Origin of the sequence: Flavivirga aquimarina, assembly GCF_030540835.1 — a bacterium.
GTDB classification, from domain to species: domain Bacteria; phylum Bacteroidota; class Bacteroidia; order Flavobacteriales; family Flavobacteriaceae; genus Flavivirga; species Flavivirga aquimarina.
Window position 1 is genome coordinate 1 of sequence record NZ_JAUOEK010000150.1, and the last position, 57,671, is coordinate 57,671.

Here is a 57,671-nt window from a genome sequence, read left to right on the forward strand (position 1 = left end):
ACATTTAATCGAAAAGAATTCCTCGAGGCTCTGCCTCGGGGTTTCCGTTGAAATTGTCATTCCCGTGAAAACGGGAATCTAAATACAGAATTTCGGTTTTTGACCTTTTTAGGTCAAAATGAAACCAGCGAAATACCTCTAAGGCTTTGCCTCGAGGATAGTTGGTTTCAAGAAATTCTTTATTCGGAAGGTCTCGGTACGCCATACCTAAGAAATACCTAATTAAGATAAATAATATTTTTCATATGATAAAGAATTTTATCTTAGCAGCTTTGGCATATAGCTAAAGCAAATAAAGGAAAATTATGAAAAATTTAAAAGAACAAACTGATGCTAAAATTGCAGCAGGACGACAAGCCAACCCTGATTTTATGAAAGGCGTTGACGATATTATTATTAAGGCAAAAGCCTTCCAACAAGGTAGTGATGCTATTAAAATTGGTCAAAAGGCTCCTCATTTTGAGTTACCTGATCCTGAAGGACAATCAATATCGTTAGATGTCTTACTAGATAAAGGCCCTCTTGTTGTCACATTTTATCGTGGTGATTGGTGTCCGTACTGTAACTTACAACTTAGAGCCTTACAGGCCCGGTTAAGTGAAATTCATGCATTAGGTGCTACATTGGTTGCCATTAGTCCACAAGTACCTGACGGATCAATGACAAAAAGTGAAATTAGCGAAATGGATTTTATTGTATTGTCTGATCAAGATGCAAAAGTTGCTTTACAATATGGCGTTGCATGGGAGGTGCCGGAGTTTTTGGTGGAACATATGCGTGTAGATCGCAATCTTGATTTAGAAAAAATTAATAATGGTAACGGTAGTGTGTTACCAATTCCAGCCACGTTTGTATTGGGGCGTGATGGAGTAGTCACATGGAGTTACGTTAACGTTGATTATAGAACACGTTCAGAACCTGATGATGTTATTAAGGCCTTGCAAAATCTGTCTTAAGGATGCACTATGACAAAAGGAGATTAACCTTTTGTGTACATCAAAAACGATTCAACTACATTAATATATGGTTAGTTAAAAATATGTCATTTTAAATGCTCTTTTGTTTTAAGAGGTCTCTGGCCTCCTAAAACATAAATAATAAATCTGTTTTCAATATTGCATTTTAGGCATTTATTAAACAAAACACCAAATTTGGGAGTTTCTTTAACGATGTGAATATCCGTTTACAAGTCTGCTAATATTTGTATTTTTTATTTCTACTACTTAAAACCCCAAAATGTTTAATATTGGTAATTCCGAAACTTTAAAAATGTTTCCTGTAACTCTTTAATATTCAATTACAAGTAGTAAAATGTTTTTTGCTAAGTTAAATGAAAGAATAATATCGGATTTGATAGAAAAAGTATTTAAATTCATAACATGAAATAGCTAATTTAACCTACAATTAATGGTTGGTTAAATACTATTAATTCGTCTATTTAACTTAAAAAATATACAATAAATGTCTATATTAAAAGATAGAGTCTCAATAAAAGAAAAAATAGGATATGCATTAGGAGACGGCGCTGCGAATATAGCATGGAGAGGCGTAGCAACATTTTTATTTATTTTTTACACTGATGTTTTTGGACTTAACCCTGCAACTGTTGGAGTGTTATTCTTAGTTGCTCGATTTAGTGATGGTATTAGTGATGTTTTAATGGGTATTATAGGAGATAGAACGAAATCTAAATATGGTAAGTTTCGCCCTTGGATCTTATGGACAGCCATTCCATTGGCAGCTATTCTTTCGTTACTCTTTGCCAGTCCGGAGCTGAATGATTCTGGGAAAATTGTGTATGCCTATATTACATACATTTTATTTACGCTCATTTATACAGCTAACAATATACCCTATGGCGCATTAATGGCAGTTATGACTGGCGATGATAAAGTCCGTACAAGTATTGGCTCTTATAGAATGGTTGGTGCTTTTGGGGGTGGAATGCTTGTACAAGGTGTGTTACTTTATTTAGTTGCTTATTTTGGGAACATTGATCCTACTATTAAAGTGGACAAACTAGATGAAGATAAGTTTAGAGTAGAGGTGTCTGCACCATCAGATGTATCTAATGTGAATATAAAAACAGAAGATGGGATCGCTCTATTTGTATGGGATAATAAAGCTATTAATGCAGAAGAGAATACGCCTACTCATGCAAAAAGTTTTTCTGTAGAAGCAAATAAAACATATACATTTATTGTAACAGGTGAAAAGAATGTTGATGCCGGTAAAATCTCAATTATTGACCAAAAAGAAGGTTATAGTAACTCTATGTACTTGCTTTCTGTGTTTTTGGCTGTTTTTATGTTTATAACGTTTTACACTACGAAGGAACGGGTTGCGCCACCTAAAAACCAGAAAAGTGATTTAGGGAAAGACTTAAAAGATTTAATATCCAACAAACCTTGGTTGGTTTTATTGTTGGTAGGCTTGTTGTTCAATATTTATAATTCAATAAAGCAAGGCATTGTTGTTATCTATTTTACACATTATTTAAATAACCAATTATTAGCTGCAAGTTTTTTAGTTGGATTGATGTTAGCTTCGATTGCCGGTGCTATAATAACAGCGCCTTTAGGAAAAAAACTAGGGAAGAGAAACCTGTTTATTTATGCGTTAATTTTATCAGGTTTAGTAAATGCGTTACTTGTTTTTTGTGGTTCAGATGATGTAGAGGCTATTTTTACTATTGGTATTATTTCCGAATTTTTTGCAGCAATTTTTCCAACATTGCTTTTTGTAATGCTAGGAGATGCAGCAGATTATTCTGAGTTTAAAAATGGCCGACGTGCTACAGGTCTTGTGTATTCGGCAGGATCATTTGCTACAAAGTTTGGAGGTGGTATTGCAGGAGCTATTATAGGTTTTGTTTTGGCAAATTTTAATTACGATGGTCAAGACGCAGTAGCTATTAGTGGAGCTGTTCCTGGTATTGTTATGTTAATGAGTTGGATTCCATCTATAATAGCTTTAATTGCTGCTGGGCTAATGTTTTTCTATCCACTCAACCAAAAAACATTAGATACTGTAACTTTAGAATTGAATGCTAGAAGGGAATCAGAATAGTTCTAGTAAAAAATAGACAGCATATATTGGTTAGAGGTAAAATATGTGCTGTAAAAGAGAAAGGGTCGCTATAACATATATAACAACCCTTTCTTGTAATTGAACCCATCTTGACTTTTTGTTTTTAACCGAAAATGAGATAAAATTTGTTCAGATGAGACACTTTTCGAAAAGCATAGCATCGCTAAGCATAAAAAAGTAACGAAATATGGGCGAATTTTAGTCATTCCTGCCGGCAGGTAGGTTTTAGGAAATAGAAAAAGTCAAGATTAGTTCATTGTAATAAGGTACTATTTTAATTCAAAACGTGTATTTAAATTAGTATTAGAGCTTCCTCCAATAAAAATTTCAAATTCTCCAGGCTCTATAATAAAATCGCCTTGATTGTTATAAAAACCTAACTCCGTTTTGTTTAAAACAAAATGGATCGTTTTAGTTTCATCGCTTTGTAATTCAATTAATTCGAATCCTTTTAATTCTTTTATAGGGCGTGTAGTACTTGCTACAAGGTCTCTAATATAAAGTTGCACGACTTCTTTGCCTGTTATTTTTCCTGTGTTGGTGACATCAACAGAAATTTTAACATCCTCATCAATATTAAGCACCTTTTTGTTAAGTGTTAAATTTTTATATTCAAAAGATGTATAGCTTAAGCCATGACCAAACGAATAAAGGGGAGTGTTATCTACATCACTATAATGAGACCAAAAAACTAAATTAGGGTTACTCTCGTCTCTAACAGGTCTTCCTGTATTTTTATGATTATAATATATAGGTATTTGCCCAACGTTTTTTGGAAAAGTCATGGGTAGTTTGCCACTCGGATTATAATCTCCGTATAATACTTGTGCTATGGCATGCCCTGCTTGCGTACCAAGTTGCCACGCTTCAACAATAGCAGGTATGTGTTTGTCTGCCCAATTAATAGTTAAAGGCCTTCCGTTGTTTAATACTAAAACAATGTTTTTGTTTACTTTGTATACTTCTTCTAATAATTCTTGTTGAACACCTGGTAAATCAATGTCGGTTCTGCTTCTGGCTTCTCCACTTTGAAACCCATGTTCTCCTAAAACCATAACGACCACATCGGCATTTTTTGCTGCATTTATAGCATCTTTAAACTCACTTCTATCCGTGGTATTTATTTTAATCTCGTTAACGAATTTAGTATCTCCAACAGATACGTCAGCTCCTTTTTTATAAATTAAATTATTGCCTTTATAATGTTGCATGCCTTCTAATACCGATACTCCAGTGCTGTCTTTCGATGCAATTCTCCAACTTCCTAGTGGACTGTTTTTTTCATTTGCTAAAGCGCCAATTAAAGCAATGTTTTGACCTTTTTTTTGTAGTGGTAGCAAATGGTTTTCGTTTTTGAGCAAAACAATAGATTTTTTTGCCATATCCAAAACAGCATCTAAGTGTTTCGGATTATTTACGACTTCCTTTTCTCTGGCTTCGTCACAATATCTATAGGGGTCATCAAATAACCCCAATTCAAATTTTACAGTTAAAATTCTTCTAACAGCGTCGTCGATAATGGTTTCTTCAATAACACCATCTTTTACTAGCTGTTCTAATTCATATATATAAATATGCGATTCCATATCCATATCAGAACCTGCCAGTGCTGCCATTTTAGCAGCGTCTTTATTGTCTTTTGCGTAACCCCAAACAACAAGTTCCTTTATAGAAGCCCAATCGGAGATCACAAAGCCTTTGAAATTCCATTTGTCTTTTAAAATGTCTCTTAACAAATATTTGTTTCCGGTAGCTGGTACACCATCATATTCATTAAATGCATTCATTAAGGTTTTTACGTTAGCATCAACAGCTGCTTTAAATGGAGGTAATACAGCATTATGTAGCGTTGAGTGTCCTATGTCTACTGTATTGTATTCTTTTCCAGCTTCAGAAAATCCATAAGCGGCAAAATGTTTGGCGCAAGCAGCTATAGTGTTTACATCAGATAAATCGTCTCCTTGAAACCCTTCAACCCTAGCTACTGCAATTTTGCTTCCTAAATAAGGATCCTCTCCGGCACCTTCCATAACACGTCCCCATCTAGGGTCTCTAGATATGTCCACCATTGGAGCAAATGTCCAGTTTATACCTGCGGCCGATGCTTCTGCAGCAGCAACTTGTGCAGATTTCTTTATAGCTTCTAAATCCCAGCTAGCAGCTTCAGCTAATGGTATGGGGCTTAATGTTTTGTAGCCATGAATAACATCAAAGCCTATTATTAATGGAATTCCTAATCTGGATTCTTCTACAGCAATTTTTTGTACAGCTCTCACGGCTTTAGTGCCTCTTACAGAAAGCATAGAGCCAACAAGGCCATTTTTTAAATGATCGTATTTTTCTTCTGCATCACCACCGTTGGGAACTGGGCCGGTTACGTCCCAAAATCCATTGTATTGGTTCATTTGACCAATTTTTTCTTTTAGTGTCATTATTTTAATGAGAGAATCTACCTTTTCATTGATTAGTTCTACTTTAGAATAGGTTATAGTATTGTTATTGTTGTGATTATTGGTACAAGCCATAAACATTATTGTTACTATTATATACGTTATGAGTTTAAATTTGATATTCATAATAAAGACATTATTTCATTTAAACAGCTGAAAATCAGTCATTTTGTATTTTAAAAGACTTTATAAAGATTAGTATTATATATTTTTATGTATTATTAATAATACTATTTCCTCATATAAATTAGCATAATTTATCACGCTTAAGTACGATTTAAATTTTGCTTATATTTCATAAAATAAGTGTGTAATTTCATGAGTCTCTTTATTCTATTGGTTTTATAGGTCTATTTTTTTAAAAATAAAGCTGAAATAATTCTTTTTACAAATTTGTTTTACAAAAATATATGTATTATCACGTATTAAATTGTCTTAAATGATCAATTGATGATACTATTTTTAATAATTTAAATAAAGATATGGTAGTGAGGAGGTGCTTATATTAATAAATAAAAAGAAAGACAAATTCTACAAAACACGTTTGATGCAAGAATTAAAATTTTCTCTAAATTCACTAGGAGTGGCATTTTTTTCTTTTTTAAAAATGCGATTAAAATTTGCTATGTTGTTAAACCCGCACTTAAAACTTATTTCAGCAATGCTTAAATCTGTTTCTAAAAGAAGTTTGCTAGCTTGACTTATACGTGTACTATTTACATAAATAACAAAGGTTTTACCTGTTCGCTTTTTTATAAACCTATTAAAAGAAACAGGTGTCATATTTACTAGTGCAGATATTTCGTCTAGTGATATTTTTTTGTCGAAGTTGTTTTGAATATAGTCATAAACTTTTTTTATTTTCGAGCTATTTTCAAAGTCTCTTTTTTGTGTAGTAGAATTAGATAGCATACGTTGGTTTCTTGAGCTAGCTAAATCATATAGTATAGATATAAATTCTAAATAATAGTCAATACCATCTGTTTTGCTAAGCTGTATAAGTCTTGGCGCCATCTCTAAAGAAACTTTTTTTGAAAATAAAATGCCATGGGCAGATTTTTCAAACATATCTTTTATGGGTTTAAATATGTTTCTTGCTAATAGTTTTTCATCAAGTAAGTCGTAATTAATATGTATAGTGATTTCATGGATTTTTTTACATTGACATTTATGTAATTCCCATCCGTGAACTAGATTAGACCCAACAAAAACAAGCTCAATATCGTCTATTTCTTCTATGCTATCTCCAGCTATTCTTCTTACGCCTTTCCCGTTCTGTATAAAATTTAATTCGTATTCCGGGTGAAAATGAATAGGGAAATCAAAATCGTCTTTTACTCGGTCGAAAACTAAAAAACTGTCTTCAGGAGTTAATTGTGTTATTTCTCTATGTATATTATCTAGCATCTGATACGTTTTTGTGATATTGTGAGAAATATATATTATTATTTGATAAAATCATATTATATATGTGTTTATTTTGATGTTAAATTTGTATCACAAACTAAATATTAATTTATCATTAAATAATATAGATTATAATTTTTACTTACTGCAAATCTAATTTATTTAGCGAAATTATTAAAAACTATTTTTCAATAAACTAATTTACAATAACTTATGAAAGAAAAATTATTTAAAAAGTTACTTTTTTTATCGGTTTTTATTTTGAGCATATCTATGTATTCTCAAAATATCACTGGTACTATTTCTGACTCTAATGGTCCTTTGCCCGGTGTTAATGTCATCGTAAAAGGAACTTCTAATGGGTCTGTAACAGATTTTGATGGAAAATATAGTCTTACTAATGTGGGTTCAGATGCCGTATTAGTTTTTAGCTATGTAGGGTATGAAACACTCGAAGTAACCGTTGGTGGGAAGTCTATCATCGATGCTGTTCTTGTAGAAGATACTAGTATTTTAAATGAAGTAGTTGTAGTGGGTTACGGAAAAACATCTAGGCGTTTAGTAACCGGTGCTATTTCTTCAGTAAAATCAGAAGATATTATTAAAACACCAGTAACATCTGCAGAACAAGCTTTGCAAGGACAAGCACCTGGTGTTACTATAATTAATGGAGGTTCACCGGGTACGGCGCCTCAAGTTCAAATACGTGGTTTGGGAACTTTTGGTAATAGTCAACCATTATATGTAGTAGATGGTATCGTTTCTGGAGGAATCAATGAGATCAATCCTAACGATATAGAATCTATTGATGTATTAAAAGATGCATCAACGGCTGCTATTTATGGATCTAGAGCTTCTAATGGTGTTGTAATTATTACAACTAAAAGAGGTAAGTCTGGAAAAACAAAAGTGACCTTCGATTCCTATTTTGCTACTCAAAGTGTTCCAAAAACATTAGACCTGCTTGATTCTAGTCAATTTAGAGAATATGCAGAGGGAACTTTTGGTTTGCCTGCTAGGTATACTTCAGACGAAGCATCAACTAGACTTAATACAGATTGGCAAGACGAAGTATTTCAGACGGCCTTTACCCATAATACGAACTTAGGTGTTTCGGGAGGAAGTGATTCGGCAGTATTTAATATATCTGCGGGTTATATTGATCAAGAAGGTATTATCATTAATACAGGCTTTAAAAGATCGTCCTTAAGAGCAAATAGTGAATTTAAGCTCGGAGAGAAATTTAAGATTGGAGAAACCTTAGCTATTGCAGATTCTCACATGAAAAACGAAGAGGAGAATGGAGATAGAACATTGGTAGAACATATGATCAAGTCATTGCCTTACACGCCTGTTTATAATGCGGATAATCTAGGTGGTTTTGGAGGAGCAGTACCCACTACAGATAGTAATGCAGATCCAGAAAACCCAGTTAGACTTCAAACCATAAGTAATAATACAACTGATATTACCAAAATATTAGGGTCTATATATGCGTCTTATGAGATCTTAAATGGTTTAGAGTATAAGTTTCAATATGGTTTTGAAAGAACATCATTGTCAACAAATATTCACCGACCATCTTTTAATGAGGGCGCAAATTTTCGTACTGCTGCGGAACTCGATCAAAAAGCAAATCTTTTTAATTCGGATACTTACACAAGTTCATTAACATACTCAACTGTTTTTAATGAAGTTCATAATTTAGATTTATTAGCAGTTGTTGAAAAGTTTGAGACTACGGCTCGAAACAATCAATCTAAAGCATCAAATCCATTAACAGATGCGGTACCAGTAATTCTAGGTGGTGCAGAGGTTGTTAATCAGTTTTTTGAATATGGTTTAATTTCCTACATAGGGAGGGTTAATTATAATTATGATAACAAATATTTGTTATCGGCATCACTTCGTCGTGATGGATCCTCTCGTTTTGGTAAAGGAAATAAATGGGCAAATTTCCCAGCTGTGTCTTTAGGTTGGGTGCTAAGTGAGGAAGATTTTTTAAAAGATTCTAATTCAATAAGTAATTTAAAACTTAGAGGATCTTGGGGAGTTACAGGTAACGATGGTTCTGTGGAATATGCCTTTCAATCGGGTGTAATAAGCACATACAGTTATGTAGACTTGGGTAATGCTACAGGGGCTTCTACTTTTGGCCTTTCGAACCCAGATCTAAAATGGGAAGAAGCGACAATGACCAATATTGGTTTAGATGCAGGTTTTTTAAATAATGCACTTACAGTATCTTTTGAATATTATAATAACGATATAGAAGATGTTATTGTACCAATTCCTAATGTCGCATCAGAAGGGTTAGGAGAAGGTTTTACGCAACGTAATGGTGCATCAACAAATACCAAAGGGTTTGAGTTTAATGTTGGTTATAACCATAATAAAGGAGGTGATTTTAGTTGGTCTGCTAATTTGAATCTTGGGACATCTAAAAATAAGGCCGTTAGTCTTAATGACCAGTTGCCTTTTGTAGAAAGTTCTACTTTTGAAGGCCAAAAGTTGTCTAGAATAACAGCAGGTGAATCACTATTTTATTTTTATGGACTTCAAACAGATGGTTTATTTCAACAAGGTGACGATACAAGTGCACAACCAAATGCAGCAGCAGGAGATATTCGTTTTATAGACCAAAATGGTGATGGCGTTATTAATAGTGCAGATAATGTAAAAATAGGAAACCCATTTCCAGAACTCACATATGGTTTAAACTTATCGGCTAATTATAAAAATTTCGATGCGACCTTATTCTTTAGTGGCGTAAGTGGAAACGATATTTATAATACAACGCTGTATGATTTAGAAGGGATGACACGTTTGTTTAATGCGGGAACTGCTGTGTTAAACAGATGGACGCCAACTAATACAAATACAACGATACCTAAGTTTGCAACTCATTCTGATAATGTGGTGAGTTCAGATCGTTATATAGAAGATGGATCTTATGCTAAACTTAGAAATTTAACTGTTGGTTATAGTTTGTCAGAGTCAACATTGTCCAGTTTAGCAAATGGAGCTATAACAAAGTTTAGAATATATGCCACAGGACAAAACTTATTTACGATAACGGATTATTCTGGTTACGACCCAGAAATTGGTGGAAGTGCTACGGTAAACCCAGATCAACAATCTCCCGCAGCTGGTGTTGGGATTGATAGAGGGGTGTATCCACAACCAAGATCGTTTATTCTTGGAGTCCAATTAGCATTTTAATATATTAATTAAATAATATAAAAAAAACATGAAAAAATTTAAAATCTTTATAGCAAGTATCTTAGTGGTTGTTGGGATCCTGATATCTTGTGATGAATCAAAAATAGACTTACTTGACCCAAATGAATCGTCGGTAGAAGCGTTTTTCACATCTACCGTACAATTACAATCTGCGGTGACAGCACCTTATACATTTCTACAAGCAGAGGGTAATTATTCAAGATATCAATTCTATATTAACGATAATATTGCTGGTGAAAATTATGCGGTAGGTAATTTAGAAGCAGATAAGAAAGATATGATCGATAGGCAGGTAAAAGTATCAAATAATGGTAGTAATCTGTATTGGCAACATAACTATCAAGGTATAGGACGTTGTAATTTTGTTATCGAAAATGAGCCAAATTTTAAAAATATACCTGATAATATCATAACAACAAGCATAGCAGAAGTACGATTTTTAAGAGGGCTTTTTTATTTCAATTTAGTTGCTAAATACGGAGAAATACCTTTGGTTCTTGACCTAGATCCTGATAAAGTTAAGGGAGGAAGGCCTAAGTCTCCAATAGCAGATATTTACAATGCTATTGTTGCCGATCTAGAATTTGCAGCGGCTAACTTACCTGCAAAAGGAACGCAGGAGAATGGTAGGCCAACATCTGGTGCAGCTTGGGCGCTATTAGGAAAAGTATTATTACAAAGTGATGATGCGGCAGGTGCAAAGACTGCTTTAGCAAATGTAACGGGTTATAGTTTAGTAGATGAGTACACCGATAATTTTACTGTAGCAGGAGAGCATAATGATGAATCTATATTTGAGGTGCATTTTGATGAGTCTAAGGGGGTAGGTGATGCTTGGTCCTTGCGTGATGGAACTGGGAACGCAGAAACGACCTTTAGAGCTCAAGAGTATTCAGGGTGGTTTAATGTAAAGCCAAGCCAAACACTTTTAGATGAATACGAGGATGATGATATGCGTTATGCGTTTACTTTTTATTCACTTGATGCTAGTGATAATGGAACAATGACGGACACCTTCAATAACGGGGAATCTAGATATGTTGCACATGATTTAGGTGTTGCTGATGAAAATGATAATTTAATATCTATAGGTGAAGATGGTAATCCTGCTTGGAGAAAGTATCAAAATTTAGATAACAGACCTTCAGAAACACCATCTAGTGGTATAAATGCACGAGTGCTTCGTTATGCAGACGTATTACTAATGAAAGCAGAAGCAGAGATACGTTCAGGTGGATCGGAAGCTGTAGCTCTAGGCTTTTTGAATGAGGTTCGTGCAAGGCCATCAGTGTCTATGGATCCTGTTAATGTAACTGGTACTGATGCGATTTTAGATGCCATTAAACATGAACGATGGGTGGAATTAGCAGGTGAGCAATCCAGATGGTTAGACCTGCAACGATTTGATAATGACCCATATTTAATGCCGATACCAAACAAAGAATTAACGGGCAATCCTAATTTGTAAATAGTATAGTTTAGTTTTTATATTAATTTGATTTATTAGTTGATCCTGTATACTTGTTATACAGGATTTTCTATATTTGTTTATCCCCATAAATTAGTTTCATTATGAAATTATTTAAGAGTTTTTTACTTCTCGTTTTTATTGTTTCTTGTTCAAAAAATATTGAGAAAAAACAGTTTACATTATTAAGTCCAAAAGCATCAGGAATAAATTTTGAAAATGCTTTAACAGAATCAGACAGTCTAAATTATTTTAACTACCCATACATTTATATGGGAGGCGGTATTGCTGTTGGCGATTTTAATAATGACAATTTGCAAGACCTGTATTTTACAGGTAATATGGTTAATAATAGGCTTTACCTTAATAAAGGCGCTTTAACTTTCGAAGATATTACAGAAAAAGCCAATGCGGGTTTATCGCATAACGATTGGTTCTTAGGAGCAACTACGATTGATATTAATAATGATGGTTGGTTAGATATTTATTTAAGTGTATCTGGTAAAAAAGAAAATTGTCCAAATAAACTATTAGTAAACCAAGGATTAAATAAAGAAGGGCATATAACATTTAAAGAAGAGGCCGAAACCTATGGTATTGCAGATACAGGCCATAGTACGCAAAGCGCTTTTTTTGATTATGATAATGATGGTGATCTGGATCTGTATGTTGCCAATTATCCTATAACCCCTTTTAATACCCCACCAGATATTTTTAAACAACATATAAGGCATGCGTCTTCAAGACATTCAAATCATCTATATAAAAATGATGGTAATGGCGTATTTACAGACGTTACAAAGGAGGCAGGTGTGCTGTCGTATAGTTTGTCTTTAAGTGCCAGTGTAAGTGATTTAAATAATGATGGTTATAAAGATATCTATGTAAGTAACGATTTTGCCAGCGCCGATTTTTGTTATATAAATAATGGAGACGGTACATTTAGAAACACCATCGAACAATCTGTAAAGCATACAGCTTTGTATGGTATGGGAGCCGATATTGCCGATTTTAATAACGATGGTTTTTTAGATATTTTTCAAGCAGATATGGATGCTTCTACAAATAAACGTTCTAAAGCGAATATGGCAAGTATGAACCCTCAGGTGTTTTGGGATACTTACAATTCTGGATTATATTATCAATATATGCACAATTGTTTGCAACTAAACACAGGTGTTTTAGGTTTAGATAATACACCGCAATTTAATAATATTTCCAGGATCTCAAATATCTCTAGTACCGATTGGAGCTGGGGACCCATTTTTGCAGATCTAGATAATGATGGATGGAAAGACCTGTACGTGTCTAATGGGACAAGACGAGAAATAAACAATACCGATTTTTTTAATGCTATTAAAAAAGAGAAGAACCCTTTTGGAAAAAAGAAAAAGAATGATGATCTTCAAAATTCATTAAAAATGCCATCAGAAAAAACAGATAATTTTGTTTTTAGAAATTCTAAAGATCTAACATTCGAAAAAATAAATGCCGAGTGGGGATTGGAGTTTAAAGGGTTTTCCAATGGTGTTGCATATGCAGATCTGGATAATGATGGAGACCTTGAAATCATATTGAATAACATAGATGATAAAGCGGTCATCTTTGAGAATAATAATAGTGAAAACAATAATTATATCACAGTTCAATTTAATGGAAATGAATTAAACCCTAAAGGGATAGGTGCAAAATGCACCATTATTGCAGATGGTAAAAAACAATTCCAAGAATTAAGTTTAGAGCATGGTTATATCTCTTCTATGGCGCCATTACTTCATTTTGGACTAGGAAAAGAAACAACCATAGATACATTAATTATAGAATGGCAAGATGGTAAAGTGCAAAAAATAACTAATGTATTAGTCAATAAAACAGTGGTCTTAAATTATGCGGATGCCGTATCGGAAAATACTGTAGAAGAAGTAAAAACAGTTCAGTTTTTTAATTCAGAAAACAACACATTAGATTCATTGTTTATGCATATAGAGAATGAGTACGATGATTACGCAAAAGAAATTCTGTTGCCGCATAAAACATCTACTTTTGGTCCGTATATATCTGTTGGCGATATAAATAAAGACGGTTTAGACGATTTTTATATAAGTGGCGCTTCAAAACAAAAAGGAGGATTATTCTATCAAAACAAGAATGGCACGTTTGATAAAAAAATAGTGGCTTTAGGTAGCGATGCCATTCATGAAGATATGGGGTCTTTAATGTTTGATGCCGATAATGATGGCGATTTAGATCTGTATGTTGTTAGTGGAGGCAATGAGTTCGAACCCCATTCTAAGTTGCTTCAAGACAGGCTTTATAAAAATGATGGCTCAGGTAACTTATCCCTATTAAAAAATGGGCTTCCAGAAATGATTACCAGTGGGTCTCGTGTTTATAATTTAGATTACGATAAAGATGGTGATCAAGATTTGCTTATCTGTGGGAGGCTAATTCCGGGAAACTATCCATCACCTGCAAAAACATATATTTTAGAAAACGTTAGCACCCCCGAAACCATTAAATTTTTAGATGTTACAGATGTTTTAATTTCCGATTTTAATAAATTGGGACTAGCAACCTCTGCGAGTATTGGAGATATAGATAATGATGGTTGGCCAGATATTGTAGTAGTAGGAGAATGGATGCCTATACGAGTTTTTAAAAATAATCAAGGCAAAAGCTTTAATGAGGTTTCTGAAAATTTAGGATTAACAGATACTACAGGCTGGTGGTTTAGTATTGCGAGTGGTGATTTTGATAACGATGGCGACATTGATTTTGTTGCCGGGAATTTAGGGCTTAATTATAAATATAAATCGTTTGAAAATGAAACCTTCGATATTTACTTCAATGATTTTGATGATAATAATAAAAAAGATATCGTTTTAAGTTATTATAACGAAGGTAAAAAATACCCAGTTAGAGGGCGCTCCTGTTCGTCATCGCAAGTAGGAGAAATTAAAGAAAAATTTAAAACCTATAATGAATTTGCCGAAGCAACACTAGTTGATGTATATGGCGAAAAAGAATTAGAAGCATCGCTACACTATCAAGTCAATACATTTGCAACTTCATATATTGAAAATAAAGGAGGGCAATTCATTTTACATAAATTACCTAATGAGGTGCAATTATCGAACATCAATCAGGTTTTAGTAAAAGATTTTAATGACGACGGAAATTTAGATTTGCTAACAGCAGGAAACTTATATGGGGCGGAGATTGAAACCCCAAGAAATGATGCAGGAACAGGTGTGTTTTTATCAGGAAATGGTCAAGGAATATTTACACCGCATCGCATTCAGGAAAGCGGATTTTATACCCCTAAAGATGTTAAAGATTTAGCCTTAATAAAGGTTGGCGAAAAACAAATGATTATCGCTTCAAATAATAACGACATCCTTAAATTTATTGAAGTTAAATCAAATTAGAACCACATAACAATGATGCCATTAAATGCTTTTTATCAAAAACCATGGTTTTATATTTTTAGTTTGTGTTTGTTTTTTGGCTGTAAAGAAGAACAAGCCAAGCAAGAAGTAGTGGTGGTTGAGAAAGAAACATTGTTTAAAAGTTTGTCGTCAAAAGAAACAGGAATTCGCTTTAACAATACCATACAAGAAAACCCCAATAACTTTTTTATAGTTTATAATTATGCTTATAACGGGGGTGGTGTCGCTATAGGTGATATTAATAACGATGGACTCTCAGATATTTATTTTACAGGGAATCAAGTTGAAAATAAATTATACCTAAACAAAGGAAACTTTCAATTTGAGGATATTACAAGTTTAGCTGGTGTAGGAGGAGGAAAAGGTTGGAGCAATGGCGTTGTTATGGTAGATATAAACGGAGATAGTTTTTTAGATATATATGTATGCAAAGGCGGTTGGCGAGGTACAGATGCAGAACGTACCAATCTGCTTTATATTAATAATGGCGATAGTACATTTACAGAACAAGCTAAGGAGTATCATATTGCAGATATAGGATTTTCTATGATGGCTTCGTTTTTCGATATGGATAATGATAACGATTTAGACATGTATTTAATCAACCGTCCAAAACGTTTTTTTCTTTCACACGACGATATTAGAAAAGGTAAAGCAGAACAAAGTCCTTTGTACAGAGATAAACTCTATGAGAACATAAATGGCGTTTATAAAGAAATAGGTTTAAAGTCAGGAATAAATCAAACATATGCTTACGGATTAGGGCTATCGACTTCCGATTTAAATAACGATGGTTTTAGTGATATTTATGTGGCTAACGACTATTTCGAAAGCGATTATTTTTTTGAAAACAAAGGGAATAAAACATTTAAGCAAAACATTGAATCTATTACCAATCATGTGGCCTTTTATGGTATGGGTATAGATGTTGTTGATTTTAATAATGATGGTTATGAGGATCTTGTAGAATTGGACATGACATCATCAGATCATGTACGCGCAAAAACAACCATGGCTACAATGAATGTTGATGCGTTTAACCGCATTTTAAATGAAGGGAATCACTATCAGTACATGCATAATGTACTTCAAATAAATAATGGCAATGGATTCTTTAGTGAAATAAGTCAGTTTGCAGGTATCGATAAAACCGATTGGAGCTGGTCTTGTATTGGGAGTGATTTTGATAACGACGGATTACGAGATTTGTTTGTTTCTAATGGGTTTAGGCGTGATATTTTTGATAAAGATGCGACCAATGAGTTTTCCAAGTATATAGAATCAAAAGAAAAAAAACAGCGTTCAAAAAGCGAAAATGTTGACTATATAGTAAACTTATTTAACGAAAATAAAATTCATAATTATATTTATAAAAACGATGGCGATTTAAAGTTTTCAGATAAAGTAAAAGACTGGGGTTTAGAAACTATTAGTTTTTCTAATGGCGCAGCTGTTGGGGATTTGGATAATGACGGCGATTTAGATCTGGTTGTAAATAATATTAATGATGATGCTTTTGTTTACAAAAACAATTCACAGAAATCTGGAAATAACTTTCTTAGAGTAAAATTAAAAGGCCCTAAAAATAACACACTAGGATTAGGAGCAAAAATTACGGTATTTACTAAAAATAGTATGCAATACCACGAATTAAAGAATGTACGTGGGTATCTGTCTTCAACCGACCCAATAGCACATTTTGGATTGAGTAAAACAAAGACAATTGATTCTGTAAAAGTTGTATGGCCAGATAAAAAAATGAGTTTTTTATCTAATATAAAAACTGATACAGTTTTAACAATAGACTACAAGAAGTCCTATGCCGTAAAATTAAATGCAACTAAGTATAGCCCGATTTTTAAAGATATAACCAGCACTGCTTTTTCAGGGAATAAAGTAACTCACAAAGAGAATAGTTTTGATGATTTTGAAGCCCAAATATTACTGCCTCATAAACTTTCAACCGAAGGGCCTTGTATTTCAGTTTCAGATATAAATAATGATGGGTTTGAAGATTTTTATATAGGAGGTGCAGCAAATCAAAGCGGGAAACTGTTATTGCAAAAAAAGAATGAAACCTTTGTAGAAAGTAAGCAGTTAAGTTTTTTAAAAGATAAAATTTTTGAAGATGTTGCTTCGGTGTTTTTTGATGCAAATAAGGATGGGTTCACAGATCTGTATGTTGTTAGCGGAGGTAATGAATTTTCTGAAAATGCTCCAGAATATCAAGATCGATTATATATAAATGATGGAAAAGGATATTTTGTTAAATCGGATAATTTGCCAAAAATGGAGTCTAGTGGTGGCTGTGTTGTACCGTTAGATTATGACGACGATGGCGATTTAGATTTGTTTATTGGCGGACGGTTAGTGCCTAACCGCTATCCAGTATCTCCAAAAAGCTATTTGTTACAAAACAATTCTGGAGTTTTTGCAAACGTAACATCTCAATTTGCTAAAGATTTGGAGTATGCAGGTATGGTGACCGATGCGACCTGGCAGGATATAGATGGAGATTCTAAAAATGAATTAGTTGTGGTAGGAGAATGGATGCCTATAAGTGTATTTAAAATAGAAGAAGGTGTTTTTAAAAAACAAAACGTACCAACTTTAAATAAAACAAATGGCTGGTGGAATACCATTGAAGCAAAAGATATTGATCTTGATGGTGACATAGATTTTGTATTAGGAAATCTTGGAGAGAATTATAAATTTAAGGCTAGTAAGGAGAAACCATTTTATGTATTTGCATCAGATTATGATAAAAATGGAACAAACGATGTGTTTCTTGCTAAAGATTATAAAGATAAAATTGTACCAATACGCGGTAAAGAATGTTCAACAGAGCAATTACCGGATTTATCTAAAAAATTCTCAACATATAATGAGTTTGCATCTGCAGATATAGGAACTATATTAGATGATAAAGCACTTACTTCTCAAAAACACGAAGCGTATATATTTCAATCCGTATTTTTAATTAATAATGGAGGGGTTTTGGAAATAATGAAGCTTCCTAGTCAAGCACAGTATTCTACAGTACAGGGTATTGTTGTAGATGATTTTAATGAAGATGGTATTAATGATGTTTTACTTGCAGGAAATAAATTTAATGTTGAAATAGAAACGACACGGGCAGATGCTTCTGTCGGATTGTTATTAGAAGGTATTGGGGATTTTGGTTTTAAGGAATTAAAGTCCTATTCAAGTGGTGTTTTTTTACCGTTTAATGTCAAGGAGTGTAAGGCTATAAGACTTGGTAAAAGTACTAAAGGTGTTCTAATTGGAATTAATAATGGCACTATACATCTGCTAAAAATGTCTAATTAGAATATTATATTTTCTAAAAAAATGTTGAAATTGTTAAAACGTGTATCAAAAACCTTATTGTTTGCATTAGTTATTCTAGGTTGTAATAAGGAAGAATCAACCATACAGGAGCTACTCAAAAAAACAGCTAAAGAACAGTTTTTTGTTCCAGAGAACGACTATGCGTCCTCGGTCAGGGTAGCCTATTTTGATAGTATTATTAAAACGGCTCCAGCTAATAAAAAAACCAGTCTCAATCTGTTGAAGGCTGAAGAGTTGTTATACGCAGGAAAAACAAAAAATGCGATTGAAATATTAGAGACCTTATGGGATAGAAGTTTAAATGGGCCAATAAATTATAACCTGGAACCTCGTGAAGAAAAAAAGATCTCCTCTTTGTTAGCTGTTGCTTATTTACGAATGGGAGAACAGCAAAATTGCCTGCATCATCATGAGGCTTCCGCCTCCTGCATTATTCCTATCGGTCCCAAAGGATACCATCATGTAAAAGAAGGCTCAAGAAAAGCCATAGTAATGTTTGAGAAAATGTTGAGTTATAATTCTCATGATTTTAATAGTCGTTGGCTGTTGAATATTGCATATATGACCTTAGGAGAATACCCAGATGGAGTACCCGAAAAATGGGTAATCCCAGAAAGTGTTTTTAAATCGGACTACCCATTAAAAAAATTTAGAGATATAGCTCCTAAATTAGGGTTGAACATCAATGAACTTTCGGGAGGTATTGTGGTAGACGATTTTAATAATGACGATTTATTAGATGTATTGGTCTCTAGCTGGTTTCCTTCGCATCTCCTGAGGTATTTTGTTAATAATGGTGACGGTAACTTTACAGAAAAAACACAAACAGCTGGTGTGACTGAGATTGGAGGAGGATTGAATATGGTGCAGGCAGACTATAATAATGATGGCTTTTTAGATGTGTTTGTTCTTAGAGGTGCCTGGTTAGGTAAATTGGGAAAACATCCAAATTCTCTATTACGAAATAATGGGGATAATACGTTTACAGATGTGACCATAGAAGCAGGGTTGCTTTCGTTTCATCCAACACAAACAGCAACTTGGGCAGATTTTAATAATGATGGATGGATAGACCTATTTATAGGGAATGAGTCTGAACCAAATAATATGCATCCTTGCGAGCTATACGTAAACAATGGAGATGGTACTTTTTCCAATAAAACTAAAAGCGCAGGACTTACTGTGAGCGATGCTCAAAATGCTTATTATGTAAAAGGAGTTACTACGGTCGATTTTGACAATGATGGTTGGATGGATATTTACGTGTCCAATTATAAAACATCTAGTAAAAACCTATTATTCAAAAATACTGGTATGGATGAAGTAGGAGAGATTCACTTTAAGGAAGTAGGAACAAGTATTGGGATAGGAGAAACATTCTCTAGTTTTCCCACTTGGTCTTTCGATTACGATAATGATGGCTGGATGGATATTTTTGTAGCAGGCTACAAAAGGAGTGGTTATGGAGATCCCATATCGGCAGATATTACTAAAGAATATCTAGGTTTCCCTCATCAGGCAGAGACCATGCGTCTCTACAAAAATAGCGGTGGCACTTTTTCCGATGTGTCAAGTAAAGTAGGATTGAATAAGATCGGATATGCCATGGGAGCTAATTATGGCGATTTGGACAACGACGGCTATCTAGACATATATTTAAGTACAGGAGAGACGGGTTTTGAATCCATTATTCCGAATCGCGTGTTTCGAAACTCGTATGGAAAAACCTTTCAAGATGTTACAACAGCTGGAGGTTTCGGACATTTGCAAAAAGGGCATGCGGTATCTTTTTCAGATATTGATAACGATGGGGATCAAGATATACATGTTGTTATGGGTGGTGCTTTCGAAGGTGATAATTTTTTTAATTCTGTGTATGAGAATCCTTATCAAAATGAGAACAGTTGGGTGAAATTTATTTTAGAAGGAACAAAGGCTAATCGTTCTGCTATAGGAAGTAAATTAGCAGTAACTATTATAGAAGATGAACACGAACGTATCATTTTTCACACGATAAGCTCGGGAGGTAGTTTTGGTAGTTCGACACTAAGAGCAGAAATTGGTTTGAGTAAAGCTTCAGAGATAATCAAATTAGAATTGACTTGGGCTGGAAGCGGTACGCGCCAAATATTTGAAAATATTAAATTGAATACGTTTTATAAAATAATAGAAGGCAATCCGCAGGTAAAAGAGATCCATTTGAGATCAATACCTATGTAAACTGAAATACAGATAAGTAATGTTTATATTGTTGATAAATAATGTTTTGTCATGTCGACAGAACGAAGCATGAGTGACGAGACATCTCATAAAGATGAGATTTTTCATTACAAGCTACACTTTATGCCTTCAAATAAAATATATTTTGTTTTCTATACTCCTCTGTATCAAAAATACCTATAAATAAAAAAGACCGCTATATAGCAGTCTTTTTTATATAAAGATATTGTTGGTATTAGTGACCAGCTTCTTTCTTTACTTCATCAACCTTACTTTTTACAGCATCGGCAGCTCCTTCTGCAGCTTTAACAGCAGCATCAGCAGCTCCTTCGGCAGCATCAGTAGCAGCATCAACAGCACCTTCAGCTGCATCTGTAGCGGCATCAACAGCACCTTCTGCAGCTTCTGCAGCAGCATCAGCAGTAGCTTCTACAGCTTCTGCAGCAGCATCAGCGGCAGCTTCAACAGCAGCTTCTGCATCTTCGGCTTTTTTAGTATCTCTACAAGAAGTAAGAGATATACTTAGTACTAATAATAAAGTGGTACTTAATAATAATTTTTTCATTGTTCTTGTTTTAGTGTTAATTATTTGATCGTTAAAATACTGATTACTAACCAAGTATTAAAGTGTTAGTTACGAATTTAGTGACTTTTGGTATATTTTAAGAATTTTATGTTAATTTTTTTAACATTTATTCGGTGAAATACTTTATATACGCAGATAATCTAGTATTTGGATGACGGCACCTTTATTCTTTTTAATAAAAGCCATACTACTTCTCCCACAAGACAAGCGTTTTTCCTCATTCCTAATTAATTCATTTAAAATATTATTAAACGTTTCTTGATTGGAAATAGAAAACATACCACCAATGTCTATCATGGCTTTAGCTTCTGGGAATTTTTCGTGATTGGAGCCAATAACAATAGGTATTGCGAATACAGCAGGTTCTAAAGTGTTGTGTAAACCAGTATGCCCCATGGCACCACCAACATAAGCAATATCTGCATAACTGTAAATTTTTGTGAGTATTCCTATAGTGTCTATTATAAAAACCTGAGCATCTATTAACAGCTGGTCATTTTTTTTGGAATATAATACAGATTGGCAGTCTAACTTATCTTGAATGCTATTTATTTGTGATGTTTTTATATTATGAGGCGCTATAATAAATTTTACATTTTTATGATCACAAGAATTAATATAATTAATCAATAATTTTTCATCTTCAGGCCATGTACTACCAGCAACTATACATAGTTTGTCGCCTTTAAAAGTTTCGACAAAACTTAAATCATTGTTTAAATCTAATTGGCTAAAAACACGATCAAAACGGGTGTCTCCACTAATAGTTACATTATTATAATTTATAGATTGAAGTAATGTTTTTGACGTTTCGTTCTGTGTAAAAATATGTTCGAAAGAAAATAAAGCCCGTCTCAATTCTGCACCATAAAACTTAAAGTAAGATTGATTCTTTCTAAAGGCTGCCGAAATTAAAATGGCACGTAAAGCTCTCTTTTTTAATTCATTTAAATAGTTAGGCCAAATATCATATTTAACAAAAATGGTGAGCTCTGGATTAACAATGTTTACAAATCGTTTTGAATGACTTTTAGTGTCCAGAGGTAAGTAAACAACAACATCTGCAATAGGTGAGTTTTTACGTATTTCGTATCCAGAGGGAGAAAAAAAACTAAGTACAATTTTATGCTGGTTATAGTGTTTTCTTAGTTCTTTAAAAACAGGAAGGCCTTGTTCGTATTCACCTAAAGAAGCACAATGAAACCATAAAGTTTTATCATTGGGGGTTAAATTACTTTCAAGAATCTTAAAAGTATTTTGACGACCAATAACCCCTTTTTTAATTTTTTCATTAAGTAAAGAGGTGCATTTTAAACCAAAATGCGCTATATGGATACCTATGTTGTAAATAAAACTCAATTCTTTTCTTTACCGCTAAAATACATTTCTTTGAAACAAATTCATTGGTTAGCGTAAATGAATTTTGTAATTTTGTGAGCTGTTACTCCACGATGGAGGTTCATTAAATTTAGTCTTAATTGTTTTATTTAAAATAATAAAAGATTGCAATTTTTTTTAGATGAAGAAAATTCAAATGGTTGACCTTAAAGGTCAGTATAACGGCATAAAAGATGTTGTTAATCCTTCTATTCAAGAAGTTATAGAAAATACCTCATTCATTAATGGACCTAAGGTTCATGAATTTCAAAAGAATTTAGAGCAATATTTAGGAGTAAAACATGTTATTCCCTGTGCAAATGGTACAGATGCGTTGCAAATAGCAATGATGGGCTTAGGTTTAAAGCCAGGTGATGAGGTTATTACTGCCGATTTTACTTTTGCAGCTACTGTAGAAGTGATCGCATTGTTGCAGTTAACACCCGTTTTAGTAGATGTTAATGCCGATGATTTCAATATAGATATAGAAGCTATTAAAAAAGCTATCACACCAAAAACAAAAGCCATTGTGCCTGTTCATTTATTCGGGCAGTGTGCTAATATGGAAGCTATTATGGAGATAGCTAAAGCACATAATTTATTTGTAATTGAAGATAATGCACAAGCTATAGGAGCATCTTATACTTATAAAGATGGTAATAAGGCAAAAGCTGGAACGATAGGACATGTTGCATCTACTTCATTTTTTCCTTCTAAGAATTTAGGTTGCTATGGCGATGGTGGTGCTATTTTTACAAACGACGACGATTTGGCACATACTATTAGAGGTATTGTAAATCATGGTATGTACGAGCGTTACCATCATGATGTAGTGGGAGTAAATTCTCGTTTAGATAGTATCCAAGCAGCAGTTTTAGATGCAAAATTACCGCATTTAGATAGTTATGCTAAAGCGAGACAAAATGCTGCAAAAAAATATAATAAAGCATTTGAAGGATATGAGAATATAATAACACCTATAGTATCGAATGGCTGTTTAAAGGTTTGTGATACTTGCGATTGTCACGTTTTTCATCAATATACACTTAAAATAAAAGGTATAGACAGAGATGCTTTAGCGAAACATTTAAATGCGCATGATATACCATGTGGCATATATTATCCCATTCCACTTCATAAACAAAAAGCATACAAAGATAAAAGGTATAATGAAAATGACTTTAAAGTAACAAATCAGTTAGTTAAAGAAGTGATTTCATTGCCAATGCATACAGAATTGAACGATGAACAAATAGAATATATTACAGCAACAATTATTAAATTTATAAATGGATAAAATATTAGTTACAGGAGGGTTAGGGTTTATAGGGTCGCATACCGTAGTTGAATTACAAAACGAAGGTTATGAAGTTGTAATAATTGATGATTTGTCAAATTCTACAATTAAAGTTTTAGATGGCATAAAAGCTGTAACAGGTAAAGAACCACTTTTTGAAAAGTTGGATTTAAAAGATAAGTTAGGTGTTGAAGCTTTTTTTAAAAAACATAATGATGTAAAAGGAGTTATTCATTTTGCTGCCAGTAAGGCTGTAGGTGAAAGTGTAAAAGAACCTTTATTGTATTACGAAAATAACATAGGAACTTTAGTTTATATTTTAAAAGAACTAAAAAAATTACCGTCAGCGAGTTTTATATTTAGCTCATCCTGTACCGTTTATGGGCAGGCAGACGAATTGCCCATAACAGAAAATGCACCAGTAAAAGAAGCCGAATCTCCTTATGGAAACACAAAGCAAATAGGAGAAGAAATAATTAGCGATACCTGTAAGGTGTCACCTAGTTTAAAAGCTATTGCATTACGTTATTTTAATCCGGTTGGAGCACATGAATCTGTTATGATTGGAGAATTACCTATTGGTGTGCCACAAAATTTAGTTCCTTTTATTACACAAACAGGTATAGGTTTGCGTGAGGAATTATCAGTTTTTGGAGATGATTACCCAACACCAGATGGTACTTGTATTAGAGATTATATTCATGTAGTAGATCTGGCTAAAGCACATGTTATAGCTTTAGAGCGTTTACTTAAAAACAAGAATAAATCTAATTACGAAACTTTTAATTTAGGAACAGGTAAAGGAAGTTCGGTATTAGAAGTTGTTCAATCTTTTGAACGTGTTTCTGGAAAAAAACTAAATTATAAAATTGTTGATAGAAGAGAAGGCGATATTATTTCTGCATATGCAGATACTAATAAAGCTAATAATGAATTAGGTTGGAAAACCGAATTGTCTTTAGACGATGCTATGCGTTCTGCGTGGGCATGGGAACAGAAGGTTAGAGGAAATGAAAAGGAATAACCTCCCTGATTATTCGTTTAAAAAACTATAAAGATTTATTAGAGAGCTTTTTAGTAAAGAATAGATTGTAAATGATGCGTAATAGGGTATATTATTATCGGATCTTACCTTTTTAAGTTTTTTTTAAGAAATATGATCGCCTTTATTTATAATTTCATGGTGTTTTATTTGTAATTACTCTCAATTAGTGCACCAATGTCATTTAACTTAAGAACATTTCTTTTTGTTTTATGCTTATTTGTTATACCAAACAAATTTGTTGCAGCTTCAAATTTAAATATACCACCCGGTTTAGCATTAGTACAAATAGATAGCCTAATCGAGCAGAAAAATATCAGCAATGATATGGCTCAGTTAGAACTATTAATACTTTATAATGATGCAATAGCTAATAAACATTCAGATTCTATTAGAATATTTAAAAAATTAGCTATCATAAATGCGGATCTAGACCAGCCCAAAGATGCATTCATTTACACCGAAAAATATATTAATAATACGTTAGATTTTTCAATTTTAAATGATGGAGTATATCAGGTTATTAGAGATTCTGAAGAGTATAAAGAGTTGTCTGATAATTATATATTGGAAATAGATTGGATTGCTTTTTTGTTTTTATATGTGGCTTTAATCGGCTTTTTTTTTACTGTAATAATTAATTTTTCTAAAAAATCTAATAGAAAAGCAAAATTATTCATTAGTGGTTTTGTAGGTGTACATTCTCTATTTATTATGGAATTTGTTTTGTACATTTCTAATATTCAGTATAAAGTTCCTCATACATATTTAATGGCATCACTGGTTGCACTTTTATACGGGCCATTCCTATATTTTTATTTTAAAAGTGTTACTTATAGTTTTAAATTTAAAGCTATTGATTTATTACATTTTCTACCAACTCTTGTTTTGATTATATTTTTGTTTCCTATGTATTCACTTTCTGGATATGAAAAACTTAGAATCATGTTAGGGTTGAATAATTCATATGATAGCTATAGATATGTCATCTTTATTTCAAAAGTTACGTCACTTTTTATATACGCCATTTTTATAGGAAAGCTACAATATGCGCATAGAAAACAAGAAATTAATTCTGAATATAAAAAGCAACCAATTAATAAATGGAAAAGAACTATTTATAGGATACATATTGTATACCTCGTTTCTTATATTATTTATGGATTACCAGTAAGCGGATTGTTACTTGAATTCCCTTATTTTATCAATTATATACAAGTAAGTGTTATGTCCATTATGGTTATTTACTTAGCTTATATGGCGTATGTACAACCAGAAATTCTTAAGTTCGATTATCCGCATACATTTAAAGATGTAATGACTTTAACTAAATATCAAAAATCGGGACTTACGAATGCTTTATCAAAAGAGCTTAAAGAAAATCTAATCAAGTTATTTGTAGAAGATAAAGTGTATAAAGAAAATAATATAAACCTTGAATCTTTATCTCAGAAGTTAAATACAACAAGGCATAATACCTCTCAAATAATAAACGAACATTTTAATATAAACTTTTTTGAACTTGTAAATAAGTTTAGAATTCAAGAAGCTATTAGGATTCTTAAGGAAGATGTTTATGGAAGTCTTAATATTATAGATATTGCCTACGAAGTAGGATATAATAACAAAGTTACTTTCAACAAAGCATTTAAAAAGGAGACATCGGTTACCCCTTCAGAGTTTATAAATACTCAATTAAAAAAGAGCACGAATAGGTAAATATGAAGTAAACCATCTTCGGTAGGGTAAGGTATTATAAGGATTGCCACTAAATTTTAGCTTTATCCTTTTTTTTATCATTGCAATTGTAATAAGGTAAGGTGGTAATGGAGCTTTACTTTAAATATTTTTAGATTCTTCTAATGCTTTAAAATTTCATAGTAGAGTATAATTTTTTGAATTAGTCACTTAAAAAAATCTTTACTGCCTTCCTTATTTTCAATCTGCGTAGACTAACTCAAAAAAATAATTTATGGAAGTAAGAAATTACTATTTAGTGCTAACGCTAATGGTGTTTGGTGTCATGTCATCGTTTGCACAAGAAAAAGTTATTTCCGGTACTATTGTGGATGCAAATAATATACCATTACCGGGAGCAACCATTATCGTTAAGAACTCTACTAATGGCACCTCAGCAGATTTTGACGGGAATTATTCAATTAAAGTAAATCAGGGAGGAACTCTGGTTTTTAGTTTTGTTGGGTATATAACCCAAGAAATTATAGTTGGTGCATCAAACAGTATTAATGTGGCCATGCGAGAAGACAGAACAAACCTTGAAGAGGTTGTCGTTGTAGCATATGGTTCGCAGACAAGAGAGTCTATAGTTGGATCTGTAGGAGTTGTTTCAAGTACAGTTATAGAGACTCAGCAAGTAACGTCCCCTTTAAGAGCATTACAAGGAGCCGTACCAGGATTGAGTTTAATAACAGCAGGAGGTCAACCGGGAAGTAACCCAATTATTAGAATTAGAGGGATTTCGAGTGAGAGCTTGGAAAGAGGTCCTTTAATTGTGGTAGATGGCGTACCGTTTAATGGTAACCTTAATACAATAAGTCAGGATCAAATCGAATCTGTTTCAGTATTAAAGGACGCTTCTTCATCTGCGTTATATGGCTCAAGAGCTTCAGGAGGTGTTATATTGATTACAACCAAAAAGGGACATATAAACACAGCTCCAAAAGTAACATTGAGATCCCAGATTGGGATATCTAATCCAACCATTGGGATTCATAATTTAGCTGAGCCTGAAGATTATCTCAAGTTAACCTGGCAAGCTTTAAAAAATACCAATCAATACGAAAATGGTCAGACTGCAACCGTAGCAGCTCAAAGTGCGACAAATGAACTGGTTGATTACTTAGGCTATAATCCATATAGTGCAACAAACCCAATAGATGTTAACGGTAATTTGGTGGCAGGTGCAAACTTGTTATGGAATTCTAATTGGGAAGAAGAAATTATTAGAGAAGATTACCTTAGAGTAAATCATAATATTAGTGTATCAGGAGGTGGTGAAAAAACAAGATATTTTATGTCTTTGGATTATTTAAATGAGGACGGACCTGTTATGCCTTCTAATTTCGAAAGAGTAGCTTCAAGATTAAATTTAGAAACTCAAGTAAATGATTGGCTTAAAGTAGGGCTTAATACCAGTTTTTCACGCTCTAGTTCTAATAATCCGGATCAAACAAGTGGGAACACAACGCAAGTCATTTCCTGGATTTATGGATTATCCAGTATTTACCCAATATACGCACGTGATGCCAACGGAAATTTGATTAGAGATGATGCTGGAAATCGTATTTTCGATTTAGGAAATGGGCTCGTTACCGGGCAGGCAGTAAATAGTACAAGACCGGTTTTTGGAGGAGAAAACATTTTGGCAGGTCTAACTTTAGGAAAAGAAAAAAGAGTACTAACCAATTATTTGGCAAATGCTTTTGCAGAGGTAAACCTTTATAAAGGGTTAACATTCAGGACCCAATTGAGTTATGAAAATTATATGTTTGATTCTTATAGTTTTGATGACGATAAGATAGGCATTGCTTCAGGTGAAGATGTAAAAGGAAGAGTAAGCCAGCAAAGAAACTTAACAACGACCCTTAATGCTATACAATCTTTAAATTATAAGAGGAATTTTGGAGATCATAATATCTCTATTGATGCTATAACAGAGGCTTATACAAATACTCAGGATGATTTACTGGCACAAGGTACTGGTTTTTTACCTGGAGTAGAAAACTTGGATGGAAGTAGGACCCCAGAAGGTGTTGGAGGCAATATTCTTACATCGAGGCTTAATAGTTATTTAGGGAGACTTAACTATAATTTTAATGAAAAATATTTTGGTGAGTTTTCAATAAGAAGAGATGGATCTAGCCGTTTTCATGAAGATACAAGATGGGGTAATTTCCTAGCCGGTGGTGTGAGTTGGATCGTATCTAAAGAGAATTTCTTGAATGAAAGTAATACACTCACATTTTTAAAACTTAGAGGGTCTTATGGCGAAATAGGAAATAATAGAACGACAAGCCTTTTTCCTTATCAATCCGTATTTCGAACAGGTTTTGTTAATGAAGGCAATTCGGGTATATTATTAGAAGGTGTCTCTGATGTAAATTTAAGATGGGAAAAAGTAGAGTCTTTAAATATTGGAGCCGATTTCGAATTGTTTAATGGAACAATATCAGGAACTCTTGAATACTATAGTAAAGAATCTGTAGACTTAATTATGGATAAGCCACTTCCTTCTTCTTTGGGAGTTAATAAAATTGTAACAAATATAGGATCCATTAAAAATTATGGATGGGAAGCATCATTAAGATCTATTAATTTTAATTCTGATGATTTTACATGGACCACTGGAGTTAATTTTGCATTAAACAAGAACGAATGGACCAAATTATCACAAGATCAGATTATCGTTGGGTCTAAACGTTATATAGTTGGTGGTTCTATTTTTGATTTCTATATTCGGGAGTGGGCAGGAGTAGACCCAGCAGATGGACGTGGTATGTGGTTTACGGATGTATTGGATGCTAATGGTGATGTTATTGATAAAGTAACAACGAAAGATTATGACGATGCAACAAGATATGAACAAGGAAAAACATCATTGCCGGATATAGAAGGCGGATTTACTTCTTTTATAAGATACAAGCAATTTGATTTGAATATTTTGTTTAATTATAGTTTTGGAGCTTATTTATTAGACAGTGACTATTCTCTGCTTATAAATCCTTTTAAAAACCCTGGCGGAAGTGCTCATCCCGATAATTTTAATGCATGGCAAAACCCTGGAGACATTAGCAATGTTCCATTATTATTAACAAGTAATAATGATCATGCATCTCGTTCTACGCGCTTCTTATATAAAAATGATTATGTAAGATTAAAAAGTTTGACGCTTGGATATAATCTTCCACAAACAACAATCGAAAGAATAGGATTAAGCAAATTGAGGTTGTTTCTACAGGCAGATAATATTTTTACCTGGCAATCACATAAGGGAATTGATCCAGAGCAAGCATTTAATGGTGTTACGAATAACAGATCACCATTATCTAAAACAATTACATCTGGGATTATTTTAGAATTTTAAAAAAATTAAAGGAAAATGAAAACATTCAAAATTATATACAAAAAGTTTCTATTAGTTTTTATAACGACTATACTGTTTAGCTGCTCAAAAGACTTTTTAGATGAGCCTCAAAATACGGCAGGACTTCCAGAAAACGTTGTTTTTTCAGATAGAGAAATTGTACAATCTTTTGTGACAGGAATTTATGATAGATACAAAGGGCAGTGGGATAATGATTTAACAGATGGTGTGAATAATTCATCTGTTGATACAGGAGGCTTGTACGCTATGTATTTTGCAAGAACCGTTAAAGGAAATGATTTGATTCAGGCACCTTCACTTTTTAGGTTTGATTATGCTCACGATAATAAACAACCTACCTATAGAAGGACAAATTTTACATGGACCTTTAACTATGAAATTGTAAATTATGCAAACGTATTAATTAATGGTGTTGAAAATAGCCCGGATTTAGACGAAGTAACTAAAAAAGAGTTTATTGCAATAGGAAAAGTGATACGTGCGTTTCATTATTTTCAAATAGCCTTAGAATTTGCTCCAAATTATAACAACGATAGAACAGTAGCAAGAATTCCTATTTATACTGGACCGGCGACAGGAAATGCTCCAAGCCCCTTATCAGATGTTTATGATTTAATACTATCAGACTTAAAAGCTGCCATTCCGGATTTATCGGAAGAAAGGTTAGGTAAAAGTTATATTAACAAATCGGTTGCTAACGGCATTTTAGCACGTGTATTATTGGTAACTCAAGATGATTGGACTTTGGCTGCTTCATCAGCAAAAGCTGCTTATGGAGGTAATGCTTCATCTGCTGTGGTTTCAACAAATTGGGGTAATGGTTTTGATGAATTATCAGATCAGGACTGGCTGTGGGGGCACTTTCAAAATGGTATAAGCGAATCTAATTTTTATTGGTTATCACCACATAGTATGACCGACCATAAAGGAGATGGATATAGCGCTACTTTCATAAATACGAATTTTAGAGACATGTTTTCTGATACAGATGTTAGGAAGTTGTTTGAAGATTTATATAATTCTTCAACAGCCTATAGAGAATTTGTTACGAATAAGTTTGTATTTACATTTGCATCAGATGTGCCTTTAATGCGTAAATCTGAAATGGTATTGATCGATGCAGAAGCACAATATAATTTAGGGAATGAGACTGGAGCCAGAAACTTACTATTTGCATTGCAACAAGATAGAGATCCTAATGCGACAATATCTACTAATTCTGGGAGTGCACTTATGAACGAGATCTTGTTAGAAAGGCGTAAAGAACTCTACGGAGAAATAGGAGTAGAATGGTTTGATGCTAAAAGGCTTAGGTTACCTATTAATAGAGATCCGGAGCATAGAATCGTTGTAAATGTTCCTGCCGATAGCGAATTGTTTTATTTAAGCATTCCGCAATCAGAAATAGATGCAAATCCTAATATGGATGCTAGTCTTAACCAATAAATTAAAAACGACATGAAAAAAATATTATACATATTAACAATTGTATTGTCCCTATCGTCTGTTTTAAGTTGTGAGAAAAATGACGATTCCCCAATTATTATTAATATTAATTATGTGGGTTTTGAATCTGGTTTTATTTTAGGATCAGACCCTATAGGAACAGCATCAGAAGAAGTTCGTATAGCTGCATCTAATACTACAAATAGCGATAGAACTTTTAATATAGTTATTGATGCAGATTTAACAACTGCTGACCCTTCTGCATATTCTTTCCCTTCAACAGTAACTATCCCAGCAAATACTAATTTAGGAAGTTTTGTTGTAGAGGTTAATGGTGAAAACATAAATGCTTTGGGCGATGATATTCTTGCTATTAAATTTGTTTCAGATGAGGAAAATCTTCTTATTAGCGATCCTATTAGTTTAAATTTAAGACAAGTTTGCCCTAATCCAGAAGTGGTTTTAGATATAACATTCGATGATTTCCCAGGTGAAATTTATTGGGCTGTACTGGATTCAGGTGATAATATAGTTTTTGAAAGTGCTGATGGAGGCGCATATGGCGCTTATAGCGGCGAAGCTGGAGAGATGATATCAAGATCATTATGTATATTACAATCTGGAATCTATACCTTTCAAATTCAAGATCAGTATGCAGATGGTGCAGGTCCGTTTACAATATCCTATGATGGAAGTATTATATTTTCATCAGATGGAGTCTATGGGGGTGGGGTAGAAACAGAATTTACTGTAAATTAAGCATTAAGCCCTCATAAATTAACTAAACTAAACTTAGGAAAAACCGAGATATTTATCTTGGTTTTTTTTATTTATACAGTTTTCTTTTTAAAACTAGTTAAAACAAGAATAATCATACCTGTAGTTACAGACAAGTCGGCCATATTAAAAATACCAGTTCTAAAAATACCGCCCAAATCTATAAAGAAAAAATCAGTAACTTTTCCATAAACGATACGATCGTACACATTAGCTAATCCACCACCAATAATACTCGAGAAAGCAAAAAGAGAAAGTGTATCTAAGCTTTTATTTTTAAAAACATGTACTAATACAAAGCCGAGCACAACTATGGGTAAAATAAGTAATAGAATAATTCTAAGAGTTGGGTTTAAGTCGCTACCCATACCCAGAAAAGCACCTTCGTTTTCAACATTCATCATTAAAAAAGCATCTCCTATTAAAGAAATACGTTCGCCGGGATTTATATTTGTTCGGAGTTCAATATGAGTGCGAACCAGTGTTTTAGAAATTTGATCGACAGCAATCGTTAAAACAATAACTAATAAAATATAAATAGAACGTTTAGTGAATTTCATTTAGTCGTTAGTTTCAAAAGTTGCCGAAGCTGTTTGAGATTCTCTATTAATCTTCTTTACCAGACCTTGCAATACTTTACCGGGGCCAACTTCTGTAAATAGAGTGGCACCATCAGTAATCATTTGTTGTACAGATTGTGTCCAACGTACCGGAGCTGTTAATTGAGAAATTAAATTAGTTTTTATAGCCGTTTCATCAATAACAGCATTCGCCGTTACATTTTGATAAATAGGACAATTAGGTTTACTAAATACGGTATTTTCTATGGCAGCTGCCAATTCTTCGCGAGCAGGTTCCATTAATGGTGAATGAAAAGCACCTCCAACAGGTAATACTAAGGCTCGGCGTGCACCTTCTTCTTTTAACGATTCACAAGCTTTATTTATGGCTTCAACTTCTCCCGATATTACCAGTTGCCCCGGGCAGTTATAGTTTGCTGCAACAACAACACCATCAGTGGTAGCACATACTTTTTCAACAATATCGTCATCTAATCCTAAAACAGCAGCCATGGTACTTGGTTGTAATTCACAAGCTTTTTGCATAGCCAAAGCACGTTGAGATACTAACGTTAGTCCATCTTTAAAATTTAAGGCACCGTTTGCTACTAATGCAGAAAATTCCCCAAGAGAATGTCCGGCAACCATTTCTGGTTTAAACGTATCACCTAATGTTTTTGCTAAAATTACTGAGTGTAAAAATATAGCAGGCTGCGTTACTTTAGTTTCTTTAAGATCTTCTGCAGACCCTTCAAACATTATGTCTGTAATATTGAAACCAAGAATATCATTTGCCTGTTCAAATAATTCTTGAGCTAAAGGGGAGTTTTCGTAAAGGTCTAAACCCATGCCTGAAAATTGAGCACCTTGACCCGGAAATATATATGCATTCATGTACTAGTAGTTATCGTTTTGGTGCTGCAAAAGTATAAATAAAATCTTTAAAAAGATATAAGTATCGTTCTGAAGGCTCAGAACTGTTAGAAAATAGAATCAAGACTTAAATTTAACTTGATTAGAAAAATATTGCACTTTTATCGATAAGGTCTATGTTCTTGTTTCTGAAAGCGAAGCGGTCTATTTTCTACTATTACAAATTCATAATAGCAGCTTCAGCACAACGTTCCCCATCCATAGCAGCAGATATAATACCACCGGCATAGCCCCCACCTTCACCACATGGAAATAAATTGGATACTTCTGGATGCTGTAATTGTTCGTTTCTGGGAATACAAACAGGTGATGAGGTTCTGGATTCTACTCCAACAATATTCGCCTCAGCAGTATAATAGCCTTTCATTTTTTGTCCGAAAGCAAGAAATCCTTTTCTAAGTCTGCTTCCTATTAATTTTGGTAATAATGAATGCAAAGGAGCCGATTTTAATCCTGGTTGATAGGAGGTTGGGTTTAAATCGTTCGATAGTTTGCCTTCCACAAAATCGGTGAGTCTTTGTGCTGGTGCGACCTGACTTCTACCTCCGGATGTAAAGGCTAGCTTTTCTAAATTTTTCTGATATTCTAACCCTTTTAAAACACCAAATTTTTCATATTTATGTAAATCAACATCTGCATTAATTTCAACGACGATACCCGAATTGGCATACAGGTTATTTCGTTTAGAAGGCGACATACCATTTACTACAACTTCACCATTTGCTGTTGCTGCGGGTACTATAAAACCACCGGGACACATACAAAAGGAATAAACCCCTCTGTTGTTTACCTGATTTACTAAACTGTAAGAGGCAGCAGGAAGTAATGCATTACGTTCGCCACTGCAATGGTACTGTATAGAGTCTATAATGTGTTGTGGATGCTCTACCCGTACTCCCATAGCAAAGGACTTAGCTTCTAACGCTATGTCTTTTTTATGTAGTAAATAAAAGATATCACGAGCAGAATGTCCAGTGGCTAAAATAACCTTGTTTACAGTCATTTCACTGCCATTTTGCAATTGAATGGCCTGTATGTTATTTTTCTTAATTATAAAATCGACTACCCGGGTTTCAAAATGAACCTCGCCACCGTAATTTAAGATGGTTTCTCTAATATTTTGAACCACTTTGGGTAATTTATTAGTACCGATATGAGGGTGAGCATCAATTAAAATTTGATTGGTAGCACCATGAAATACTAAATTTTCAAAAATGCGTCTAACATCCCCTCGCTTTAAGCTTCGGGTATATAATTTCCCATCACTATAAGTGCCAGCACCACCTTCACCAAAACAATAGTTAGAATCATTGTTTACAAAATGATCTTGGTTTATGGCCTTTAAATCCCGACGACGGTCTTTCACATTTTTACCGCGTTCTAATACAATCGGTTTATAACCTAATTCAATACAACGCAAAGCAGCATACATACCAGCTGGGCCAAACCCAATAATATGAATGGGTTTAGCTTTAGAGACATCTTTATAATCAAATTGGTATTCAGAAGTTTTAGGTAATGCTTCTCTAATATAAACGGCAACCTTATAGTTGAAGATTATTTTTGGTTTTCGGGCATCAATAGATTTTCGAAGGATTTTAATGCCTGTTATAACTTCTTTATCAATATCTAAAGCATGTGCCGATTTTATTGTTAAAATATCATTACGCTCTTCTTCTTTAAGTGAAATACGAAGCTGAATTTCTTTTACCATGAGGTAAAATTACTTAAATTTAAAAGAACGATTTTTTAAAAGTTTATTTATGTGTAAAGTAACGTTCGTTTAAAATATTAAGATGATGTTTTGCGTGTCCAATGATGGTGAATCCAATAGCGAGTGCCGTAATTTCTTTTTCGGAACAAATGCCGGTTTTATGAAGCATATCTTTGCTAAAACTTTCAAACAATATAGTATTCGACTGTCTTACGAATTTAAACTCTTTTAACAAGTCTTCAATGCTTCTATTATTAGCATTAGAGTTTTCGGCATATATGTTTTCATCAAAGCCCAAAAGCGCCTTTGGTTCAGACCGAGCTATGGATAAAGCTCTGTAAGCAAATATTCTTTCAGTATCAATAACATGTTGAAGCAATTCTTTAGGAGTCCATTTGTTTGATTCATATCTGTATTCCCCATGTAGTATGAGGTTTTTAGAAATACTGTCAAAAATAGTTTCACTGTTTCTTAAGCCACTTATTAAGTCAATATCGTTATCTACCAAAGCGATATATCTGTCGTAAAAGTTTGGAATAAATTTTAAGTCGGATTTTTTCATTGTTTTAGGCTTTATGCTTTTTATAATAAGTTACTACGTGTTTGGGTGTTCTAATTTGCCTTGGTAACAAGGCGTCTTTAACAGGAAGTTTCGCGACCTGCTTTAATGGTACGATGCCTGCCCAAACAGGAAACTCTAAATCACTTTTTTCATCCTGAACCCCTACGTCTCTAATTTTTGCCGAAGCAGTTTGTATTTCCATTTCGAGAACTAGTGTGCTATTCAGCTCTTTAAGATTCATAGGTCTTAATGTATCCCATCGGCCAGGAATCATGTGATCCAGAACACATTTTAAAGCCGTTTTCTTTTCTTCCCGATCTTCAACTTCTGTAATGCTGGTAAATAGTGTAGCAGATCTGTAATTTACCGAATGATGAAATCCGGAACGAGCTAATACAAGTGCATCTAAATGCATGATGGTCATACTGGCTTCTTTGGCTTCTAAAAGAGCTAATAGCATTCTGTTTTTTAGGGAGCCGTGTAGATATATTTTATTTTCTATTCTACCGTAAGCCATAGGCAAACAAATAGCTTTCCCTTTGTAATTGTAGCTTACGTGTCCTACAAATCCTGCGTCCAGAATATTATTTATTTCCTCTACATCATAAACAGCTCTTTTGGGCCCTCGTTTTACTTGATTTAGTTCTGATGTTGTGTAAGTTGACATAACTATCCGATTTGATTGATGTTTGTTATTTAAAACAAATTTAGTAGATTTATGGATCGTCATATTCATCCAGAAATCATTTTTTAAATAGTCCAGTTATGATTCCTTATAAAACCATTATTAAAATAGATAGAACTAGTAAACAACCTGTTTACATTCAGCTTACCAATCAGTTTATAGATTTAATCAAGGAACGCACCCTTCCGCCGCAGGCAAAATTACCGGGAAGCAGAACCTTGTCAGATTTAATAGGTCTGCATAGAAAAACGGTGGTAGCTTGTTATGAAGAGCTTGAAATGCAAGGGTGGGTAATAAGTGTTCCAAAAAAAGGAACGTTTGTACATAAGGACATTCCAATATTACAACAGCAAGAATGGCCAGAAAAACTGCTTGGCAAAAAGGATGATAAGACAGGATTTGCCTTTGAACAAAATCCTATTTTATGTAGAAATTTTCCACAGCATTATGCTGATGATTATATGTATGTAAACGATGGTGTCCCAGATGAACGGCTAACACCCATTAAAGATTTATCTATTATTTATAGAAAAATAGCAAATAAAAAAAGCACATTTGATTATATGAATTATGGAACCACTTATGGAAATCCAGAATTAAGAGAGACTTTGGCAGGGTATTTAAACGAAACCAGAGGATTAAATATTACTAAAGATAATATTCTTATAACCAGAGGTAGCCAGATGGGTATGTTCTTGACAGCTCAGTTATTAATTAAGAATCAAGATTATATTATAGTGGGCGAAACCAATTACAGTTCTGTGAATACCACGTTTGAATTTCCCGGTGCTAAGCTGTTAAAGGTTAAGGTAGATAAACACGGATTGGATACTCATGCTATAGAAAAACTTTGTAAAAAGTATGCGGTTAAGGCGGTTTATACAACATCGCATCATCATCACCCTACAACCGTGACGCTTTGTGCTGAGCGTAGAATGCATCTTTTAAATTTAGCCAAGGCGCATCATTTTGCCATTTTAGAGGATGATTACGATTACGATTTTCATTATAACCATGCGCCTATTTTGCCTTTGGCGAGCCATGATACTTGTGGGAATGTTATTTATGTAGGTTCGATTTGCAAAACAGTAGCCCCTGTTTTTAGAGTAGGTTATTTAATCGCACCAAAACCTTTTGTGAACGAATGCGCTAATTTACGACGTTTTATAGACAGGCAAGGGGATGCTATTTTAGAATTGACCTTTTCCAGCTTTATTAAAGACGGCAGTTTAGACAGGCATATTAAAAAGGTTGTTAAAATTTATAAAGAGCGTCGGGATTTCTTTTGTAAACTTCTTAAGGAAGAATTAAGCGATTATCTCTCTTTTGAAATTCCAAAAGGAGGTATGGCACTTTGGGTAACCCTAAATAAAAACTATTCGTGGGAAACAGTTACTGATATTGCTAAACAACAAAAGCTAATTATTTCGGAATGGAAACGTTATGATATGACTAATGCGAACCATAATGCTATAAGGGTGGGGTTTGCACGTTATGATGAGACGGAGGCTAAGGAATTTGTAAAACGGTTTAAAAAAACGATGCAGGATTATTGATAAGCAAGAATCTTTTAATAAGTCAAAAATTCAGACTTTTAATAAACTACATTTCAGTGCAATTTGGATTTTGTTACAGACTATATTGTTCATCTGTGGGGTAATGAGCAGGAGACATTGGTCTTGTTATTCCTCCAGAGTAAGGTTCGTCCCATGTAGCATCGCCTTTTGCTACAGCTTTTGCTCTGGTTTGAAACCTTTTTATGATATTAGACGCTCTTCCTCTTCTTCTTTTGGCCTTATCCGACTTAGATTCTTCTTCTTCTGAATCTGACGACATTTCATCTTCAGCTGGATAAACAACAGAAGCTTTAATGTCAGCTAAATCTAAATCAAACCATTCAGGGACATTGCTGCTACAGTCATGATAATCAGCTCCACAGGTCTCTCTTTCTGTATAAAGCCAGTGAAAATCTAATTTATCTTTATAACTAGGGCCATATGTACCAAGAATAAAAATGTATAATAATTTTTCAGAATGCTTTCCTTCTGAATGTTCACTTGTTCTAAATGTCTTTCCACTAGCTTTCACTGTATAACAGATTGTAGCGATATTTCTACCTCCCAGGTCTTCTTCTTCTCTCCATTCGCGTGCATCTGCTGAATAATCAGAAGTACCATATGAAACAAGAGTGTTTTTCATTAGTTGAACAGAATCATTCTCATAGCTTTTCAAACTTAGAATTTTACTTCCCAATTTATTATTTGCCTTTAGTGCTTTATCTCCCATTACATCAGCCTCCTTCTCCAACGCCATATCATTATTGATATTTACCTTTCCTTTCAACTGCATGGTAGGTTTAACTCGTCCTTGTTTCTGTTGCACCACATGCCAGGCTTCATGAGGTAAATGTTTTTCCTGTCCAGAAGCTAAATGTATATCAGTTCCTTGTGCATAAGCATGGGCTTGTAATTGCGTTGGTTTGTTAGAGTTGTAATGGACTTTAACATCATCCATTGAATAGCCGGATAGGTTTTCTATTCCTGTTTTTAGATTATTAGGCAAACCCGTATTATTTTCTTTGTTTTGAAAGGTCAGTTGTTGGCTAGAATTATTGTCGGCCATGGCTTGCAATTGAGCTGTTTGTTTAACTTGTGTGGAGTTATTAGCCATGTCCTGAAAAGATCTCAATTGAGTCGTTTTTGAACTATTATTAGTTGTCTTTTTTAGTTTCTGTTGAAAAATAGTATTAGTTCGATTGTCAATAAATTGAAAATTAGATACTCTATCTGCTTGTTTTTTAGATGCATCATTTATAATTGACTTTCTTTTATTTTCTTGTATTTTCTCAGTGTAAGTATTCATAATTTACTTTTAATGTAAAAAACATTACAAAGTAAACTTAGTTTATTTTTCTTACAAAAACAAATCTTGATCTATTTCCTCACATAAGTCAAAAACGAAAACTCATAGTCATGTTTATCATCTTTAGTATGAAATGTATTGGCTGTTTCTTTCCAAGCTGTAGTGTCTATTTTGGGAAAGAAAGCGTCGCCTTCAAAATTTTCGTGTACACGAGTTAATTCAATTTTATTGGCTAATATTGTTGTATATAGTTTTATTCGTGACTTTTAATTTTTCATTAATTTGCAATAGGTGTCGTTTGTCTAAACAATTTATAATTTTTCATTACATTATTTTTGTACATATTCTTGGCATCGTTAGATAAAAATGACTTGTCAACCATAGCTAATATGTCATTTTCTTTTTTATTAAATGTAGCGATAATTTTCGTGGTAATAGAATCTTTAACTTTCAAACGTTTTCCAAATTCGATAAAATCCTCACTCTTATAACTATATTTTTCTCCTAACGGCAAACTAGTCTGTTCAAGTTCTTTAAATAGATTCAATGCCATTAAATTATCAGTAAGATGAATTTTTGTATTCATCAAATCGTATGAGGGCGACAACATCATATCACCATCCGCAGTTTCCAGTAGCGAGATGTTTTTTAAATGAACATCGCCATTACCAGTAAGGAAGTTGAATATCAGAATACGAAGAAACTCAACTCTATTTAATGGGCTAAGCCATTCCCCAACATCTTGATAGGTCTTCGAATTATATTTATTTGCTGCTTTAAGAACTGATGCAAAATCTTCCTGATTTAATTTTTCACCATTATCATTATAATCAAAGCGTCTAGTGATATATGCTGGAGTACCATTGGCAAAGTTCATAAATGCACATTCGGCTATTTTGATGCCAAATAGTTGTTTGGCTATTTGCATTGTTGCATGTTCGTTTGCTGGCGATTGGTCAGGAATATTAAATCTTGACAGTAAAGGTTTTATGATATACTGAGATTTTTCATCTACATTCATTTTTGGAACTAACTCGATTCCTCTAGGTTTTCCAATAAACCCTTTTCGTTGAACTCCTGAGATACTAAATCCCATTGGTTGACCATCAATTCTTTTTGAGATATCTTCCCAATTGAATTTGAGTTGAGGACTGACCTTAGAGCGGTCAAATAAAATTGTCTGACAAGATGAACAAAAACCAGTTATATTATCCTTAAGACATCCATTACATTGTGCCATGTTCAATGTTTTTTACTGTTATTGCTCCGATTGTATCATATTGACATGTTAATACTAATAAACTCCAGTCGTCACTTGGGTCAATGCTTAATGCTTTACAAATTTGCTCTCGGTTCTCGCCTTCACTAAGAATGGATTTGAAGTAGTGAAATAATTCTTTGGAATGATAAGTTTTTTGAGTCTTAGGCATATTAACTGAAATTGGACGTGTGGTAACATTTTCAATAAAGGTGTCATCATATTCAAAATGATAGCCATCATTATCAACCCAAAGTTCGCCAGCCTTGGTATTTCCTTTATATATGACATCCAGCTTGTTTCCTAACTTCATATTTTTATTATTTGCGATTTTTTACTTCCACTTTCATTTCCAAATTGAGATATTCAAAAATATTTTCCAATATTTCAAATGTGGGATTTCTAACACCTCTTTCTATTTGGGAAATGGTCGTTTTGGAAATATCAGTAAGTTCGGCTAAGTCCCTAATGGTTAGTCCCAATACCTTCCTTCTATTTTTTATTCGTTTTCCTAATTCATCTATTTTCATAGCTCTGTATCATTATATGGGTAATATGTTATCAAATATACCTATTTTATTTTATAATGTTTAATATTTACCAATATATTGGTAAATATTAAACAAAACATTGAAACTTTGACATAATTGAAAAATTTGTACCATTATAATGATACAAGGGATAATTGTCTCAAAATACTCTTCATGGCAACATTATTAATTGTGAATCGTTTACTGCCATCTATAAAAATTGATTACAGAGGATATTTTGTGAGGTGTTTCGAGTGGCAAGTAAATTACATACAAAGACACGATGTGAATTAAGTTTTAGATTATTTCCTCACATAAGTCAAAAACGAAAACTCATAGTCATGTTTATCATCTTTAGTATGAAATACATTGGTAGTTTCTGTCCAAACAGATGCATCTATTTCTGGAAAGAAAGCGTCACCTTCAAAATTTTCGTGTACACGAGTTAATTCAATTTTATCAGCTAGCAATAGTGCTTGTTTGTATATTTCACCACCTCCAATAATATAGGGTTGTGGATCATTTTTAGCAACATTAATGGCATCTTCTAAGCTATTCACTATAATAACACCTTCGGGAGCCTGATAATCAGTTTGCCTAGTAATCACAACATGTGTTCTGTTAGGTAAGGGTTTTGGGAAACTTTCAAATGTTTTTCTCCCCATAATAATATGATGGCCATTTGTAAGGCTCTTAAATCGCTTTAAATCGTCACTTAAATGCCAGATGAGTTTATTGTCTTTACCAATAGCATCATTCTCTGCTGCGGCTACTATAATAGTAAGCTCAGATGTTTTTTCTTTTTTGTTTAGAGATTCATTATAGCGTTCACTTTCAGCTATAAGAGGCGCTTCTTTGTGAAGCTCATTTTTAAGCTGTTCAATTCTTGTTTTCTGTTGAATTATCAGTTTGTCTAATTGTTTTTTCTCCCAAGATTTCCCCATGAATTTATGAGTGATAAATACATTGAATACATGGTAAATTAAAAAGAATAACCAGATAAGGATAGCAAACAAAAACCATTCTTTACCTAATAGTTTGAAATCTTTACCTATATTCAAAACAGTATTAGCAATAATTATAAATACAGAACCAATTAAAAAAAGAACAAAGTGAACGTATAAACGTTTTTTCTGTTTAATACGCTTTTGAGCATTTTGAATCAATTCCAATTGCTCTTTGTCTATTTGAGGTTGTTCTTTCTTTTTTCCAAACATAAGTATCTAATAATAGATGTAAAGTTATAATATTTTGTTGAATTTTTAATAGTTTAAGACGAAATCGTATTTGTTTAAACACCATTGAAAATCAGGAAGAAATAAAAATAAAGTGTTTAATAATCTAATAAATTAGATACTGGTATTTTATGTTGTTTAAATAAATGTAAAGTGATTCTTATCAAATTAATAATTCTTTTTGGTTTGTCAGATTATATATATGTGGTGGCATATTATTTTATAAATTTGGTATATAAAAACACATCAAAAATTAGAATTATGGCAATTACAAAGCAATATTTAAAAACAAAACCGATTTGTAAAGTTACTTTTTCTGTACCTGCTAAAGAAGCAAATGAAGTCACTGTAGTCGGAACTTTTAACGAGTGGAATACAAAATTAACAACACTTAAAAAACTAAAAAACGGTACATTTAAAGGGACTGTAGACTTAGAAAAGGATAACTCTTATGAGTTTCGATATGTTGTTGATGGTACTTACATTAATGACGAACAGGCAGATGCCTATGCATGGAACGATTACGCATCAGCTGAGAATGGCGTATTGAATGTTTAGTTAAAGACATTCTTAGTATTTTAAAAAAGAAGTTGTTTAAAGAAGTTTTCAATAATGCTCGAACGAACAGGTATAAATCTGTTTTTTAACCTTAGTTGTCACCGCTAATATTGATGTATTTATAGGTACACAGCTAGGTACAATCTAGATTAGTGAAAATTCGTGTAATTCGTATCTTTTTTAGATGGCTACCGCACCTTTTATATGCGGATGTGGATCGTAATCTACTAAAGTAAAATCATTAAAAGTAAACTCGAAAATATCTTTTATTTCAGGGTTTAAAAGCATTTTTGGTAAAGGTCTCAGTTCTCTAGATAATTGAAGCTCCAATTGTTCGTAATGATTGCTGTAAATATGAGCATCTCCGAATGTATGGATAAATTCCCCGGCTTCATAACCGCAAACTTGTGCCATCATCATCGTAAATAAAGCATAAGATGCAATATTAAAAGGTACACCTAAAAAGATATCTGCACTCCGTTGATAAAGTTGTAAAGATAATCGTGGTCTAGCATTTACGCCCCCTTTGGGGGTTGGGGGGCTTACATAAAATTGAAAAAAAGCATGGCAGGGGGGCAATGCCGCTTTACCATTAGCGACATTTTCGTTAAATGATTTTGAGGTATCTGGCAATACAGATGGGTTCCATGCAGAAACTAACATTCTTCGGCTATTTGGATTATGTTTTAAAGCATGAATAACTTCTTTAATTTGATCTATTTCATCACTATTCCAATTGCGCCATTGATGTCCGTAAACAGGTCCTAGATTACCGTTATCGTCTGCCCATTCATTCCAGATACGCACCCCGTTTTCTGTGAGATATTTAATATTAGTGTCACCTTTTAAAAACCAAAGCAGTTCGTAAATTATAGACTTTAAGTGTAGTTTTTTGGTTGTAACCATAGGAAAACCTTCGCTTAAATCAAATCGCATTTGATGTCCGAAAACACTTTTGGTACCAGTACCGGTACGATCTCCTTTTTCGTTTCCGTTTTCTAAAACATGTTTTACTAAGTCGTGATATTGCTTCATAACAACTTCCTGCGAAGGCAGGAATCTTTTTAAATTAAAAATATATTGTGTTGAGAATCTTTATTAGAGATACTTCGACTGCGCTCAGTATGACAAAATACTGGCAATAAAAATAAAGAAAAGCATCAAGTTTTAATACTTGATATTTTAATATATATTATAAAGTTATTAACTATAAAAAATAAGATTCTTGCCTTCACAGGAATATTAGATTACCCAATAATCATTCCGGCAATAGTAGCAGAAATTAAGGAAGCAATGGTACCACCAATAAGCGCTTTCATACCAAACTGAGACAGTAATTTTCGTTGACCGGGAGCCAAAGAACCAATACCGCCAATTTGAATACCTATAGAGGCAAAATTAGCAAAACCACATAGCATATAAGTTGCCATGATTATAGATTTTTCATAATTAAGATGGATAGTATTTGCAGTATTTTTTAAATCAGCTAACTGAATGTAGCCTATAAATTCACTGGCAGCTAATTTAATACCTAATAATTGTCCCATTAAAGCTATATCCTCTTTGGCAACACCAATAAGCCACATGAGAGGCGCAAAGACATAGCCTAAAATTAATTCGAGCGATAAACTTTCGTATGACGTATTATTAGCAATCAAAGTATTCAATGAAGATATATCGCCAATCCAACCTAAAATACCATTAAACATAGCAATAAAAGCAACGAATACTAAAAGCATAGCACCCACATTAACTGCAAGTTTTAAGCCTTCGGTAGTTCCATTGGCAATGGCATCTAAAAAATTTGATCCAATTTTTTCTTGAGATACTTTAACGTCTGTATTAATATTTTCTGTTTGTGGATAAAGAATTTTTGAAATGACTATAGCTCCGGGAGCAGCCATAACAGATGCAGCCAAAAGGTGTTTAGCATAAAATAATCTGAGTTCAGGGTCATTACCTCCTAAAAAGCCAATATATGCTGCTAGTACAGCACCTGCAACAGTTGCCATACCACCAATCATAACTAATAGTATTTCCGACTTATTCATTTTTTCTAAATAAGCCTTTATTAAAAGAGGTGCTTCTGTTTGACCTAAAAAGATATTACCTGCAACACTTAAACTTTCTGCTCCAGAAATTTTTAAGGCTTTAGATAGTAGCCAAGCCATAGCTTTTACTACTTTTTGAATAATGCCTAAATAAAATAAAACAGAGGTTAAAGCTGAAAAGAATAGGATGGTTGGTAATACTTGAAATGCGAATATAAAACCGTATGAGTTTACATCCATTACACCACTGAACAAAAACTCACTTCCAGCTCTTGTAAAATTTAGTATATTGATAAATACCTGCCCTACACTTTCAAAGACACTTTTAACAAAATCAATTTTTAAAACGCCTATTGCAATAATTAATTGGAAAGATAGTCCTAAACCAACAGTTCTCCAATTAATACCTTTTCTATTACTACTGAATAAGAATGCTACCAAAATAAGAGAAACCATTCCTAAAACACCTCGCCAAAGACTTGAAAAAGAAAAACCTTGACTTTTAATGATAGTATCTGTGGGTGCTACTTGAGCTAAAAAATCTGGGTGAGTATTTGAACCATAAATTAAAACAGTATTTCCTTTCTTTAGTTTTAATAAATTACTTTTTTGGTCAATGACTTCGTAATAAATGTCTACAGTAGTTGGAACTTTTTGTTTGAAAACAATGAGATTATTGTTTTGTAACCAAACTCCTTTGCTGAATGTGTTATTTAATATAGATATGTATTCCCCATTTTCAAATAAATTTAGGTATTCTTTTCCTTTTCTGAACTCTATATTTGATTGTATGCTATCTGGGTATTCCTCATAAACAATGTGTTCAAAAAGTTGCCAACTATTTACTCTAATATCACGAGGTATTTTTAATAAAGCTTCATTATTTAAAACAGATAAACTGTCATGTTCTTCATTTATTTCTTGTGCTATAATTGATGATGTGAATAAGAAAAAGATAGCGACAATAAACAAAGGGAACTGTTTCATACTAAAAAGTAAATATTATTCTCGTTTCGAGATTTCATCACGAATATGAGCTGCCCTTTCGTAATCTTCATCAGAAACAGCTTCATCTAATAAGTTATGTAGTTCTTCTATTGTTTTTCCTTTAAGGTTTTCACGAGGCGCATCTGGTTCTAACTCATTAGATATGATATCATCTACCAAAATACTATCCTGATTTTCATCTTCTTCCTTAGGATTTACTTTTAAGTATATACCAGCTTTGTCAAGAATATTTTTATAAGTAAAAATAGGTGCGTCAAAGCGAAGTGCTAAAGCAATGGCATCACTAGTTCTGGCATCTATAATTTCTTCAATTTTATCACGTTCGCAAATTAAACTGGAATAAAAAACACCATCAACTAATTTATGAATAATCACTTGTTTTACTACAATATCGAATCGATCTGCGAAGTTTTTAAATAAATCGTGCGTTAATGGTCTGGGAGGTTTAATTTCCTTTTCTAAAGCAATGGCAATAGATTGTGCTTCAAAAGCACCAATAACGATTGGAAGTTTACGGTCACCATCTAATTCATTTAGAATTAAGGCATAAGCACCGTTTTGGGTTTGGCTATAGGATATTCCTTTTATATTTAATCTTACTAAACTCATAATTTATAAAAAACGCAAAGAACTGTTTAAATTAGGACTTTACCAACTGACTGAGACAGATTTAAGTATTTAGTGCTAATTTAAGCAGTTCTATACGACTATACAATTTATAAAAAATTATTTATTGTTGTGCTTTAAAAGTCTTTAATTTTTCGATGAGTTGTGGAACAACTTCAAAAGCATCTCCAACAACACCATAATCTGCAGCTTTAAAGAAAGGAGCTTCTTCGTCTGTATTAATAACTACTTTTACTTTTGAAGCATTAATACCTGCTAAATGTTGAATGGCTCCAGAAATACCAATAGCTATATATAAATTTGATGCTACGGGTTTACCGGTTTGACCAACGTGTTCGCTGTGAGGTCTCCATCCTAAATCTGAAACAGGTTTAGAACAGGCTGTTGCTGCTCCTAAGACATCTGCTAATTCTTCAACCATTCCCCAGTTTTCAGGGCCTTTTAATCCACGACCACCAGATACAACAATGTCGGCATCTGCAATACTTACTTTATCTGTTGCTTTATCAACAGATTCTACTTTAACTCCCGAATCTGGAATAGAAGGTGAAAAGTCTTCTGTAGAAGCACTACCACTATTTTCTACCAGCCCGAATGAATTATTAGAAACACCTATAATTTTTACATCGGTGTTAATTTGTGACACTTCGAAAGCTTTATTAGTAAAAGCAGTACGTTTCACTGTAAAAGGAGATGTACTGGTTGGTGCTTCAATAACATTAGAAGCATACCCTGCATTTAAACCAACTGCTAAAAGAGGCGCCAAATATTTACTATTAGCACTAGAGCTAATTACAACAACTTTTGCAGCTTCTTTTTCTGCTGCTTGTTTAATAGCTTCTGCATAACCATTAGCATTAAAAGATTCTAATTGCGCATTCGATACATTTAAAACCTTATCGACACCATAATCTCCTAATGCAGAGGCGTCATCTGTATTTATAGTAATGGCTGTAACGCTAGTTCCTAATTGATTGGCTACTGCTTTGGCATAAGAGGCAACTTCTAAAGCTGTTTTTTTAAATGTTCCTTGTTCTGATTCTGTATATACTAAAACTGACATAAATCTTATTTTTTCCTCACCCCAACCCTTCTCCAAAGGAGAGAGGCTTTTGAGCTTGTTTGTTTTTAATATTAATTTGGTCTTTTTTACTGTATCCTTCCGCAATCGTTTCCCCCTCCTTTGGAGGGGCTAGGGGCGGCTTTTATATCACCTTAGCTTCGTTATGAAGTAAGTTTACTAACTCATCTAAATTATCTGCAGATACTAGTTTTACAGCCCCTTTAGGTGCAGGCTTTTCAAACTTAATAGATGTGGTTTCTGCACTGGCATCAATTGGGTCAATAACCGTTAAAGGCTTTTTACGTGCCATCATAATACCTCTCATATTGGGTATTCTAAGATCACTTTCTTCAACCAAACCTTTCTGTCCACCAATTACTAATGGTAGACTAGTAGAAACGGTTTCTTTTCCGCCATCAATTTCTCTAACAGCTTTTGCAGAAGTACCATCTACTTCTAAACCAATACAATTATTTACAAAATTAGCTTGAGTTAACCCAGCAATCATACCTGGAACCATACCACCATTATAATCTATAGATTCACGGCCTGCAATAACCAAATCGTAAGCCCCATCTTTAATAACGTTTGCTAATTGTTTTGCTACCGAAAAACCATCAGTAGCCTGTGTATTTACTCTAATAGCAGCATCGGCACCAATAGCTAAAGCTTTACGAAGCGTAGGCTCGGTATCTGCACCACCAACGTTTACAACAGTAACGTTAGCACCTTGTTTTTCTTTAAACCACATGGCACGGGTTAAACCAAATTCATCATTCGGATTTATAACAAATTGTACACCATTGGTATCGAATTTTGTGTCACCTTCACTAAAATTAATTTTAGATGTCGTATCAGGAACATGACTAATGCACACTAATATTTTCATATTATAACAATTTAATTGTTTAGTTTTTTAATTAAGTTAGTTAGCCAATTTTGTGTAATTAATAGTTAGAAAACAACCGTTTAAATAATACAATGATTGGCAAAATTTTGAAGATACGAAGGTAATTATTTTATTTCGATTATTTGCTATGCATGCATAGTAAATTAATCAAAATAATTATCAAAAAGTATAGAATTATTAATTTTTATTTGTGAATATGTAACTCATAAGTAGATTAACTGAAGAATAAATAAAAAGAATTAGAATTAATTAAAAGTGACAAATCCTCATTATTAATATGTGATTTCTATGAAATTATTAATTTTTTTTTACAGATAATTTTACTGTTGGTTTTTATATCAAATTATAATCAATAATTCCTATTTTTGCAATTCGAATTAAAATTAAGTTAATGAAGACAATTCAATTTAGAGAGGCTATTTGCGAAGCCATGAGCGAAGAAATGCGAAGAGATGAAAGCATTTATTTAATGGGAGAAGAAGTAGCAGAATATAATGGTGCTTACAAGGCATCAAAAGGTATGTTGGATGAATTTGGAGCTAAGCGTGTTATCGATACGCCTATTGCAGAGCTTGGATTTGCAGGGATTGCTATTGGTTCTACTATGACTGGAAACAGACCCATTGTTGAGTATATGACGTTTAACTTCTCTTTAGTTGGAATTGATCAAATTATAAATAATGCAGCTAAGATTAGGCAAATGTCGGGCGGACAATTTAAATGTCCAATCGTATTTCGTGGACCTACAGCTTCCGCAGGTCAGTTAGGAGCAACGCACTCGCAGGCTTTTGAGAATTGGTTTGCTAATACACCAGGTTTAAAAGTGGTCGTACCATCGAATCCGTATGATGCTAAAGGTTTATTAAAAGCGGCGATTCGTGATGATGATCCGGTTATTTTTATGGAAAGTGAGCAGATGTATGGCGATAAAGGTGAAGTGCCAGAAGGAGAATACATTGTGCCATTAGGTGTTGCCGAAATAAAACGAGAAGGAACCGATGTAACGATTGTGTCTTTTGGGAAAATAATTAAAGAAGCTTATAAAGCAGCTGATGAGTTAGCTAAAGAAGGTATTTCTTGTGAAATAATCGATTTACGTACTGTGCGTCCTATGGATAGAAAAGCTATATTAGAATCGGTTAAGAAAACCAATAGATTAGTTGTTTTAGAAGAAGCATGGCCTTTTGGAAATGTGGCTACCGAAATTACTTATTTAGTACAAAGTGAAGCATTTGATTACTTAGATGCTCCTATTGTAAAAATAAATACTGCAGATACACCAGCACCTTACTCACCAGTTTTATTGGCAGAGTGGTTGCCAAATAGTAATGATGTTATTAAAGCAGTAAAAAAAGTATTATATAAATAAATCAATATTTTTTACGTTATTGAACTTCATTAGCATGGTTGTTGATGAAGTTTTTTTTGTTATGAAATAAATTCAACCATATTTTTTCAATTTCATGCAACCAAGGCAAATTATATTTGTCTTTATAGAAAATAATTAAAATCGTTTGATGAAGATAAAACTAATTTTTACTCTTTTCCTTCTAAATGTGTTTTTTGCAATAGCACAAACTAAAGTAAGCGGTTATGTGTTTGATGAATTTAATGAACCTGTTTCGTTTGCAAACGTTATTTTTAAAGGTTCTACCATTGGGACTATAACAAACGAAAACGGAAAGTTTTATTTAGAATCTGATGAAATATGGAAAGCACTTACCATTTCTTTTATTGGTTACGAAGTATTAAATATTCCTTTGGATAAAAAAATAAATTATAATTTAAAGTTTATACTTAAAGAAGAACTGGGTGAACTCGATCAGGTTGTTATCGTTTCTGGAAAACAATCAAAAAAGAATAACCCGGCCATTGATTTACTAAGAAAAATATGGGAGCATAAGCGAAAAAATGGTTTAAACCTATATAAACAATACGCATACGATAAATACGAAAAAGTAGAATTCGATATTAATACCATAGACAGTGCTCTTATAAGAAGCAGACTTTTTAGAGGTATGGAGTTTGTTTTTAATGAAGTAGATACATCGCGAGTAACAGGTAAAACATATTTACCAATGTTTATAAACGAAGCAGCTTCACGAGTTTATGGCGATAATACTATTAATAAAGAAAAAGAAGTTTTAAAAGGAAATAAAAACTCTGGATTTAGCGATAATCAAGTAGTGATTGATTTTGTTGATGATTTATATTCCGATTATAATGTCTACGATAATTATCTAAAGTTTTTCGATAAAAGTTTTGTAAGTCCTTTGTCTAAAACTGGAATTAATACTTATAATTATGTATTGTCAGACAGTGCTTATATAGATAATAAATGGTGTTACAATATCATTTATTACCCAAGACGTAAAAACGAACTGACGTTTAAAGGCGATTTTTGGGTGGCAGATACGACCTATGCCATTAAAGATATTAACCTTCAGGCATCAAAAAGTGCCAATATAAACTGGATAAAAGAGATTTATATAGAACAAGAGTTTGAAGTGTTAAACGATTCCTTATTTCTTGTGAAGCGTGATTATATGATGTCTGACTTTGCCTTTAGCAAAAAGGAGAAATCAAGAGGTGTTTATGGTAAGCGTACTACCTTATACGATAATTATGAATTTGATAAAAAGTTAGATAGTAAGTTCTACGACCAGGAAGTTTACAATTACGATAAAGATGTTTATGACAGAGGCGATGCGTTTTGGGCAGAGAATCGTTTAGAAGCTTTAAATAAGGACGAACAAGGGGTTTATAAAATGCTTGACACTTTAAAAACAGTCAAGAAATTTAAACAGCTTTATAACTTAGGAAGCATTTTAGCATCAGGATATATTGAGTTTAATACCCTGCCTTTAGATTATGGCCCGATTTTTTCAACCTTTGGGTTTAATGAAGTAGAAGGTTTACGTTTACGTGCAGGTGGACGTACTTATTTTGGAAGAAATGACCTTTGGCGATTAGAAGGATTTGTAGCCTATGGTTTTGAAGATGATAAATTTAAATATGGTATCTCAGGAAAATGGTTGCTAGATAAAAAAAGTAGGCTTATTATTTCTGGAGGAAACCGTCGTGATGTGGAGCAAATAGGAGCGAGTTTAACCACTTCTACAGATGTTTTAGGTAGAAGTTTGGCATCCTCATCGGTTGTTGGAACAAGTGCAAATGATAAATTAACCTCCATAAATTTAACCAGTTTAGCTATTGAAGCAGAACCATGGCGTAATGTTATTTTTAGGCTGGGAGGAAACTACAGGACTTTAGAATCGGCATCCCCTACGTTTAGTTTAGATTACAATACACCAACAGGTGTGGCATCTGAAATTAGACAGTTTGAATCCTCGTTATCCGTATCCTATTTTCCAAAACGAAAAATGACAGGCTTTGGTGTTGAACGCCGTGAGGCTAATGATGGTTTTGCCCGTATATTTGCACAGATAAGCAGAGGTGATAAGAGTTTGTTTGATAGCGATTTTGATTATACGAAATTACAATTATCTTATATACAGCCTTGGCAAGTTGGTGGTTTTGGAAGGTTAACAACAACGATAGAAGCCGGTAAAACTTTTGGAGAAGTACCACTAGGGCTGTTAAGTGTAATACCAGGAAACCAATCCTATTTCTCAATTTATAATACCTTTTCTCAGTTAGATTTTTACGAATTTGTGTCTGATACCTATACATCGGTGCATTTAGAACATAATTTTAACGGACGCTTATTTTCAAGAATTCCTTTTTTACGTAAACTTAATCTTCGAGAAATTATAAGTATTCGTGGTGTTTGGGGTGAGATTTCTGAAGAAAATATATTGTTAAATACAACAAGTAACCCTAACTCTATTGCTTTAATAGCACCATCTGATGAAATGTATTATGAATATAGTTTGGGTATAGGTAATATTTTTAAAGTATTTAGAATAGACTTTAATTTTAGAGGTAATTATTTGGATGAAGTTAGAAACCCGGATGCCAGAAAGTTTGGTATTACGGGCACTTTTGGGTTTCATTTTTAGTACGTTCTTATTTAAATACTCTATAAAGCCTATTGTGTGTTACCTGACCAATAACCTATATTTATTTAGTGTCACAAGGTGTTTTTTATCACTCAAACCTTATCCAATCTATTTGCAAAGAGCTCCCTTTATCACCTTTAAATATCATATATATATCCTTCTTTCCTTTACTAACTTCGATAACGTTTTTAAATTCTTGAAAAGATTTCGATGATGATAATTTGAGTTCACTCAAAACAGTGCCAGAAGGGCTACCCGATCTAATCTCAAGCAAGCCTTTTTTGCCATTCAGTAATAGGTTAGAGACGCATTTTTCATAACTCTTATCAAAAGTAATATTGGCAAATCGAACCCAATCGTCATTCTGAATATTTGTAATTACAAAACCATCTTTCCTGTTTCCTTGTTTTTTTATATCGCCAGATATTTCATAATACCATTCGGCTTCAATAGTATCCCATGAAGCATTGTATTGACCTACACCATTTGCATAATGAGCGTCTAAAAACTTGATGTCCGTAACAATTTTTCCATCGTCATCCATGTGACAGTATGAAATAATAGACTCTCGGTATTTGAAGCCTTTTTCGATATAATAACACCAAATGTGATAAAATTGACCTTTCCAATTAAAAAAGCTACCATGAGCAAATTCATTTAAGTTATGACCATGTCCAACTGCTCCAACACATTTATATGGACCATAAATATTATTTGAAATAGCATAATCGCGCCCCCAGCTTAAATAATAAGTATCATTATACTTAAAAATATAGTTTTTATCCATCCAGTGGGGTGCTTTTTCCCATTCTTCACCATTGATTTCAATCAGCTTTGGTTTTTCGGCAAGAGATATCATATCGTCATTTAGTTTTGCGATATGAAAACCATTTCCATTGTCTTTATCTCCATAAACAAGATAAGGTGTTTGATTTTCATTATCATCAATTAATATTGTCGGATCATGCATAGGAGCAACAAGAGCTTTGCCAAGAGGGTCTTTAAAAGTGCCATAAGGAGCATCAGAGGTCATGACACCAATTCCTCGTTTCCTGTCCGAAAAATAAAAGTAATATTTTCCGTTTCTACTTGCAGCATCACTTGCCCAACAATCCGTACTATTATCGTCCATATAATTGTCTTTGGGGCTGATTGAGGTCCTAATTGTCCAGTTAATCAAGTTTGTTGATGAAAACACACGCCAGTCTTTCATTATCCAGGTCTTATCATTAGGACTGTAATCATGTCCACTGTATAAAAAAAGAGTATCGTTAAATACCCTAACATGCGGGTCTGACATTCCAATATCTTTAATAACAGGATTCTGAGCAAAGTTAAAGTGACTTAAAAGTAGGTAAGCTAGAGAAAGGAAATAGTTTTTATATTTCATGTCTATTTCAGGTTGAAATTTTTGTTAATGTAAAGCTGTAATCTTCAAATATCTTGCAACTTTTATATAAATATAATTGTGTTAAAGCCTATTTCAAATGTAGTTGTTTTGAGATGAAATTTTATAGAACACCAAACGGTTTTTTTATCTTTTAAAATATTGAAATATGAGCGGTACTTTAGTCGTATATAGATTGCTAAGTGTATGGGCAAGTTTTTGTCATAACAACAATACAGAAACCTTAGGTTTCTAATATCAATAGTTTGTGTTATTTTTACGTTTCCTTATAAAGTCAAGTAGAGTTTTAATTTAAAAGCAAGTATACATTTTTTGATATCAGCAACAACCATAGATCAGATATTTGAAGCGACTCGTGTAGAGGAGGTTATCGGCGATTTTGTAAACCTAAAAAAAGCAGGGAGTAACTTTAAAGGCTTAAGCCCTTTTAGCGATGAGCGTTCGCCAAGTTTTATGGTATCGCCTGTAAAGCAAATATGGAAAGATTTCTCTACAGGCAAAGGGGGTACAGCGGTATCTTTTTTAATGGAACATGAGCATTTTACCTATCCGGAAGCCATTAAGTACCTCGCTAAAAAATATAATATTGAAGTTGAGGAAACCGAGCAATCTAACGAACAGAAAGAGCAGGCAAACGAACGCGAGAGTTTATATTTGGTAAGTGAGTTTGCTAATACTTATTTTAAAAAAATACTGCATAAAACCGATCAGGGAAAATCGATAGGATTGAGTTATTTTAAAGAACGTGGATTTACTCAGGAAACTATTGAAAAGTTTGATTTAGGTTATTCGCTTGATGAATGGCAAGCTTTTACAGACAAAGCTTTAAAACAAGGCTATAATATAGATTTTTTGCAAAAAACAGGGCTTACCATTGTAAAAGAAGATAAACGTTTCGATAGGTTTAAAGGCCGTGTTATGTTCCCTATTAAAAGTATGAGTGGTCGCGTTTTGGGGTTTGGTGGACGTATTTTAACAAACGATAAAAAAGCTGCTAAATATGTAAACTCTCCCGAAAGTGATATTTACCATAAGAGTAATGTATTGTATGGTATTTATCATGCAAAACAGGGCATAGCTAAAGAAGACAATTGTTATTTAGTAGAAGGGTATACCGATGTAATTCAATTTCATCAAGCAGGTGTGAAAAATGTGGTGTCTTCGTCCGGAACTGCTTTAACATCAGAGCAAATACGACTTATAAACAGGCTAACAAAAAACATTACAGTGCTTTTTGATGGCGATGCTGCCGGTATGCGTGCCTCTTTGCGAGGCATTGACCTTATTCTAGAACAAGGTATGAATGTAAAGGTTTGCACTTTTCCAGAAGGCGAAGATCCAGATAGTTTTGCAAAACAAAATACGCTTGAAGAGCTTACTTTGTATTTAAATGAGAATGCTAAAGATTTTATTCAATTTAAAGCATCGATTTTATTTGAAGAAACAAAGAACGATCCCATTAAAAAAGCAGAAACTGTTAGAGATATTGTAAACAGTATTTCTAAGATTCCAGATCGTATTAAAAAGGAAATTTATATTCAAGAATGTGCCAGAATTATGGACATTAGCGAAGAAGTTTTATTTAGCACTCTGGCCCAGATTAATAAAAAAGAATTTCAAGAACAAAACAAGCAGTTAAAAAAAGACCAAAAAGCGTTCGAGGTTGTTAAACATCAGGAACCCGTAAAAAAGGTTGATGTACAGTATGTTTTAGAACGAAAAATTATTGAAGTTCTTTTGCTTTATGGAAACAAAGTAGAAGACTTTGAAGATTTGGTTTTAAAGGAAAATGACAAGGGTGAATTGGTTTTAGAACCGGTAATCCATCAAGCGAAGGTCTATGAAAAAATATTTCTAGACCTTCAAGATGATGAAATGGAATTTTCTAATGCGCAATTTAAAACCCTGTATTATAGTATTATAGATGCATTAAATCAGAACCCTGATTTTGAGCTTAAATCATTTATAAATACAGTCGATAACCAGATGTCCAACGAAATCACTGCCATTTTAATGGAAGACGAACGTTATACATTAGATGACTGGAAACGCATGAATATTTTTCCAAAAGAAAAAATACAAAGCATTGCACAATTAGTTAGTGAAACTATTTTAAGTTTACGATGTTTCTTAATAGACCAAAAAGTGAAAGAGTTTCAACAAGAGACATTACAAAGTAAAAACGATGTAAATAGAACTATACTTGAAGAAGTCAAAGACTATTCCGGTTTAAAAATGCTACTCTCTAGAAAATTAAATCGTGTACTATAGTTGAGCACTAAGTTTAGCTTGATTAACTAAATCAACCAAATTAGTAACTTTTAACTTTCGCATTAATCTTGCTTTGTAAGTACTAACCGTTTTTTCGTTAATATCAAGTTCCTTAGAAATCTCTTTGTTTTTTCTACCAACAGTTAAAAGTTTTAAAACTTCTGCTTCTCTGGTTGAGAGTTTTTTGTAAAAAGTACCACCTTTATTGACTCTATTTCCAAATGCTAACTGTTGAGTTAATTCATTACTTAAATGAATTCCTCCGTCGTGCACTTTTAATATAGCCTCGTTGATACTTATAACATTAACAGATTTGTTTAAATACCCAGCTGCGCCAGCTTTAATGGCATTTATGGCATAAACTTCTTCTGGCTGACTACTAAATATAATGGTCTTTATATTTGGATAGTCGTGCTTTAAATAACGTAAAACCGTTAACCCATTTAATTTTGGGAAATCTGTTTCTGTTAAAATAATGTCTACGGGATTTTTTTTAATAAATTCTAAGATGGCCTCGCCATCGTTTACACTTCCTACAATTTTAATGTTTGGTGATGCTGAAAATAGAATTTCTAACCCTTTTCTTGTAATAGGGTGGTTGTCTGCTATTAATAATTTTATCATAATGAAAGCTTTTTATAATATTTAGTTAGAGATTAGTATTATAATTGAGAGAGTAAGCTTGCTACAAATGTAATGATTTTTTGATTACCCTACAAGGTTTATAAAAAATTGTCGGGAATATCGCAAATTGGAATAGGAATCATCTTATGTTTGTTCGTGTTATTAAAGCGTTTGTAGATTTTAAAAACATCTAATTCTCTACCGGAAAAATCATTGGCATTTTTGCCTTCATCATCCATTTTCATTGCCCATTCAAGCTCTGGGTACGATGCGCCAATTTGATCTTCATCGCTTCTGGCATCTCCAAATAAGCCGTCACTGGGAGCGGCTTTTATAATGGACTCAGGTACTTGTAAATAATCCCCTAAAGCATAGACTTGAGACTTTACTAGGTCTGCAATAGGACTTAAATCGACACCGCCATCGCCGTATTTTGTATAAAAACCAACACCAAAATCTTCT

42 protein-coding genes (1 of these 42 running past the window's edge) are annotated in these 57,671 nt (G+C 33.3%); 18 read left to right on the plus strand and 24 right to left on the minus strand.

Annotated elements, in window-relative coordinates:
• Positions 1-4: 4 nt before the first annotated feature.
• Positions 5-205 (minus strand): hypothetical protein, encoded by a 201-nt coding sequence (locus Q4Q35_RS15855; RefSeq protein WP_303278982.1) that lies wholly within the window; start codon positions 203-205, stop codon positions 5-7.
• A gap of 100 nt (positions 206-305) precedes the next feature.
• Here Q4Q35_RS15855 and Q4Q35_RS15860 point away from each other — a divergent pair, with 100 nt between their 5' ends.
• Both Q4Q35_RS15860 and Q4Q35_RS15865 read left to right on the plus strand, forming a co-directional pair.
• Entirely contained in the window at positions 306-956 is a 651-nt protein-coding gene (locus Q4Q35_RS15860; RefSeq protein ID WP_303278983.1) for a peroxiredoxin-like family protein, read from the plus strand.
• A 505-nt stretch (positions 957-1,461) separates the two neighbouring features.
• On the plus strand, positions 1,462-3,069 hold the full coding sequence (locus Q4Q35_RS15865; RefSeq protein ID WP_303278984.1) for an MFS transporter: 1,608 nt from the start codon (positions 1,462-1,464) through the stop codon (positions 3,067-3,069).
• 290 nt (positions 3,070-3,359) lie between these two features.
• Here the strand turns inward: Q4Q35_RS15865 and bglX are convergent, their stop codons facing one another.
• Both bglX and Q4Q35_RS15875 read right to left on the minus strand, forming a co-directional pair.
• Positions 3,360-5,666 (minus strand): beta-glucosidase BglX, encoded by a 2,307-nt coding sequence (gene bglX, locus Q4Q35_RS15870; RefSeq protein WP_437439753.1) that lies wholly within the window; start codon positions 5,664-5,666, stop codon positions 3,360-3,362.
• Between the two features lie 405 nt (positions 5,667-6,071).
• A complete protein-coding gene (locus Q4Q35_RS15875) occupies positions 6,072-6,947 on the minus strand; it encodes an AraC family transcriptional regulator (RefSeq protein WP_303278985.1) in 876 nt (291 codons plus the stop codon).
• Positions 6,948-7,160: 213 nt separating this feature from the next.
• Between Q4Q35_RS15875 and Q4Q35_RS15880 the strand changes: the two genes are divergently transcribed.
• The 5 genes from Q4Q35_RS15880 (at position 7,161) to Q4Q35_RS15900 (ending at position 20,678) form a co-directional block, all read left to right on the plus strand.
• Complete coding sequence (locus Q4Q35_RS15880) at positions 7,161-10,169, plus strand: SusC/RagA family TonB-linked outer membrane protein (RefSeq protein WP_303278987.1); 3,009 nt, start codon at positions 7,161-7,163, stop codon at positions 10,167-10,169.
• Between the two features lie 28 nt (positions 10,170-10,197).
• Entirely contained in the window at positions 10,198-11,658 is a 1,461-nt protein-coding gene (locus tag Q4Q35_RS15885) for a RagB/SusD family nutrient uptake outer membrane protein (protein WP_303278988.1), read from the plus strand.
• 104 nt (positions 11,659-11,762) lie between these two features.
• Positions 11,763-15,086 carry a VCBS repeat-containing protein gene (locus Q4Q35_RS15890; RefSeq protein ID WP_303278989.1) on the plus strand — a complete coding sequence of 1,108 codons (3,324 nt, stop codon included), beginning with the start codon at positions 11,763-11,765 and terminating at the stop codon, positions 15,084-15,086.
• A 12-nt stretch (positions 15,087-15,098) separates the two neighbouring features.
• Positions 15,099-18,437, plus strand: coding sequence for a VCBS repeat-containing protein (locus Q4Q35_RS15895; protein ID WP_303278990.1), 3,339 nt, complete (start codon positions 15,099-15,101; stop codon positions 18,435-18,437).
• Between the two features lie 21 nt (positions 18,438-18,458).
• Positions 18,459-20,678 (plus strand): CRTAC1 family protein, encoded by a 2,220-nt coding sequence (locus Q4Q35_RS15900; RefSeq protein WP_303278991.1) that lies wholly within the window; start codon positions 18,459-18,461, stop codon positions 20,676-20,678.
• A 235-nt stretch (positions 20,679-20,913) separates the two neighbouring features.
• On the opposite strand, the gene Q4Q35_RS15905 is transcribed toward Q4Q35_RS15900, so the two are convergent.
• Positions 20,914-21,243, minus strand: a complete 330-nt coding sequence (locus Q4Q35_RS15905) for a hypothetical protein (RefSeq protein ID WP_303278992.1) — start codon at positions 21,241-21,243, stop codon at positions 20,914-20,916.
• A 144-nt stretch (positions 21,244-21,387) separates the two neighbouring features.
• On the minus strand, positions 21,388-22,623 hold the full coding sequence (locus tag Q4Q35_RS15910; RefSeq protein WP_303278994.1) for a 3-deoxy-D-manno-octulosonic acid transferase: 1,236 nt from the start codon (positions 22,621-22,623) through the stop codon (positions 21,388-21,390).
• A 160-nt stretch (positions 22,624-22,783) separates the two neighbouring features.
• On the opposite strand from Q4Q35_RS15910, the gene Q4Q35_RS15915 reads away from it, so the two are divergent.
• The 6 genes from Q4Q35_RS15915 (at position 22,784) to Q4Q35_RS15940 (ending at position 32,310) form a co-directional block, all read left to right on the plus strand.
• Positions 22,784-23,938, plus strand: a complete 1,155-nt coding sequence (locus Q4Q35_RS15915; protein WP_303278995.1) for a DegT/DnrJ/EryC1/StrS family aminotransferase — start codon at positions 22,784-22,786, stop codon at positions 23,936-23,938.
• A complete protein-coding gene (gene galE, locus Q4Q35_RS15920; RefSeq protein WP_303278996.1) occupies positions 23,931-24,962 on the plus strand; it encodes a UDP-glucose 4-epimerase GalE in 1,032 nt (343 codons plus the stop codon). The genes Q4Q35_RS15915 and galE overlap by 8 nt, the downstream gene beginning before the upstream one ends.
• A gap of 195 nt (positions 24,963-25,157) precedes the next feature.
• Positions 25,158-26,699 carry a helix-turn-helix domain-containing protein gene (locus tag Q4Q35_RS15925; protein ID WP_303278997.1) on the plus strand — a complete coding sequence of 514 codons (1,542 nt, stop codon included), beginning with the start codon at positions 25,158-25,160 and terminating at the stop codon, positions 26,697-26,699.
• A 253-nt stretch (positions 26,700-26,952) separates the two neighbouring features.
• A complete protein-coding gene (locus Q4Q35_RS15930) occupies positions 26,953-30,084 on the plus strand; it encodes a SusC/RagA family TonB-linked outer membrane protein (protein ID WP_303278998.1) in 3,132 nt (1,043 codons plus the stop codon).
• 15 nt (positions 30,085-30,099) lie between these two features.
• Entirely contained in the window at positions 30,100-31,551 is a 1,452-nt protein-coding gene (locus Q4Q35_RS15935) for a RagB/SusD family nutrient uptake outer membrane protein (RefSeq protein WP_303278999.1), read from the plus strand.
• Positions 31,552-31,563: 12 nt separating this feature from the next.
• Entirely contained in the window at positions 31,564-32,310 is a 747-nt protein-coding gene (locus Q4Q35_RS15940) for a hypothetical protein (RefSeq protein ID WP_303279000.1), read from the plus strand.
• 71 nt (positions 32,311-32,381) lie between these two features.
• Here Q4Q35_RS15940 and lspA read toward each other — a convergent pair whose 3' ends face one another.
• The 5 genes from lspA to Q4Q35_RS15965 form a co-directional block, all read right to left on the minus strand.
• Positions 32,382-32,888 (minus strand): signal peptidase II, encoded by a 507-nt coding sequence (lspA, locus tag Q4Q35_RS15945; RefSeq protein WP_303279001.1) that lies wholly within the window; start codon positions 32,886-32,888, stop codon positions 32,382-32,384.
• Positions 32,889-33,782, minus strand: a complete 894-nt coding sequence (gene fabD / locus Q4Q35_RS15950; RefSeq protein WP_303279002.1) for an ACP S-malonyltransferase — start codon at positions 33,780-33,782, stop codon at positions 32,889-32,891.
• 196 nt (positions 33,783-33,978) lie between these two features.
• Positions 33,979-35,535, minus strand: a complete 1,557-nt coding sequence (locus Q4Q35_RS15955; RefSeq protein ID WP_303279004.1) for an NAD(P)/FAD-dependent oxidoreductase — start codon at positions 35,533-35,535, stop codon at positions 33,979-33,981.
• A gap of 43 nt (positions 35,536-35,578) precedes the next feature.
• A complete protein-coding gene (locus Q4Q35_RS15960; protein WP_303279005.1) occupies positions 35,579-36,097 on the minus strand; it encodes a DinB family protein in 519 nt (172 codons plus the stop codon).
• Between the two features lie 4 nt (positions 36,098-36,101).
• The gene (locus Q4Q35_RS15965; protein ID WP_303279006.1) at positions 36,102-36,764 is read right to left on the minus strand and encodes a pyridoxamine 5'-phosphate oxidase family protein; all 663 of its coding nucleotides are present in this window, start codon (positions 36,762-36,764) and stop codon (positions 36,102-36,104) included.
• 98 nt (positions 36,765-36,862) lie between these two features.
• Here Q4Q35_RS15965 and pdxR point away from each other — a divergent pair, with 98 nt between their 5' ends.
• A complete protein-coding gene (pdxR, locus tag Q4Q35_RS15970; protein ID WP_303279007.1) occupies positions 36,863-38,338 on the plus strand; it encodes a MocR-like pyridoxine biosynthesis transcription factor PdxR in 1,476 nt (491 codons plus the stop codon).
• Between the two features lie 73 nt (positions 38,339-38,411).
• Here the strand turns inward: pdxR and Q4Q35_RS15975 are convergent, their stop codons facing one another.
• The 6 genes from Q4Q35_RS15975 to Q4Q35_RS16000 form a co-directional block, all read right to left on the minus strand.
• Positions 38,412-39,644, minus strand: a complete 1,233-nt coding sequence (locus Q4Q35_RS15975) for an eCIS core domain-containing protein (RefSeq protein WP_303279009.1) — start codon at positions 39,642-39,644, stop codon at positions 38,412-38,414.
• 71 nt (positions 39,645-39,715) lie between these two features.
• Positions 39,716-39,901 (minus strand): dihydrofolate reductase, encoded by a 186-nt coding sequence (locus Q4Q35_RS15980; protein ID WP_367892753.1) that lies wholly within the window; start codon positions 39,899-39,901, stop codon positions 39,716-39,718.
• Between the two features lie 20 nt (positions 39,902-39,921).
• On the minus strand, positions 39,922-40,740 hold the full coding sequence (locus tag Q4Q35_RS15985; protein WP_303279010.1) for a type II toxin-antitoxin system HipA family toxin: 819 nt from the start codon (positions 40,738-40,740) through the stop codon (positions 39,922-39,924).
• A 130-nt stretch (positions 40,741-40,870) separates the two neighbouring features.
• Positions 40,871-41,215, minus strand: a complete 345-nt coding sequence (locus tag Q4Q35_RS15990; protein WP_303279011.1) for a HipA N-terminal domain-containing protein — start codon at positions 41,213-41,215, stop codon at positions 40,871-40,873.
• A 7-nt stretch (positions 41,216-41,222) separates the two neighbouring features.
• On the minus strand, positions 41,223-41,432 hold the full coding sequence (locus Q4Q35_RS15995) for a helix-turn-helix domain-containing protein (protein WP_303279012.1): 210 nt from the start codon (positions 41,430-41,432) through the stop codon (positions 41,223-41,225).
• 302 nt (positions 41,433-41,734) lie between these two features.
• Complete coding sequence (locus tag Q4Q35_RS16000; protein ID WP_303279013.1) at positions 41,735-42,649, minus strand: dihydrofolate reductase; 915 nt, start codon at positions 42,647-42,649, stop codon at positions 41,735-41,737.
• Between the two features lie 279 nt (positions 42,650-42,928).
• Between Q4Q35_RS16000 and Q4Q35_RS16005 the strand changes: the two genes are divergently transcribed.
• Positions 42,929-43,225 (plus strand): isoamylase early set domain-containing protein, encoded by a 297-nt coding sequence (locus tag Q4Q35_RS16005; protein WP_303279014.1) that lies wholly within the window; start codon positions 42,929-42,931, stop codon positions 43,223-43,225.
• 180 nt (positions 43,226-43,405) lie between these two features.
• Here Q4Q35_RS16005 and Q4Q35_RS16010 read toward each other — a convergent pair whose 3' ends face one another.
• The 5 genes from Q4Q35_RS16010 to Q4Q35_RS16030 form a co-directional block, all read right to left on the minus strand.
• Entirely contained in the window at positions 43,406-44,260 is an 855-nt protein-coding gene (locus tag Q4Q35_RS16010; RefSeq protein ID WP_303279015.1) for a thymidylate synthase, read from the minus strand.
• A 212-nt stretch (positions 44,261-44,472) separates the two neighbouring features.
• Positions 44,473-46,263: a NupC/NupG family nucleoside CNT transporter gene (locus tag Q4Q35_RS16015; protein WP_303279016.1), complete on the minus strand. Its 1,791-nt coding sequence runs from the start codon at positions 46,261-46,263 to the stop codon at positions 44,473-44,475.
• Positions 46,264-46,278: 15 nt separating this feature from the next.
• A complete protein-coding gene (locus Q4Q35_RS16020; protein ID WP_303279017.1) occupies positions 46,279-46,893 on the minus strand; it encodes a bifunctional nuclease family protein in 615 nt (204 codons plus the stop codon).
• 121 nt (positions 46,894-47,014) lie between these two features.
• Complete coding sequence (locus tag Q4Q35_RS16025; protein WP_303279018.1) at positions 47,015-47,974, minus strand: electron transfer flavoprotein subunit alpha/FixB family protein; 960 nt, start codon at positions 47,972-47,974, stop codon at positions 47,015-47,017.
• Between the two features lie 142 nt (positions 47,975-48,116).
• Positions 48,117-48,863, minus strand: a complete 747-nt coding sequence (locus Q4Q35_RS16030; protein WP_303279019.1) for an electron transfer flavoprotein subunit beta/FixA family protein — start codon at positions 48,861-48,863, stop codon at positions 48,117-48,119.
• A gap of 412 nt (positions 48,864-49,275) precedes the next feature.
• On the opposite strand from Q4Q35_RS16030, the gene Q4Q35_RS16035 reads away from it, so the two are divergent.
• Together Q4Q35_RS16035 and Q4Q35_RS16040 are read left to right on the plus strand one after the other, a co-directional pair.
• On the plus strand, positions 49,276-50,253 hold the full coding sequence (locus Q4Q35_RS16035) for a pyruvate dehydrogenase complex E1 component subunit beta (protein ID WP_303279020.1): 978 nt from the start codon (positions 49,276-49,278) through the stop codon (positions 50,251-50,253).
• A gap of 148 nt (positions 50,254-50,401) precedes the next feature.
• Positions 50,402-52,906, plus strand: a complete 2,505-nt coding sequence (locus Q4Q35_RS16040) for a DUF5686 and carboxypeptidase-like regulatory domain-containing protein (RefSeq protein WP_303279021.1) — start codon at positions 50,402-50,404, stop codon at positions 52,904-52,906.
• An 88-nt stretch (positions 52,907-52,994) separates the two neighbouring features.
• Here the strand turns inward: Q4Q35_RS16040 and Q4Q35_RS16045 are convergent, their stop codons facing one another.
• Positions 52,995-54,296: a family 43 glycosylhydrolase gene (locus Q4Q35_RS16045; RefSeq protein WP_303279022.1), complete on the minus strand. Its 1,302-nt coding sequence runs from the start codon at positions 54,294-54,296 to the stop codon at positions 52,995-52,997.
• Between the two features lie 330 nt (positions 54,297-54,626).
• Between Q4Q35_RS16045 and dnaG the strand changes: the two genes are divergently transcribed.
• On the plus strand, positions 54,627-56,585 hold the full coding sequence (dnaG, locus tag Q4Q35_RS16050) for a DNA primase (protein ID WP_303279023.1): 1,959 nt from the start codon (positions 54,627-54,629) through the stop codon (positions 56,583-56,585).
• Here dnaG and Q4Q35_RS16055 read toward each other — a convergent pair.
• A complete protein-coding gene (locus Q4Q35_RS16055) occupies positions 56,580-57,209 on the minus strand; it encodes a response regulator (protein ID WP_303279024.1) in 630 nt (209 codons plus the stop codon). The two genes, dnaG and Q4Q35_RS16055, sit on opposite strands and share 6 nt — an antisense overlap.
• A 98-nt stretch (positions 57,210-57,307) precedes the next feature.
• Positions 57,308-57,671: the final stretch of an NAD(+) synthase gene (nadE, locus tag Q4Q35_RS16060; RefSeq protein ID WP_303279025.1), read on the minus strand. Its footprint extends 425 nt past the window's final position; 364 of the gene's 789 nt are visible here — the last part of the coding sequence; its start codon lies off the right edge, out of view — the gene reads right to left on this strand; it ends in the stop codon at positions 57,308-57,310.

Bases quoted from the DNA above. Each gene is read 5' to 3' on its own strand.
- Q4Q35_RS16010 (WP_303279015.1), bottom strand. From the start codon at position 44,260: ATGAAGCAATATCACGACTTAGTAAAACATGTTTTAGAAAACGGAAAC.
- fabD (WP_303279002.1), bottom strand. From the start codon at position 33,782: ATGAATGCATATATATTTCCGGGTCAAGGTGCTCAATTTTCAGGCATG.
- Q4Q35_RS15855 (WP_303278982.1), bottom strand. From the start codon at position 205: ATGGCGTACCGAGACCTTCCGAATAAAGAATTTCTTGAAACCAACTAT.
- Q4Q35_RS15915 (WP_303278995.1), top strand. From the start codon at position 22,784: ATGAAGAAAATTCAAATGGTTGACCTTAAAGGTCAGTATAACGGCATA.
- Q4Q35_RS15930 (WP_303278998.1), top strand. From the start codon at position 26,953: ATGGAAGTAAGAAATTACTATTTAGTGCTAACGCTAATGGTGTTTGGT.
- Q4Q35_RS15955 (WP_303279004.1), bottom strand. From the start codon at position 35,535: ATGGTAAAAGAAATTCAGCTTCGTATTTCACTTAAAGAAGAAGAGCGT.
- Q4Q35_RS16030 (WP_303279019.1), bottom strand. From the start codon at position 48,863: ATGAAAATATTAGTGTGCATTAGTCATGTTCCTGATACGACATCTAAA.
- Q4Q35_RS16000 (WP_303279013.1), bottom strand. From the start codon at position 42,649: ATGTTTGGAAAAAAGAAAGAACAACCTCAAATAGACAAAGAGCAATTG.
- pdxR (WP_303279007.1), top strand. From the start codon at position 36,863: ATGATTCCTTATAAAACCATTATTAAAATAGATAGAACTAGTAAACAA.
- lspA (WP_303279001.1), bottom strand. From the start codon at position 32,888: ATGAAATTCACTAAACGTTCTATTTATATTTTATTAGTTATTGTTTTA.
- Q4Q35_RS15890 (WP_303278989.1), top strand. From the start codon at position 11,763: ATGAAATTATTTAAGAGTTTTTTACTTCTCGTTTTTATTGTTTCTTGT.
- Q4Q35_RS15965 (WP_303279006.1), bottom strand. From the start codon at position 36,764: ATGTCAACTTACACAACATCAGAACTAAATCAAGTAAAACGAGGGCCC.
- Q4Q35_RS16020 (WP_303279017.1), bottom strand. From the start codon at position 46,893: ATGAGTTTAGTAAGATTAAATATAAAAGGAATATCCTATAGCCAAACC.
- Q4Q35_RS15975 (WP_303279009.1), bottom strand. From the start codon at position 39,644: ATGAATACTTACACTGAGAAAATACAAGAAAATAAAAGAAAGTCAATT.
- Q4Q35_RS15860 (WP_303278983.1), top strand. From the start codon at position 306: ATGAAAAATTTAAAAGAACAAACTGATGCTAAAATTGCAGCAGGACGA.
- Q4Q35_RS15895 (WP_303278990.1), top strand. From the start codon at position 15,099: ATGATGCCATTAAATGCTTTTTATCAAAAACCATGGTTTTATATTTTT.
- Q4Q35_RS15935 (WP_303278999.1), top strand. From the start codon at position 30,100: ATGAAAACATTCAAAATTATATACAAAAAGTTTCTATTAGTTTTTATA.
- Q4Q35_RS16005 (WP_303279014.1), top strand. From the start codon at position 42,929: ATGGCAATTACAAAGCAATATTTAAAAACAAAACCGATTTGTAAAGTT.
- Q4Q35_RS16040 (WP_303279021.1), top strand. From the start codon at position 50,402: ATGAAGATAAAACTAATTTTTACTCTTTTCCTTCTAAATGTGTTTTTT.
- Q4Q35_RS15865 (WP_303278984.1), top strand. From the start codon at position 1,462: ATGTCTATATTAAAAGATAGAGTCTCAATAAAAGAAAAAATAGGATAT.
- Q4Q35_RS15995 (WP_303279012.1), bottom strand. From the start codon at position 41,432: ATGAAAATAGATGAATTAGGAAAACGAATAAAAAATAGAAGGAAGGTA.
- Q4Q35_RS16045 (WP_303279022.1), bottom strand. From the start codon at position 54,296: ATGAAATATAAAAACTATTTCCTTTCTCTAGCTTACCTACTTTTAAGT.
- Q4Q35_RS16055 (WP_303279024.1), bottom strand. From the start codon at position 57,209: ATGATAAAATTATTAATAGCAGACAACCACCCTATTACAAGAAAAGGG.
- Q4Q35_RS16015 (WP_303279016.1), bottom strand. From the start codon at position 46,263: ATGAAACAGTTCCCTTTGTTTATTGTCGCTATCTTTTTCTTATTCACA.
- Q4Q35_RS15940 (WP_303279000.1), top strand. From the start codon at position 31,564: ATGAAAAAAATATTATACATATTAACAATTGTATTGTCCCTATCGTCT.
- Q4Q35_RS15885 (WP_303278988.1), top strand. From the start codon at position 10,198: ATGAAAAAATTTAAAATCTTTATAGCAAGTATCTTAGTGGTTGTTGGG.
- Q4Q35_RS15960 (WP_303279005.1), bottom strand. From the start codon at position 36,097: ATGAAAAAATCCGACTTAAAATTTATTCCAAACTTTTACGACAGATAT.
- Q4Q35_RS15905 (WP_303278992.1), bottom strand. From the start codon at position 21,243: ATGAAAAAATTATTATTAAGTACCACTTTATTATTAGTACTAAGTATA.
- bglX (WP_437439753.1), bottom strand. From the start codon at position 5,666: ATGAATATCAAATTTAAACTCATAACGTATATAATAGTAACAATAATG.
- Q4Q35_RS16035 (WP_303279020.1), top strand. From the start codon at position 49,276: ATGAAGACAATTCAATTTAGAGAGGCTATTTGCGAAGCCATGAGCGAA.
- Q4Q35_RS16025 (WP_303279018.1), bottom strand. From the start codon at position 47,974: ATGTCAGTTTTAGTATATACAGAATCAGAACAAGGAACATTTAAAAAA.
- Q4Q35_RS15880 (WP_303278987.1), top strand. From the start codon at position 7,161: ATGAAAGAAAAATTATTTAAAAAGTTACTTTTTTTATCGGTTTTTATT.
- Q4Q35_RS15875 (WP_303278985.1), bottom strand. From the start codon at position 6,947: ATGCTAGATAATATACATAGAGAAATAACACAATTAACTCCTGAAGAC.
- Q4Q35_RS15985 (WP_303279010.1), bottom strand. From the start codon at position 40,740: ATGGGATTTAGTATCTCAGGAGTTCAACGAAAAGGGTTTATTGGAAAA.
- Q4Q35_RS15900 (WP_303278991.1), top strand. From the start codon at position 18,459: ATGTTGAAATTGTTAAAACGTGTATCAAAAACCTTATTGTTTGCATTA.
- Q4Q35_RS15990 (WP_303279011.1), bottom strand. From the start codon at position 41,215: ATGAAGTTAGGAAACAAGCTGGATGTCATATATAAAGGAAATACCAAG.
- Q4Q35_RS15925 (WP_303278997.1), top strand. From the start codon at position 25,158: ATGTCATTTAACTTAAGAACATTTCTTTTTGTTTTATGCTTATTTGTT.
- galE (WP_303278996.1), top strand. From the start codon at position 23,931: ATGGATAAAATATTAGTTACAGGAGGGTTAGGGTTTATAGGGTCGCAT.